41 protein-coding genes and 4 pseudogenes (1 of these 45 running past the window's edge) are annotated in these 57,671 nt (G+C 61.4%); 28 read left to right on the forward strand and 17 right to left on the reverse strand.

What is annotated here, in order from left to right:
* Positions 1–388: 388 nt before the first annotated feature.
* Positions 389–1,750 carry a cache domain-containing protein gene (locus tag JZ00_RS11280; RefSeq protein ID WP_039590027.1) on the forward strand — a complete coding sequence of 454 codons (1,362 nt, stop codon included), beginning with the start codon at positions 389–391 and terminating at the stop codon, positions 1,748–1,750.
* Between the two features lie 31 nt (positions 1,751–1,781).
* Positions 1,782–2,414 (forward strand): response regulator, encoded by a 633-nt coding sequence (locus tag JZ00_RS11285; RefSeq protein WP_039590026.1) that lies wholly within the window; start codon positions 1,782–1,784, stop codon positions 2,412–2,414.
* 49 nt (positions 2,415–2,463) lie between these two features.
* Here JZ00_RS11285 and JZ00_RS11290 read toward each other — a convergent pair whose 3' ends face one another.
* Together JZ00_RS11290 and JZ00_RS11295 are read right to left on the reverse strand one after the other, a co-directional pair.
* Positions 2,464–3,330 carry an SDR family oxidoreductase gene (locus JZ00_RS11290; RefSeq protein WP_039590024.1) on the reverse strand — a complete coding sequence of 289 codons (867 nt, stop codon included), beginning with the start codon at positions 3,328–3,330 and terminating at the stop codon, positions 2,464–2,466.
* A 58-nt stretch (positions 3,331–3,388) separates the two neighbouring features.
* Positions 3,389–4,618: an arabinose transporter gene (locus JZ00_RS11295; RefSeq protein ID WP_039590023.1), complete on the reverse strand. Its 1,230-nt coding sequence runs from the start codon at positions 4,616–4,618 to the stop codon at positions 3,389–3,391.
* Positions 4,619–4,761: 143 nt separating this feature from the next.
* Between JZ00_RS11295 and JZ00_RS11300 the strand changes: the two genes are divergently transcribed.
* The 4 genes from JZ00_RS11300 to JZ00_RS11315 all read left to right on the forward strand — a co-directional run bounded on the left by JZ00_RS11300 (position 4,762) and on the right by JZ00_RS11315 (position 8,981).
* Positions 4,762–5,409, forward strand: a complete 648-nt coding sequence (locus tag JZ00_RS11300; protein ID WP_039590022.1) for a TetR family transcriptional regulator — start codon at positions 4,762–4,764, stop codon at positions 5,407–5,409.
* Between the two features lie 91 nt (positions 5,410–5,500).
* Positions 5,501–6,292 (forward strand): transporter substrate-binding domain-containing protein, encoded by a 792-nt coding sequence (locus tag JZ00_RS11305; protein ID WP_039590020.1) that lies wholly within the window; start codon positions 5,501–5,503, stop codon positions 6,290–6,292.
* Between the two features lie 95 nt (positions 6,293–6,387).
* The gene (locus JZ00_RS11310) at positions 6,388–8,265 is read left to right on the forward strand and encodes a DUF294 nucleotidyltransferase-like domain-containing protein (protein WP_039590017.1); all 1,878 of its coding nucleotides are present in this window, start codon (positions 6,388–6,390) and stop codon (positions 8,263–8,265) included.
* Positions 8,262–8,981: a 3'-5' exonuclease gene (locus JZ00_RS11315; RefSeq protein ID WP_039590015.1), complete on the forward strand. Its 720-nt coding sequence runs from the start codon at positions 8,262–8,264 to the stop codon at positions 8,979–8,981. Before JZ00_RS11310 ends, JZ00_RS11315 begins: the two co-directional genes overlap by 4 nt.
* 39 nt (positions 8,982–9,020) lie before the next feature.
* Here the strand turns inward: JZ00_RS11315 and JZ00_RS11320 are convergent, their stop codons facing one another.
* From JZ00_RS11320 to JZ00_RS11335, 4 genes are all read right to left on the reverse strand, one after another.
* Positions 9,021–10,823: a BCCT family transporter gene (locus JZ00_RS11320; protein ID WP_235433073.1), complete on the reverse strand. Its 1,803-nt coding sequence runs from the start codon at positions 10,821–10,823 to the stop codon at positions 9,021–9,023.
* 108 nt (positions 10,824–10,931) lie between these two features.
* Positions 10,932–11,948, reverse strand: coding sequence for a TRAP transporter substrate-binding protein (locus tag JZ00_RS11325; protein ID WP_039590012.1), 1,017 nt, complete (start codon positions 11,946–11,948; stop codon positions 10,932–10,934).
* A gap of 52 nt (positions 11,949–12,000) precedes the next feature.
* Positions 12,001–13,281, reverse strand: a complete 1,281-nt coding sequence (locus JZ00_RS11330; protein WP_039590010.1) for a TRAP transporter large permease subunit — start codon at positions 13,279–13,281, stop codon at positions 12,001–12,003.
* The gene (locus JZ00_RS11335) at positions 13,278–13,823 is read right to left on the reverse strand and encodes a TRAP transporter small permease (protein ID WP_039590097.1); all 546 of its coding nucleotides are present in this window, start codon (positions 13,821–13,823) and stop codon (positions 13,278–13,280) included. The genes JZ00_RS11330 and JZ00_RS11335 overlap by 4 nt, the downstream gene beginning before the upstream one ends.
* Before the next feature lie 499 nt (positions 13,824–14,322).
* Between JZ00_RS11335 and JZ00_RS11340 the strand changes: the two genes are divergently transcribed.
* Positions 14,323–14,697 (forward strand): hypothetical protein, encoded by a 375-nt coding sequence (locus tag JZ00_RS11340; RefSeq protein WP_039590009.1) that lies wholly within the window; start codon positions 14,323–14,325, stop codon positions 14,695–14,697.
* A gap of 129 nt (positions 14,698–14,826) precedes the next feature.
* On the opposite strand, the gene JZ00_RS11345 is transcribed toward JZ00_RS11340, so the two are convergent.
* Entirely contained in the window at positions 14,827–19,695 is a 4,869-nt protein-coding gene (locus tag JZ00_RS11345) for an NAD-glutamate dehydrogenase (protein WP_039590007.1), read from the reverse strand.
* Positions 19,696–20,125: 430 nt separating this feature from the next.
* Between JZ00_RS11345 and JZ00_RS11350 the strand changes: the two genes are divergently transcribed.
* The 7 genes from JZ00_RS11350 to JZ00_RS11380 all read left to right on the forward strand — a co-directional run bounded on the left by JZ00_RS11350 (position 20,126) and on the right by JZ00_RS11380 (position 28,089).
* A complete protein-coding gene (locus JZ00_RS11350) occupies positions 20,126–20,479 on the forward strand; it encodes a hypothetical protein (RefSeq protein WP_039590005.1) in 354 nt (117 codons plus the stop codon).
* 183 nt (positions 20,480–20,662) lie between these two features.
* Positions 20,663–21,688, forward strand: coding sequence for a LacI family DNA-binding transcriptional regulator (locus JZ00_RS11355; RefSeq protein ID WP_039590003.1), 1,026 nt, complete (start codon positions 20,663–20,665; stop codon positions 21,686–21,688).
* Positions 21,689–21,774: 86 nt separating this feature from the next.
* Complete coding sequence (locus JZ00_RS11360) at positions 21,775–22,557, forward strand: sugar phosphate isomerase/epimerase family protein (protein ID WP_039590001.1); 783 nt, start codon at positions 21,775–21,777, stop codon at positions 22,555–22,557.
* On the forward strand, positions 22,550–23,560 hold the full coding sequence (locus tag JZ00_RS11365) for a sugar kinase (protein WP_039589998.1): 1,011 nt from the start codon (positions 22,550–22,552) through the stop codon (positions 23,558–23,560). The genes JZ00_RS11360 and JZ00_RS11365 overlap by 8 nt, the downstream gene beginning before the upstream one ends.
* Positions 23,561–23,612: 52 nt before the next feature.
* Positions 23,613–24,908: an MFS transporter gene (locus JZ00_RS11370; RefSeq protein ID WP_039589996.1), complete on the forward strand. Its 1,296-nt coding sequence runs from the start codon at positions 23,613–23,615 to the stop codon at positions 24,906–24,908.
* A 16-nt stretch (positions 24,909–24,924) separates the two neighbouring features.
* Positions 24,925–25,902: a 2-hydroxyacid dehydrogenase gene (locus JZ00_RS11375; RefSeq protein ID WP_039589994.1), complete on the forward strand. Its 978-nt coding sequence runs from the start codon at positions 24,925–24,927 to the stop codon at positions 25,900–25,902.
* Positions 25,903–26,373: 471 nt separating this feature from the next.
* Complete coding sequence (locus JZ00_RS11380; protein ID WP_039589992.1) at positions 26,374–28,089, forward strand: ATP-binding cassette domain-containing protein; 1,716 nt, start codon at positions 26,374–26,376, stop codon at positions 28,087–28,089.
* A 92-nt stretch (positions 28,090–28,181) separates the two neighbouring features.
* Here JZ00_RS11380 and JZ00_RS32155 read toward each other — a convergent pair.
* Positions 28,182–28,324, reverse strand: a pseudogene (locus JZ00_RS32155) (DUF6124 family protein); the annotation flags it as partial.
* A gap of 53 nt (positions 28,325–28,377) precedes the next feature.
* Here JZ00_RS32155 and JZ00_RS31465 point away from each other — a divergent pair.
* Positions 28,378–28,563 (forward strand): annotated as a pseudogene (locus JZ00_RS31465) (hypothetical protein); the annotation flags it as partial.
* An 82-nt stretch (positions 28,564–28,645) separates the two neighbouring features.
* On the opposite strand, the gene JZ00_RS11385 reads toward JZ00_RS31465, so the two are convergent.
* Both JZ00_RS11385 and JZ00_RS30140 read right to left on the reverse strand, forming a co-directional pair.
* On the reverse strand, positions 28,646–28,834 hold the full coding sequence (locus JZ00_RS11385; protein ID WP_039589990.1) for a hypothetical protein: 189 nt from the start codon (positions 28,832–28,834) through the stop codon (positions 28,646–28,648).
* Between the two features lie 201 nt (positions 28,835–29,035).
* Positions 29,036–29,230, reverse strand: a pseudogene (locus JZ00_RS30140) (transposase); the annotation flags it as partial.
* Between the two features lie 223 nt (positions 29,231–29,453).
* Here JZ00_RS30140 and JZ00_RS11390 point away from each other — a divergent pair.
* From JZ00_RS11390 to JZ00_RS11430, 9 genes and pseudogenes are all read left to right on the forward strand, one after another.
* Positions 29,454–30,413, forward strand: coding sequence for an AAA family ATPase (locus JZ00_RS11390; RefSeq protein WP_039589986.1), 960 nt, complete (start codon positions 29,454–29,456; stop codon positions 30,411–30,413).
* Positions 30,414–30,424: 11 nt separating this feature from the next.
* A complete protein-coding gene (locus JZ00_RS11395; RefSeq protein ID WP_039589985.1) occupies positions 30,425–31,369 on the forward strand; it encodes a DUF58 domain-containing protein in 945 nt (314 codons plus the stop codon).
* Positions 31,366–31,860 carry a DUF4381 domain-containing protein gene (locus JZ00_RS11400; RefSeq protein WP_039589983.1) on the forward strand — a complete coding sequence of 165 codons (495 nt, stop codon included), beginning with the start codon at positions 31,366–31,368 and terminating at the stop codon, positions 31,858–31,860. The genes JZ00_RS11395 and JZ00_RS11400 overlap by 4 nt, the downstream gene beginning before the upstream one ends.
* The gene (locus JZ00_RS11405; RefSeq protein ID WP_039589982.1) at positions 31,853–32,932 is read left to right on the forward strand and encodes a vWA domain-containing protein; all 1,080 of its coding nucleotides are present in this window, start codon (positions 31,853–31,855) and stop codon (positions 32,930–32,932) included. Before JZ00_RS11400 ends, JZ00_RS11405 begins: the two co-directional genes overlap by 8 nt.
* Positions 32,929–34,656 (forward strand): annotated as a pseudogene (locus JZ00_RS11410) (tetratricopeptide repeat protein); the annotation flags it as partial. The gene JZ00_RS11405 and the pseudogene JZ00_RS11410, both read left to right, overlap by 4 nt.
* Position 34,657: 1 nt before the next feature.
* Positions 34,658–36,295 carry a BatD family protein gene (locus JZ00_RS11415; RefSeq protein WP_039589977.1) on the forward strand — a complete coding sequence of 546 codons (1,638 nt, stop codon included), beginning with the start codon at positions 34,658–34,660 and terminating at the stop codon, positions 36,293–36,295.
* Positions 36,296–36,425: 130 nt separating this feature from the next.
* Positions 36,426–37,670: an exonuclease SbcCD subunit D C-terminal domain-containing protein gene (locus JZ00_RS11420; protein ID WP_039589975.1), complete on the forward strand. Its 1,245-nt coding sequence runs from the start codon at positions 36,426–36,428 to the stop codon at positions 37,668–37,670.
* Positions 37,667–41,308, forward strand: a complete 3,642-nt coding sequence (locus tag JZ00_RS11425; RefSeq protein WP_039589973.1) for an AAA family ATPase — start codon at positions 37,667–37,669, stop codon at positions 41,306–41,308. The genes JZ00_RS11420 and JZ00_RS11425 overlap by 4 nt, the downstream gene beginning before the upstream one ends.
* Positions 41,305–41,907: a glutathione S-transferase gene (locus JZ00_RS11430; protein ID WP_039589971.1), complete on the forward strand. Its 603-nt coding sequence runs from the start codon at positions 41,305–41,307 to the stop codon at positions 41,905–41,907. Before JZ00_RS11425 ends, JZ00_RS11430 begins: the two co-directional genes overlap by 4 nt.
* 67 nt (positions 41,908–41,974) lie before the next feature.
* Here the strand turns inward: JZ00_RS11430 and JZ00_RS31725 are convergent, their stop codons facing one another.
* The 7 genes from JZ00_RS31725 to JZ00_RS11460 form a co-directional block, all read right to left on the reverse strand.
* Positions 41,975–42,100, reverse strand: a complete 126-nt coding sequence (locus JZ00_RS31725) for a hypothetical protein (RefSeq protein ID WP_268794852.1) — start codon at positions 42,098–42,100, stop codon at positions 41,975–41,977.
* A gap of 173 nt (positions 42,101–42,273) precedes the next feature.
* Positions 42,274–42,453, reverse strand: coding sequence for a hypothetical protein (locus JZ00_RS11435; RefSeq protein WP_018611529.1), 180 nt, complete (start codon positions 42,451–42,453; stop codon positions 42,274–42,276).
* 156 nt (positions 42,454–42,609) lie between these two features.
* On the reverse strand, positions 42,610–43,785 hold the full coding sequence (locus JZ00_RS11440) for a lactonase family protein (protein ID WP_039589968.1): 1,176 nt from the start codon (positions 43,783–43,785) through the stop codon (positions 42,610–42,612).
* Positions 43,772–44,068 (reverse strand): DUF5629 family protein, encoded by a 297-nt coding sequence (locus JZ00_RS11445; RefSeq protein ID WP_046509708.1) that lies wholly within the window; start codon positions 44,066–44,068, stop codon positions 43,772–43,774. The genes JZ00_RS11440 and JZ00_RS11445 overlap by 14 nt, the downstream gene beginning before the upstream one ends.
* Before the next feature lie 158 nt (positions 44,069–44,226).
* Entirely contained in the window at positions 44,227–45,807 is a 1,581-nt protein-coding gene (locus JZ00_RS11450; protein WP_039589966.1) for an aldehyde dehydrogenase (NADP(+)), read from the reverse strand.
* A gap of 13 nt (positions 45,808–45,820) precedes the next feature.
* Positions 45,821–46,813, reverse strand: coding sequence for an AraD1 family protein (araD1, locus tag JZ00_RS11455; protein ID WP_039589965.1), 993 nt, complete (start codon positions 46,811–46,813; stop codon positions 45,821–45,823).
* A gap of 76 nt (positions 46,814–46,889) precedes the next feature.
* Positions 46,890–48,212, reverse strand: a complete 1,323-nt coding sequence (locus JZ00_RS11460) for an MFS transporter (protein ID WP_039589963.1) — start codon at positions 48,210–48,212, stop codon at positions 46,890–46,892.
* A 192-nt stretch (positions 48,213–48,404) separates the two neighbouring features.
* On the opposite strand from JZ00_RS11460, the gene JZ00_RS11465 reads away from it, so the two are divergent.
* From JZ00_RS11465 to JZ00_RS11480, 4 genes are all read left to right on the forward strand, one after another.
* A complete protein-coding gene (locus tag JZ00_RS11465; protein WP_039589961.1) occupies positions 48,405–50,141 on the forward strand; it encodes an IlvD/Edd family dehydratase in 1,737 nt (578 codons plus the stop codon).
* A gap of 204 nt (positions 50,142–50,345) precedes the next feature.
* Positions 50,346–51,071, forward strand: a complete 726-nt coding sequence (locus JZ00_RS11470; RefSeq protein ID WP_039589959.1) for a FadR/GntR family transcriptional regulator — start codon at positions 50,346–50,348, stop codon at positions 51,069–51,071.
* Between the two features lie 113 nt (positions 51,072–51,184).
* Complete coding sequence (locus JZ00_RS11475; RefSeq protein WP_039589957.1) at positions 51,185–55,867, forward strand: dermonecrotic toxin domain-containing protein; 4,683 nt, start codon at positions 51,185–51,187, stop codon at positions 55,865–55,867.
* A 197-nt stretch (positions 55,868–56,064) separates the two neighbouring features.
* Positions 56,065–57,671: the 5' end (the start) of a dermonecrotic toxin domain-containing protein gene (locus tag JZ00_RS11480; protein WP_039589956.1), read on the forward strand. The gene runs 3,112 nt beyond the window's last position; only the first 1,607 of its 4,719 coding nucleotides appear in the window; the start codon lies at positions 56,065–56,067; the stop codon falls past the right edge of the window.

The following is a 57,671-nucleotide window of genomic DNA, read 5'->3' on the forward strand; positions in this document are numbered from 1 at the left end:
CTTAGCGCACATGCTCCCAGAACAGCCACGGCAAACCAGGCGAGGTGTTTAACCAGACGGGTTGTCATTGCGTGTCTCCTGCCGATATCCAATGGATTGCGGCGATTGTTTTTATAGTGTGCCCCGGCTATTCGGAGCCGGCCCAATATCCCTGCATGCCGTCAATAAATAAATCCGTAGTACTACGTAGATGCGCCCGTCCCCCTGTGTGAGCGAGCTTGCTCGTGAAGACGGAGTATCCGTCAATGATGATTTGCCTGACGCACCGCCTTTGCGAGCAGGCCACCACAGTTTCGAGCCTCATATCCGGTAGGATTGTTGAGCGCCCACGGGTTTGGCATATGATGCCCGCCATCCACCTCCCCGCCGAGCCAGGACTGGAGTAAAGATGCTGCTCAAACACAAGATCGTCGCCCTCGGGATCCTGCCGCTGGTCCTGGCGATTGCCGTCATCGGCGCCTTGGTGATCTCACTCAACCGCCAGTTGGGCGATCAACAGGCGCAACTGATCGAAGACAGCATCCTGGCGAGCAAGCGCGCCGAGTTGAAAAACTATGTCGAGATGGCGCAGAGCCTGATCGCCCCGCTGTACGACGACGGCAAGGGTGACGCGCGGGCGCAGCAACAAGTGCTCGAAGAGCTGCGCAAGCTGAGTTTCGGCATCAATGGGTACTTCTTTGTGTACGACCGCCAGGGTCGCAGCCTGATGCACGCCCGGCAGTCGGAACTGGTAGGGCAATACCTCTGGGACATGAAGGATCCCCAAGGCTTGCCGGTCATCCAGGCATTGCTCAAGAGCGCCGAATCGGGTGAAGGCTTCCAGCGTTATGCCTGGAACAAGCCGTCCTCCGGCCAGGTAACCGACAAGCTGGCCTATGTCGTGATGCTCGATCGCTGGGGCTGGATGCTCGGCACCGGGATCTATCTGGAAGACGTCGAGCGCGCCACCCAACAGGCCCGCGACGAAGTGGCCCAAGGCATCCACACCACGATGCAGGCGATCGCCGCCATCGCACTGATCGCGGTGCTGCTGGTGTTTGCCGGCGGCATCACCCTCAATGTCAGCGAGCATCGCCTGGCCGACAAGAAGCTGCAGCGCCTCAACCAGCGCATTGTCAGCCTGCAGGAAGAAGAGCGCTCCCGAGTATCGCGCGAACTGCATGACGGCATCAGCCAACTGTTGGTGTCGATCAAGTTCCAGTTCGAACTGGCTAGCCACGTCATCGAGAACGGCCAGGAAAACGGCCTGGGCATCCTGAAGAACGCCACGGACCGGCTGGGCGAAGCCATCGGTGAAATCCGCAGCATCTCCCACGACCTGCGCTCCTCTCTGCTCGACACCCTGGGCCTGCCGGCCGCCATCGGCCAGCTTGCGGCCGAGTTCGAGCAACGCAGTGGCCTGGAAGTGTCCTATCGAAGCAACGAGTTCGACTGTCGCCTGGAAAACGGCGCACCGGTCTCGCTGTTCCGCATCGCCCAGGAGGCGCTGACCAACATTGAGCGTCACGCCGGGGCGAAACGTGTCGCCATCACCCTGTTCGGCTCCGGCCAGTCCTTGCGCCTGACTGTGGTAGATGACGGGATGGGCTTCAACGTCCCGCAGGTCGAACGTGGCCATACCGGCATTGGCCTGCGTAATATCCGCGAACGGGTCGAGCATTTCGGCGGGCGACTGGACATGACATCGGTGCCAGGACGAAGCGAACTGGATATCCTGCTGCCCATGACCATGCCAGCCACGGAAAGCTGATCCGCGCCCATTTCAATAAGAGCACCTGCCGATGAACCGCCCCACCACCATACGCGTCGCGTTGGTCGATGATCACGCCTTGGTCCGCGACGGCATCCGCGCCCTGCTGTCCGTCATGCCCCGGCTGGACGTGGTCGGCGAGGCGGAGAACGGTGTCCAAGCGATTGAGATGGTCGGGCACTGCCAACCGGACTTGCTGCTGATGGACATCGGCCTCAAGGACATGAATGGCCTTGAACTGACCCGGCTGCTGGGCAAGCAACACCCCCGCCTGAAGATCCTGATCCTCAGCATGTACGACAATCATGAGTACGTCAGCGAATCCGTGCGCGCCGGCGCCAGCGGCTATGTCCTGAAGAACTCACCGTCCAAGGAAATCATCGCCGCCATCGAAGCCATCATCGGCGGCGGCACCTTCTACAGCGCCGAGATAGCCCAGCGCCTGGCCACCGACCCAAACACCGACAGCGAGCTGACACCACGCGAGAGCCAAGTCCTGGCAAAAATGGTCCAGGGACTCAACAACAAGGAAATGGCCCGCGAGTTGGATATCAGCGTACGCACCGTCGAAACCCACCGCCTCAGCATCCGCCGCAAGCTCAACATCGACAAACCTGCGGCCCTGGTGAAATACGCGATCGACCACGGGATCATTCCGCGCTAGGCCCAACTTACCCTTGTGGCGAGGGGATTTATCCCCTCCCCACGGTTGATCATCCAGCGTAGTAATCAGGATGTTCAAGATCCGCCAACAACCCCGGCCCGCTCGGCACCCAACCCAACAAACCGCGGGTGTACTCGCTGGACACCGCCATGTTCGCGCTCGCCATATGAGCGAACCAACCGAAATGCTCGCGATCCCTTGATTCAACCGGCATTCCCAGGCCCTGCCCGATCGCCTGGGCGATGTCCTTGAACGGCACCGCCTCGTCAGCCACGGCGTGGTAGACGGACTGAGTCACGCCCTGTTCCAGCGCCAGTCGATAGACCCGTGCCGCATCCAGCCGATGCACGCCCGACCAGCAATGGCTACCGTCACCGGGGTACGCCGATATGCCCTTCTCCCGGGCCAGACGAATCAGGATCGGTACGAATCCATAGTCGCCGGCACCATGGACCGAGGGCGCCAGCCGGACAGTTGCCACCCGCACGCCACGTTCGGCCAGATCCCTCGCCGTGGCTTCGGACTTGCGGGGCGACGCCGGGCTGACCACTTCCAGCTCACTGGCGCCCGGCGACAATCCGAACAAGCCCGAGGTCACCAATAGAGGCCGCTCGGAGCCTTGCAACGCGCCGCCCAATGCCAGAATCGCGCGGCGGTCTTGTTCGGCATTTTCGGCAAATCTTGAAAAATCATGATTGAACGCGGTGTGGATCACCGCATCCGCCGCCGAGGCCACTTGATGCAAAACATCCAAGTCATCCAACGTTCCTCGAACCACTTTCGCGCCGATGCCCGCCAGCGCGCTGCCCTTTTCCTGGCAACGGGCCAGGCCGGTGACCTGATGCCCGGCGCCGAGCAACTCCCGAACCACGGCCGATCCAACCCACCCAGTGGCACCCGTAACGAATACGTGCATGAACAACGCTCCTGTCTGAAAAAGCGAGATCGAAAGTCTTCTATAACCTGAACACGGCTCAGGATTTGTATTGAACTTGTATTTCCCGGCCCCTGAGCAGCATCAAGGCCACCCCGAACGACAACGCAACGGCGATGGCGCCGGCCAGGTAAACCGCCTCGATACCCCAACCACTGGCCAACACACCGGCCAGCGGGCTGGTGATGCCCAGGGAAATATCCAGGAACGCAACATAGGCGCCCATGGCGAGGCCGCGAGCCTGTGGCGGCGCACGGCGCACTGCTTCGACGCCAAAGCCGGGGAATGCCAGGGAATACCCGAAGCCAGTTAACGCCGCTCCGAGATAGGCGAGGATTGCCGTATCGGCGCTCCAGATGAACAGCAGCCCAACGGCCTCGATCACCACGCAGACCAACGCGACACGTGCGCCACCGATCTTGTCCGGAAGGTGCCCGAACAATAGCCGCGCGCCGATGAAGGCCAGGCCGAACGCCGTGAATGCCAACGAAGCGTTGCCCCAATCCCTCGCCGCAAATAACAAGGCAATGAACGCTGTGACGACACCAAAGCCGACGCTGCAAAATGCCAGGCCCATGCCTGGAACCCATACGGCACCGAGCATCTTGTAGAACGGCGTACGCTGGTTCGCCGTAGGAGCGACTGCGCGGACGCCGGCGACCACCGCCAAGGCCAACAGCGGGATGAACACCGATGCCACAACGGCGCCCATGAATCCCCAGCCCGAATTGAGCGCCACGCCAAGCGGAGCGCCCAACGCGAATGCGCCGTACATGGCAATGCCATTCCACGCCATGACCTTGCCGGCATGCTGCGGCCCAACCCGGCCGATGCCCCATCCCAAGGCGCCGGTGACGACAAGGCTTTCGCCAACCGCCAGCAACACGCGGCCCACCAATAATAGCCAGACCGACAACACCGGTGTGGACAGGAACGCCAGGGACAGCAGATACAGCAACGCGGAGACCGTCGCCGTCACCAGCCCGACCATGACCGCTCGCTTGCCCCCGCGCATGTCAGCGAAATTGCCGGCCCAGGCCCGCGATAGCAGTGCCGCGGCAAACTGGGCGCCGACCACCAGGCCAATCACCAGCGTGCCCATCCCCAGCGTGTCATGCAGGTGAAGCGGCAAGACCGGCAGTTGCAGGCCGATGGTGAGGAACCCGATGAACACGGTCAACGTGAGCGGCAACAACTTGAACGCCGGATTGGCCTCGACGGTTGCCCGGGGCGCCACAGAGGCGCCTAGATGAATATTTTCTTGAGTCATAACCCTACCCATGGAAAGGGACGCGAAGTGAAGTTGAACGCTGTTTGTGGAGACGACTAGAATGCGATCAATTCGTCGCATTCAAGATACGAACAATCCGTCGTATTTCCTATTCGCATTCCTTTTCCGAGGTCTACGGCTTTATGTCCGAGCGCCCGAGCCCGCAGATTTCCTCGCGCAAACAGCCAAAACAGGCCCGCTCCACCGAGCTCGTGGCAGCGGTCCTGGAAGCGGCTGTTCAGGTTTTGGCGAGCCACGGCGCCCAACGCTTTACCGTTGCCCGCGTTGCCGAGCGTGCGGGTGTGAGCGTCGGGTCGGTGTATCAATACTTTCCAAACAAGGCTGCGATCCTGTTCCGGCTGCAAAGTGATGAGTGGCGGCAGACCAGCGATATGTTGCGAGACATTCTGGAGGATTCCGCCAAGCCGCCCCTCGCCCGGTTACGAACCCTTGTGCAGGCGTTCATCCAGTCCGAGTGCGACGAAGCGCAGATTCGCATCGCGCTCAACGATGCCGCGCCGCTCTATCGGGACGCTCCCGAGCATCAGGCGGCACGCATGTCGGTGCAGGCATCAGTGGACGCGTTCATGCAGCAAGTGCTGCCGGATGCCGACGTGCACACCCGCGCCCTGGCCGGTGAGCTGGTCATCGCCACCCTCAGTTCCGTGGGTAAACGGTTTTCGGCAACGCCTCGCACTTGGCAAGAAGTCCAGACGTATGCCGATGCGATGGCCGATATGTTCTGCGCCTACCTGGAAAACCTGCGGGCGGTCGATCGCACTTCGGGCTGACTGATCGTCTCGACGTCCAAGTGACAGCCCGTTGGCAGTTTTACTACACTCCCCCGTCTTGTCCCCTTCCCTTGCGAGACGTCCCATCCTTATGAAAACCATAACAAGCACGATGACGTTCTGTGGCCTGCTGGTGCTCTGCGGCAGTGCATTGGCCGAGCCAGCGCCTTCGCACCTGGACAAAGTGATCCAGCAAGGTGAACTGCGGGTGTGCACCACCGGCGACTACAAGCCCTACACCTACAAGGCCGAATCGGGGGAATACGAAGGCATCGACATCAACATGGCGCGCTCACTCGCCACCAGCCTGGGCGTCAAGGTGCAATGGGTCCAGACGACTTGGAAAACGTTGATGCCAGACATGCTCGCCGGTAAGTGCGACATCGGGATGGGCGGAATTTCCGTCACCCTGGAACGGCAGAAGAAGGCCTATTTCAGCAGCACCCTGGACGTCGACGGCAAAATCCCGCTGGTGCGCTGCGAAGACCAGTCGCGCTACCAGACCATCGAGCAGATCAACCAGCCTTCGGTGCGCCTCGTCGAGCCGGCCGGCGGCACCAACGAAGCTTTCGTGCGGGCGTTCCTGCCAAAGGGCCAGTTGGCCTTCCACGATAACGTGACGATTTTCCAGGAGCTGCTGGACAAACGCGCCGACGTGATGATCACCGACGCCTCGGAAGCGCTCTACCAGCAAAAACTCAAGCCGGGCCTGTGCGCCGTCAATCCGACCCGCTACCTGCAATACGGCGAGAAAGCCTACCTGCTGCCCCGTGACGACAATACCTGGAAAATGTTCGTCGACCAGTGGCTGCACCTGAGCAAGGCCAATGGCAGCTACCAGAAGGTGATTGGGCAATGGCTGGCGGTGCCTGAAGCCCAATAACGAACCGGCGGCCGTACACGCTCGCATTCCGGGGTTTGTGTGCGGCGCCATGGTCTGGCATGTTGGGCCTTCCAACAGAACTGTCACGAGGCCCCATGCAGATCGAATTACTGGAAATCAGTGAGCATCTTCATCGTTTTCCGCCATTCGATGCCCTTCCCCAGGAGACCTTGGAGGATATTGCCCGGCGCGTCGAGGTCGCTTATTTCAAGGCCGGAAGTCCGATCCTCGAAGCGGGGGCGGACATCCATGAGCTGCACTATGTACGCAGCGGCGCCGTCGAGATTTATCGGCGAAACGGCGAACTGTATAACCGGCTGGTCGAGGGCGATATCTTCGGTCAGGCGGGCCTGCTGCGCAGCAACCGGGTGCGCTTCCCGGCCAAGGCCCTGGAAGACAGCCTGATCTATTTCATTCCGGCGGATGTATTCGCAAGGTTATGCGAGCGGCACGACAGTTTTGCCGATTTTGTCGAGGCCGAAGGACATTCCAGGCTCAAGTCAGCTGTCGAGGCCCAAGGGCGTGCAAGCGAGCTGATCCAACTCAAATCCCGCGCATTGATTTCCCGTGACCTGGTCTGGGTAACGCCGCAAACCAGTGTCCGCGAGGCCGCCCAGTTAATGACCGAACGAAGCGTCTCCTGTGTCGTGGTCCTTGAGCCGGCCGGGAAGAACCCCGAGCAGATGCTCGGCATCGTGACCGACCGGGACCTGCGCACTCGCGTTGTGGCCACCAACCGCAGTGGCGACACCACGATTGGCGAAGTCATGTCGATCGACCCGGTAGCCATCCAGGCCGATGACTCGTTGTTCGAGGCGATGCTGTGCATGCTCAGGAGCAACATCCACCACCTTCCAGTAGTGGACAAGGGCCGTACGCTCGGTTTGATCAATCTGTCGGATATCATCCGGCACGAGTCCCAGAGCAGCCTGTACCTGGTAAACAGCATCTCCAACCAGACCAGCGTCGAGGGTCTTCGCTCACTGCTGCGCGATTTGCGCGGTACCTACATTCGCATGGTCCGCGACGGCGCCACCGCGCACATGATCGGCAGCGCGATCTCGGGCATCGGCCGTGCCTTCACACAGCGTCTGCTTGAACTGGCCGAACGCGAACTGGGACCACCACCGGTTCCGTATTGCTTCATGGTGCTGGGCTCGATGGCCCGTGACGAACAATTGCTCGTGACGGACCAGGACAACGCGCTGGTGCTGGATGACCGGTTCGACCCAGCCCTGCATGACGATTACTTTCGCAAGCTGGCCGCGTTCGTCAGCGACGGGCTCGCTCAATGCGGCTACAGCTACTGCAAGGGCGGGATCATGGCGACCAACGTCCAGTGGCGTCAGCCATTGCGGGTGTGGCGTGGCTATTTCAGCCAGTGGATCGAGAAACCTAACGCCGCCACCCTGCTCAACAGCTGCATCTTTTTTGACCTGGACGGGGTCTATGGCGCGCTGGACATGGTCGAATCACTCAAGGCGCTGTGTGCGCAGAAGTCCAGGGATACTCCGGCTTTCCTGGCAGCGATGGCGCGCAACGCATTGAATCGCACGCCGCCGCTGGGTTTCTTTCGCACATTTGTCATGGAAACGGACGGGGAACAAAAACAGATTATCAACCTCAAGGGCCGGGGCACGGCGCCCCTCACCGACCTGATCCGCATCCACGCGCTGGCGTGTGGCACTACGGCGCAAAACTCCTTTGATCGGCTGGATGCCATCGGCCATACGCGGTGGGTACAGCCCGAGGCCATCGAGCATCTGCGCTACGCATTGGAGTTCCTGTCGATGGTGCGCATTCGGCACCAGGCCGATGCCATCGAACAGGGGCGCAAACCGAATAATTACATCGAGCCCGAGCGTTTCTCCACCACTGAGCGGCACAACCTCAAGGAAGCGTTCCAGGTGTTGAGCAATGCCCAGAAATTCCTGCGTTTCCGCTATCCCGGTCACGCCCGGCCCGCCCGATGAACGCCCCACGAGTGCCCGTTGAACGGACGATGCCGGACTGGACGACGCGCTTCGAGCAACTGGCGCGACAAGCACAGCATCCCCTTCTGCAGCGTTTCTACGAGGCCGGGGTGATCAACGGCCAGACCGCGCTGGAACAGGTCGAGTTGCTGGCAATGGACCTGGAAACCACCGGTTTGAACGCCCGCAGCGACAGCATCGTCAGCATCGGCCTGATGCCTTTCACCCTGAAGCGAATACGGTGCGGCGAAGCCCTGTACTGGGTCATCAAGCCATCCACGCTGACCCATGAGTCGGTGGCATTTCACCGCATTACCCACGCTGACATACGTCATGCCCCGCGCCTGCCGGACATCATGGACAATCTGCTGCAAGCAATGGCGGGAAGAATCATGGTGGTGCACTACCGGGCCATCGAACGCAACTTTCTGGACGAGGCGTTTCGGCGCCACCTTGGAGAGGGCCTACAGTTTCCGGTCATCGACACGATGCAGCTGGAGGCATGGCGAGTCAGGGGGCGTCGCCGTTGGTTGGACAGACTGTTGCGCCGCCCGCCTGCCTCCATCCGGTTAGCCGATACTCGCCAGCGTTATCGACTGCCGACCTATCACGCCCACCATGCATTGACCGACGCACTGGCCACGGCCGAGCTGCTGCAAGCGCAGGTGGCCACTCATTACAGCCCGTGCGTCGCGGTCGGGCAGCTCTGGGATTGAACGCTGGGGCGTGCCTCGCCCCAGACAACTTTCAGGCGATCAGGATCGCGGTTCCGACATCAGTCCCTTCACCAGGGAAATGCAGCCCAGCAGCAGCACAATGGCAAAGGGCAGCCCGGTAGAAACCGCCATGGCCTGCAAGGCGATCAGCCCACCGCCCAACAACAGCGCGATGGCGATCACACCCTCGATGACTGCCCAGAAAACCCGTTGAGGAACGGGCGCATCGACCTTGCCGCCGGCAGTGATGGTATCGATCACCAGCGATCCGGAGTCCGACGAAGTGATGAAGAAGACGATCACCAGCACGATGCCCAGCAACGATGAGATTTCCTTGAGGGGCAGCGCTTCCAGCATCGCGAACAGCTTGAGTTCCAGCACCGCATCCTTGACCCCGCTCAATCCTTGCAAGGTGGCCTGGTCGATGGCCGTCCCGCCAAAGGTGGTCATCCAGAGCACCGACACCAGCGAGGGCACCAACAGGACAGAAATCAGGAACTCGCGGACAGTCCGGCCACGGCTGACCCGCGCAATGAACATGCCTACAAATGGCGACCAGCTGATCCACCAGGCCCAGTAGAACGCCGTCCAGCCCTGGGTGAACTCGGCGTCGGTACGACCGAAAGGGTTGGACAATGCAGGCAGGTATTCAACGTACGTCACCACATTCTTGAAGAAGCCGGTAAGAATGGCCAGGGTGGGACCGACGACAATGATGAAGAGCAGCAACAGGAGCGCCAGGCCCATGTTGATTTCGGAGAGCAGCTTGACGCCCTTCTCCAGCCCGGCCAGTACCGACCACAGTGCAATCAGCGTGATACCGATGATCAGTACCACCTTGCTGACGTTGGAGGATGGGATGCCGAACAGATGTTCAATTCCCGCCGCAGCCTGCTCGGCACCGATACCCAGCGAGGTCGCAAGCCCGAACAGCGTGGCGAACACCGCCAGGATGTCGATGATGTGCCCTGGCCACCCCCAGACACGCTCCCCCAGCAACGGATAGAAAATCGAGCGAATCGACAGCGGCAAGCCTTTGTTGAACGAGAACAGCGCCAAGGATAACGCTACGATCGCGTAGATAGCCCAGGGATGCAGTCCCCAGTGAAAAATCGTCGCAGCCATCGCCAGGTCCGCAGCGCCTTTCATGTCGCCCGCTGCGCCATCGAGGGGGGCCCAGTCCGTGCGTACCCCGCTAGGATCGAGCGTCACGCCCCCCATCGCGGCGGCGTAATGCGACATGGGCTCCGCCACGCCGTAGAACATGAGCCCGATGCCCATCCCGGCAGCGAACAACATGGAGAACCAACCCAGATAGGTATGATCCGGCGTGGCGTCGCGGCCGCCCAATCGCACCTTTCCCAGCGGTGAAACAATCAACGCCAGGCACAACAACACGAAAACATTGCCTGCGCTCATGAAGAACCAGGCCAGGTTTCGGGTCAACCAACCGCGCATAGCGCTGAAAAGCGGCTCGACTTCATTTTGGAGAGCCAGCGTCACGATGACGAACAACAGAACGGTGGCGGCGGAGATCAGAAAGACCTTGCCATGGATATCCAGGGAGAAAGAAAACTCCCCGCGGAAATTGTCCTGTCCGATGACATAGTCTGTTTCGATGAGATTTGCCTCGCCGCTGGGGGCTGGTATCCCCTCCGTACCGGGCGCCTGGGATTTTCCTGATAGATCGTCTACAGGATCTTTACCCACGTGAACCTCCTTTGATTTTGCAGCACGCACACGCGTGATGGTCTGAAAAGCCCCGCTGTTCAAAGTGAAAACGAGATGTAAGTGCCATAGCCTAACAAGTCTGGAGGCATGCCTGTGACATCGACCGGCCATGACTGTTCCACAAACGGCCTCAGGTTGGCCTATAGCCAGGCAAAACGAAGGGCGCCGGGACAGTGTCCGGGCGCCCTTCATATGGACCGTCCGCAGGGTTGCTTCAATTCACTGTGCACGCACCTTGCTGATTTCGTCGTACATCATCTTCACCAGTTCCCCATCCAACGATTTGGCAAACTTGTCGATCACCGGCTGCACGCGCTCGCGAAAGCGGTCTTTCTCGGCCGGGGTGATTTCGTTGATGGTCATCGCACTGGCCAGCGTGGCCTTGGCCTTGTCCATGCTTGTCGCGGTGACTTCGCGCTGGAACGCCTGCGCCTCGGCTGCGGCGGCGCGGATCATCGCCTTTTCATCATCGTTGAGACGGTTCCAGGTTTTCTGGCTGATGATCAACGACTGCGGATTGAAGATGTGGCCGGTGACGGAAAGATACTTCTGTACCTCGTAGAACTTGTTGCCTTCAATCACCGTGAAAGGATTTTCCTGGCCGTCGATGGTGTGCTGCTCAAGGCCTGTGTAGACCTCGGGGAACGCCATCGGCACTGGGTTGGCGCCCAGGGCAGTGAAGGTTTCCAGGTAGATCGGCGATTGGATGACGCGCAGTTTCAAGCCCTGCAGGTCTTCGAGCTTGGTCACCGGGTGCTTGCTGTTGGTCAGGTGACGGAACCCCAGGTCCCAATAGCCCAGCCCTACCAACCCCTTGCTGTCCAGTTGCGCCGCCAGTTTCTGCCCGACCGGGCCATCGATGACCGCGTGCGCTTCCTCGACGTTGTTGAACAGGAAAGGGAAATCGAGCATGGCGTAATCCGGTGCCTGGGCGGCCAGGATGCCGGAGTTGAGCACGGTGATGTCCAAGGTCCCGCCCTGCAATGCCGACACCGTTTGCACGTCGCCGCCCAGGGTTCCGCCGGGGAACAGGCGGACCTTGATCTTGCCGCCGCTCTTTTCGCTGAGCAGGTCGGCGAACTTCTGCGCGCCCTGGCCCTGGGGATGTTCCTTGACGTTCTGGAATGCGAATCGCAAGGTTCGCTCGCGTATCTCATCCGCGTGGCTGGCTACGCCGGTCAGCAGCAATCCCGTGGCGCACGCCCCGGCCAGCAAGGTTTTCATCAGTTTTCCCATGTCACTCTCCGATCGTTATTGTTTTTAAAGGTCGAGCCAGCGAGCACCGCTGTCATCCGGTGAAGAATTTCAACGGTCCCATGACCAGTTGCGGAAACAGGACCAACAGCAACAGCACCACAAACTGCGCAATCATGAACGGCCAGACCCCGCGGACGATTTCCTCGAAGTCCAGCTTTGCCACTCCGCACACGACGTTGAGCACCGTGCCCACCGGGGGCGTGATCAGGCCGATGGCCGTGTTGATCAGGAACAACACGCCGAAGTACACGGGATCGATACCGGCCTGGATGACGGCCGGCATCAGCACCGGGGTGAGGATGAGAATGGTCGGGGTCATGTCCATGACCGTGCCCACCAGGATGATCAACGCCATCATCACCAGCAGCAGGAGGGTCTGGTTATCCATGAACGGCGCCAGCAGGTCCGCCAGTTGGCCCGGCAGGTCGGCGATCGTCACCAGCCACGATGAAACCATGGCCGCCGCCACCAGCAGCATCACCACCGAGGTGGTCCTGGCCGAGGACAGGATCACTTCGTACAACTGGCTGATCTTCATTTCCCGGTAGATCACCAGGGACACGAACAGCGAATAGACCGCCGCGACCACCGCCGCTTCCGTCGGGGTGAAGATGCCAAACTTCAGGCCCAGGATGATGATCAAGGGCAGGCCCATCGCCCAACTGCCGTCGAGCAGTGTGCGCATGACTTCGGCACGGGAACGCTTGGGCGCCGTCGCCACGTTCTCGCGCCGGGAGATCAGCCACCAGGCGATGGCCAGCCCGACACCCAGCATCACCCCAGGCACGATACCGGCCAGGAACAGCTTGGAAATCGACACACCGGAGGCCACGCCGAAGACGATGAAGCCGATGCTGGGCGGAATCACTGGTGCAATGGTGCTGCCGGCGGCGATCAGCCCGGCCGAGCGCCCGCGGTTGTGTCCGGCCAGTACCATCATCGGCACGAGCAACGCCGCCAAAGCCGCCGCATCGGCCACGGCCGAACCGGACAACGACGCCAGCAGGCACGAGGCGATGATCGCGACGTAACCCAGGCCGCCGCGCTTGTGTCCCACCAGCGCCATGGCAATGTTGACGATGCGCTTGGACAGGCCACCGACGTTCATGACCTCGCCGGCCAACATGAAGAACGGCACGGCCATCAGCGGAAAGCTGTCGGCGCCATTAAGCAGGTTTTGCGCGATGATCTGTGCGTCGAACAGGTCCAGGTAGACCATCAACGCCACGCTGACCACCAGCAAGGCAAAGGCAATCGGGATGCCCAGCGCCATGCTGCCCATCAGCGAGCCGAGGAAAATAGCCAGCGTCATGGGCGCGTACTCTTGAGGGTGTCAGGGTTGAAGCTGGCGGCGTCGCTTTGCTCGACCAACAAAGGATCGTCATCGCGCAGCTTGCCGAACAACGCCAGGTACAATTCGTACAGCAGGATGGCCGTTGCGCTGACTCCGAACACCAGCCCCGCGGCGTAGAACAACGCCATCGACAGGCCGGACGCCGGCGCGACCACATTCAGGTTGATCACCGCCTGCTGCCAACTGCCGCTGACAATCAATCCGCAAATGTAGAGCATCAGCAAATGCCCGATGACCAGGCAGGCACGCTTGCCTGCTGGCGGCAAGCGCTTGACCAGGCTGTTCATGCCCAGGTGCGCGCGGTCCTTGAGTGCCACCAGTGCACCGAGAAAGATCATCCAGACGAAGAACCAGCGCGACAGCTCCTCCGACACGCTGATGCCCGAGTTGAAGGCATAGCGCAGCACCACATTGCCGAACACCAGCACGATCATCGCGACCATGCACAGCACGATCAGCAACTTGAGCAGCTTGAAATACAGATCGACAACTTTTGTCATCTTGAACACCTCACAGATTGATCCAGGCGCAGGCCTGCTGCCGGCGCGACAGGGCGGGCGCTATCGGGTCGCTGGAATTTCCCGGAGGGCCCCGGATCTGAAGGTAGGTAATGAGGACAAGTTCTGTTGACGGGCACGCATGAGGGGATCCTCTGTTTTTATTATGGCCTCGCCTGGGCATGGCAAGGCTGGGTGACCGCTAAAATGTACTACCCAGTTAATTCGGTCAATAACCTTGCGCGCCGGGATGCCCCGAACCGATCGAACTTGCGTGCGATTATCGGCCACCACCCAGTGACACCTGCGGCCTGCCGACCCGATGGGAAGTTATTTGAAGGCGTTTTGTATCGCTGTGTATATGAGTAGCCCATTGATACGAATCCGCTGATCTTGCGCCTTTGCGGCACACACCCTCGATACACCTGCGCGTTTAACTGCACACACCGGACAGCAGCACACCGCTGCGCTGGCCCACTCAATCAAGCGCAGGAGAAACACCATGTTCAATTTCTCGAAACTCTCGTCCCTGGCAATCGCCCTCACCTTGGTTGGCGGCGCCACGCTGTCGAACATCGCCGCGGCCGACAGCGCATCGTCGTCTTATGACCAGGCTGCACATCAACTGGCTGAAGGTGGCTCCGATCGCCTGATCCAGAATCGCGTGGCTGAAGGCGGCTCCGATCGCTTGATCCAGAATCGCGTGGCTGAAGGCGGCTCCGATCGCCTGATCCAGAATCGTGTGGCTGAAGGCGGCTCCGATCGCTTGATCCAGAATCGCGTGGCTGAAGGCGGCTCTGATCGCCTGATCCAGAATCGCGTGGCTGAAGGCGGAGCTGATCGGTTACAGGAGCTGCGCGAACGCAGCACTGTGTGATAGCGGTGCTTGTGGCGAGGGGATTTATCCCCTCGCCACAAGAACACACTCTTCAATGCCCGATCTGAAAACATCGCCCATAAAAAAACCCCGCATCTCTCAATGCGGGGTTTTTCTTTCAACGGTGGATCAGTTGGCCGTGACGACCGCCTGACCACTCAGTGCCAGGTCCAGCAGCTCGCGGTTGGCAACCGCGTACATGGCGTAGTCAGTGCCACTGGCGGCACGGATGTCCACCAGCATGGCGCGCCAGCGCTCGACCATTTCGTGATGCTGCTCAAGCCACAGCGCCAGGCGGGTTTCGACGTCCTGGGTCGCGTCGCCGTCCTGCAGGACCGAGATAGTGATCGCCCGTTGCTGCCAGTCGATGTCATCGCGGAAGGCTTCACGGGCCAGGGCCTGCCAGTTGTTTTCCACCGGCAGTGCGCTGATCTGTTGCAGGTACCAGGTGATGTCCAGGGCGCTGCCCACGGCGAAGTAAGCCTTGGCCACATCGGCGGCGTTCTGGCCGGTAACGTCGGCAGCCTCTATGATTGGCAACAAGGTGTACAGATGCGTGGTGCCGGCAACCATGCGTGCCAGCAACTCCGGCACGCCAGCGGCCACGTAGGCCTGGTAGCGGGTCTGCCAGCCTTCACGGGTCGGGCCTTCCAGCAATTCGTCGAGCTTGAGACCCAACGCCGCCAGGTGCGGACCGAAGTGAGCGACGTCACGGGCAGCGTTCTGCTCGTTGCGGCGGCTGCGCAGGAACCAGCGCGTGGCGCGACGGCCCAGGCGCATTAGCTCGTCCATCAGCTCCAGTTGCACGTCGGCCGAGACCTGGTGGTCCAAGGCTTCGATCTGACGGAACCAATGCGGGAGATGGAAGATGTCCCGAACGATCACATAGGCACCGGCCACGTTCGCCGGGCTCATGCCTGTCGACTCTTTCAACCGTTGGACGAAGGTAATGCCCATGTGGTTGACCAGGTCGTTGGCGATCTGGGTGCTGACGATCTCGCGTTTGAGGCGATGGCGACGCATGGCTTCGGAGAACTTGCTCACCAGGGTCGGTGGGAATGCGGTCTCCATGTCACGGGTCAGGTAATCGTCGTCCGGCACCAACGAATTGAGCAGCGATTCCTTGAGGTCGATCTTGCTGTAGGAGATCAGCACCGACAGCTCGGCACGGGTCAGGCCGTGGCCCGCCGCGACACGTTCGGCCAGCTGTTCTTCGGTCGGCAGGAACTCGATGGCGCGGTCAAGCTTGCCACGGGCTTCCAGGTCGTTCATCAGGCGCTTGTATTCGGCGATCCGCACGAAGGCGCGACGGGCCGCCAGGGACAAGGCCTGGGTCTGCTTATAGTTGTTGCCCAACACCAGGCCACCGACTTCGTCGGTCATGCTCGCCAGCAACTGGTTGCGCTGCTTGTCGGTCATGTCGCCGGCCTGCACCACTTCGTTGAGCAGGATCTTGATGTTCACTTCATGGTCGGAGCAGTCCACGCCACCGGCGTTGTCGATGAAGTCGGTGTTGGTGGCGCCGCCATGCAGGCCGAACTCGACGCGACCCAGTTGGGTCATGCCCAGGTTACCGCCCTCGCCCACGACTTTGCAGCGCAGTTCGTTGCCGTTCACGCGCAGCGCATCGTTGGCCTTGTCGCCGACATCGGCGTGGCTTTCGGTACTCGCCTTGACGTAGGTACCGATACCGCCGTTCCACAACAGGTCTACCGGTGCCTTGAGCAAGGCGTTCAGCAGTTCGGTCGGAGTCAGCTTGTCAGCCTTGATGTCGAAGCGCTCTTTCATCTGCGGCGAAATCGCGATGCTCTTCGCGCTGCGCGAGAAGATACCGCCGCCTTCGGACATGATGCTGGTGTCGTAGTCGGTCCAGGCCGAACGCGGCAGGTCGAACAGGCGCTTGCGCTCGGCGAAGCTGCTGGCCGGCTCCGGGTTCGGGTCGACGAAGATGTGCAAGTGGTTGAAGGCCGCGACCAGTTGCAGCTTGTCGGACATCAACAAGCCGTTGCCGAACACGTCGCCGGCCATGTCGCCAACGCCCACCACGGTGATGCTGTCTTGCTGGACGTTGATGCCGCGCTCGCGGAAGTGGCGCTGCACGCCGACCCACGCGCCCTTGGCGGTGATGCCCATTTTCTTGTGGTCGTAGCCGGCCGAGCCGCCGGAGGCGAACGCATCGCCCAGCCAGAAGCCGTAGTCGATAGCGATACCGTTGGCGATGTCGGAGAAGGTCGCAGTGCCCTTGTCCGCCGCGACCACCAGGTACGGGTCATCGTCGTCATGACGCACGACGTTGGCCGGCGGTACCAGCGCGCCGTCCTTCAGGTTGTCGGTGATGTCCAACAGGCCCGAAATGAAGATGCGGTAGCAGGCGATGCCCTCGGCCGCGATCTCGTCCCGGCTGCCGCCCAGTGGCAGGCGACGCGGCAGGAAACCGCCCTTGGCGCCCACCGGCACGATTACCGAGTTCTTCACCTGCTGGGCTTTTACCAGGCCCAGCACTTCGGTGCGGTAGTCTTCTTCACGGTCGGACCAGCGCAGGCCGCCACGGGCAACGTTGCCGAAGCGCAGGTGCACGCCTTCGACCCGTGGCGAGTAGACGAAGATTTCGAATTTCGGCACCGGCTTCGGCAGTTCCGGAATCAGGTGCGGGTTGAACTTGAAGCTGAAGTAGGACTTGTTCTGGCCGTTGGCGTCGGTCTGGTAGAAGTTGGTCCGCAGGGTCGCCTTGATCAGGTCAAGGTAGCGACGCAGGATGCGGTCTTCGTTGAGCACCTGGACGTCATCCAGGGCCGACAGGATCGCCTGCTCCAGACGCAGCTGCTTGTCTTCCAGGTCGTCGCCGGTCAACTTGCGCGCCAGGTAGAAGCGGGTCTTGAACAACCGGGTCAACTCGCGTGCGATGTCGGTGTGGTTGTTCAGGGTGCTGGCGATATAGCCGAGGTCGAAGCCCAGGCGGATCTGTTTCAGGTAACGGGCGTAGGCACGCAGCAACGCCACGTCGCGCCACGGCAGGCCGGCGGTCAGCACCAGGCGGTTGAACGCGTCGTTCTCGGCATCGCCGCGCACGATGTGGACGAACGCGTCCTGCAAGGTGTCGTTGAGTTGCTGGATATCGAGGTCCAGGCCTTCGGCGGCGGTGAAGGCAAAGTCATGAATCCAGAATTCGCGGCCATTGGTGTGGCGCAGGCGGTACGGGAATTCACCCAGCACGCGCAGGCCAAGGTTCTCCAGGATAGGCAGCACGTCGGACAGCGCCAGCGGCGTGTCGGCGTGATACAGCTTGCAGTGCAGCTCGCGCTGGCCGGACACCTGGCCCAGCGGCTGGTAGAAGCTCATCACCAGCGGGTTCTTTTCGTTCAGGCTCAACAGGTGCTGCATGTCGACCACGGCCGAGTGCGCGGCAAAGCGCTCGCGGTAGCCGGCCGGGAAGCCTTTCGGGAAGTCCGACAGCACGTTGGTGCCCTGGGCTTCGCCGAAGCTCTCGATGACCAGGCTGGCATAGTCGTCCTTCCAGCTGCGGCACGCCTGTACGACTTCTTTTTCCAGTAGCAACGGGTCGATGTCGATGCGGTTCTTCGGGTCCACCCGCAGGATCAACTGCACACGGGCCAGTACGGATTCGGAGAAGAAGGTCCAGAACTCGCAATCCGACGCTTTCAGGCGCTCCATCAGCACTTGCTGGATCTTCTGGCGCACTTCGGTGGAATAGATATCGCGCGGCACGTAGGCCAGGCAGTAGCAGAAACGGCCGTATGGGTCTTTGCGCAGGAATACGCGGATCTTGTTGCGTTCCTGGATCTGCACGATGGACATGACGGTGCTGAACAGCTCGTCCACCGGGGTCTGGAACAAGTCGTCGCGAGGCAGCACTTCAACCACCTGGGCCAGTTCCTTGCCCAGGTGCGCCTTGGCCTGGAAGCCGGAGCGACGTTCTATTTCCGCGACCTTGCGACGGATGTACGGGATGACCCGCACGCTCTCGCCATACACCGAAGAGGTGTACAGGCCCATGAAACGGCATTCCTTGATGACCTTGCCGTCGGCGTCGATTTGACGGATCGAGACATAATCCGGATAGGCCGGGCGGTGGACGCGGCTCGGGTGCGCGGCCTTGGCGAACGACAACACAGTCGGTTCGCGCAGGTAATTGACGGCGTAGTCTTCGATGCGCAAGTCTTCGGCGGTCAGGCCGGCGCGCAGCAATTTGGTCAGGCCGAGGAAGGACTCGGAGTCGTACTCGATGTGACCGCCATCGGCTTCATCACGGACCACGAACTCTTCGTAGCCCAGGAACGTAAAGTGGTTACCCACCAGCCATTCCAGGAAGCTCTTGATTTCGGCTTTTTCATCGGCGTCGGTGGCGTAGGCACTGTTGTCCAGGCTCGCGAGGATTTCCTGGACCTTGGCCTTCATTGGCTCGAAATCGGCCACGGCGACGCGCACTTCGCCCAACACCTGCTCAAGTTCCTTGCTCAGGACGTTGAGTTCGGCGGCGTTGGCGCAGCGGTCGATCTCCAGATACATCAGCGACTCTTGCAGCACGTCGTCGCCCTGGGTGCCCTTCGGCAGGATCTCCAGCAACTCGCCCTTGCTGCCGCGACGCACGCTCAGGACGGTGGTTTGCAGGGTATGGATGCTGTAGCCGCGACGGTTCAGCTCGGTGCGGACCGAATCCACCAGGAACGGCAAGTCATGGTGCAGCACTTCGACGGCGGTGTGGGTCGACTGCCAGCCGTGGCGTTCGTAATCGGGGTTGTAGACGCGCACCTGCGGTTGCGCGTGGTCGAAGCGCTCAAGCAGGCGCCAGGCGGACAGCGTGCAGCCGGCGAGGTCGGACAACCGGCGCTGGGTGAGTTCATCGAGGGAAATGATGCCGAAGAATTGTTCAGCGAACAGCGCCACTTGTGGCAGTGCCTGTTCACTGATGTGCTGCGCCAGTGCCGCTTGCAGTTGATGCTGGAAGTCGGCTTTGCTGGCTGCGGTGAAGAACGCCATCTGTGGTACTCCGCTTGGGCTTGTTATTGATGAAAGCGTCGCGTGCAGCCCCTTTCGGGGCCGTCGGCCATCCCGTTCCTGATTCTCGGGCAGAGGAAACAGGATGACAGGTGGGTGAAGCTGGACGCGACCCGCAGGTCACATCCTTTTCCAGGTAATTTCAATCGGATGACCACCTGCAAAAAACACTCCGCGATGCCCTTTGCAGGTGCACATCCGTTGCGCAGCTTAACGAGTGCGACAACGTGACTGCTTGCAGCGCTGCGACATATTCGGTCATCGGCTAGCGTTATAGCCCTCATGCACCGAACAACCCTAGCAGCCTTGGGGCCAAACGGCACCCCGAGGTGGTAATCCAGCAGGAATTCGCCGGGACTGGCAAAATTCCGTTTTTCCACCCGCAAGGCTCACCAGAGCCAGGACCCCTCACATGAAAATGACCACCGCCCTGCTGATCGCCAACCCAAGCGATGAAGAAGAAGACAACATGGCCATGCTCTGTTGCCACAGCGCGCAGGGCGAGATGTTCCTGATGACCCGCTACCCGGACGAAGACGAGCTGGAGATCACCTTGGACGGCGAGCCCTCGACACTGGACGACGTGAAGGTCACCCTCGGCCCGACCCTGCTGAAGATCGAGATCGGCGCGGCGGATGCCGACGCGCTCAATGGCGATGATGTGTTGGAGATTACCTACGACCCCAAGGTGACGGACGTGGCCGAAGTGGAGCGGACCTTGCGTAACATCCTCGACGGGACCGGGACATACGTCAGCGAGCTCTGATCCCCGCCAAGGCAGGACTCTTTGTGGCGAGGGGATTGATCCCCTCGCCACAATTCGCGTGATACTTGTTATTTCACCGCCGGTCGCTCCTGTCGCACATCACCCTTGACGGCCGAACGAATTCTGGTGTTTCCTGAAACCGGTTTCAGAACCTCAATAAATCCAATAAACAGGTTTCAATCCGTGAATTCTTTCTCCGCCGCCCAGCGCAGCCGCGTGACCATGCTCGATGTCGCCGAACGCGCCGGGGTCTCCAAGGCCAGTGTCTCGCGCTTCATCGGCGAAGACCGTGCCCTGCTCTCCGAGGCTATCGCTCGGCGTATCGAGCAGGCGATCAGCGAGCTGGGCTACCGTCCGAACCAGATGGCCCGTGGCCTCAAGCGCGGGCGCACGCGCCTGATCGGCATGCTGGTGGCCGATATCCGCAACCCTTATTCGATTGCCGTGATGCATGGCGTGGAAACCGCCTGCCGTCGCCATGGCTACAGCCTGGTGGTCTGCAACACCGATCGCGACGATGAGCAGGAACGCCAGCACCTGGCGCTGCTGCGTGCCTACAACATCGAAGGGCTGATCGTGAACACGCTGGGGCATCACCGCGACGAACTGTTCGAGCTGCGCAGCGAGATGCCGATGGTGCTGGTGGATCGCAAGGTCGATCGGCTCGAAACCGACCTGGTCGGATTGGACAATCCGGCGGCCATCGAAATGGCCCTCGATCACCTCGAACAGCGTGGCTACCGCGATTTGTTGCTGGTGACCGAGCCATTCGATGGCACCAGTTCGCGGATCGAGCGGGTCGAAAGTTTCAAGGCCGGCATCGAGCGACGCCCTGCCCTGGCCGGCGCCGTGGTGGAAACTTGCGAGCAACTGCTCCCGCGCATCAAGACCTTTCTCGCCCAGCCGGACCGTGGCCCCAAGGCGCTGTTCTGTGCCAACGGCATCGCCGCCCTGACGGCGACCCGCGTACTCCGCGATTTGGGTTGTCACTTGTTCAATGACATCGGCCTGATCGCCCTCGACGACCTGGACTGGTACCCCTTGGTGGGCAGCGGCATCACTGCCCTCGCCCAGCCCACCGCCGAAATCGGCGCCAGCGCCTTCGAATGCCTGCTCAAGCGCCTGCGGGGAGACAACGGGCCGGTGCAGACCCTGGATTTTGCCGCGCGTTTGATCGAGCGTGGGTCGACGCATGGGAGGGCGCGGTGATCGGGCTTGCTCGCGAACAGCGCCTCGAGCACACCGACTAAATTTTTTTGACCAAAACTGAAACCGGTTTCAGAGGTACAACAACAATGAACAAACCACCCGTTTCCATCAGCCTCTCCAGCTACGGCGCCGACCTGGTGCGCCAACGCGGTCAGGGCAGTTTCATCGACCTGCTGACCGCCGCCGGCGCTTCGCGTATCGAATGGCGCGAGGAGCTGCTGACCACCGAGCGACCCGCCGAGCTGGCCGCTGGCGCACGGGCCCAGGGCTTGGAAAGCGTCTACTCTTCACCACTCGAACTCTGGCTCCCCGGCCAGCCCGGGCCCAATCCCGCCCTGGCGGCCACCTTGCAACGTTGCGAGGCATTCGGCTCGGCGTGGTTGAAGGTTTCCCTCGGCCACTTCACCGACTCCCACGACGTATCGCCCCTGGCAGACGCCCTCGCGGCAAGCCCGGTGCAACTGCTGGTGGAGAACGATCAGACCTTGCAAGGCGGACGGATCGAACCTCTGCAACGCTTCTTCGCTGCGGTCCAAGCACACGGTTTACCCATCGCCATGACCTTCGACATCGGCAACTGGCAATGGCAGGACCAATCAGCCACCGCCGCCGCCCGACAGCTCGGACGGCATGTGGCGTATGTGCATTGCAAGGCCGTGGCCCGGCGCGCCGATGGCAAGCTGGTCGCCGTGCCGCCAGCCGCGACCGACCTGCACCTGTGGGAACAATTGCTCAAGCACATGCCGGTCGGCGTGATGCGCGCCGCCGAGTACCCGCTACAAGGCGATGACCTGCTGCAATTGACCGCTGAACACGTTGCCCTCCTGTCCCGCCTCGGGCAATCGCACCGGGAGACTGCCCATGCCTGAGTTCGATGTACTGTCGTTCGGCGAAACCATGGCGATGCTGGTCGCCGACGAAACTGGCGACCTGGCTGGCGTCAACCGGTTTCACAAACGCATCGCCGGCGCGGACAGCAACGTGGCCATCGGCTTGTCGCGGCTGGGTTTCCAGGTGGGGTGGCTCAGTCGGGTCGGCGCCGACTCCCTGGGTCGTTTCGTGGTGCAGGCGCTGGAAAAGGAAGGCCTGGATTGCCGTCATGTGGCCGTCGATCCGGCACACCCCACCGGCTTCCAGCTCAAGTCCCGCACTGACGATGGCAGCGACCCGCAAGTCGAATATTTCCGTCGTGGTTCGGCCGCCAGCCATCTGTCGATCGACTCCATCACCCCGACGCTGCTCACCGCTCGTCATCTCCACGCCACCGGCATCGTGCCAGCGCTGTCGATGACTGCACGGCAAATGTCCTTCGAATTGATGACCCGCATGCGCGAGGCCGGACGCAGCCTGTCGTTCGACCCCAACCTGCGTCCGAGCCTGTGGGCCAGCGAAGCACTGATGATCCGCGAGATCAACCGCCATGCGGCCCTCGCCCACTGGGTCTTGCCGGGGCTTGGCGAAGGTCGGCTGCTGACCGGCTTCGATGACCCTGCCGACATCGCGGCGTTTTATCTGGACCAGGGTGCCGAGGTGGTGGTGATCAAGCTCGGCCCGGACGGTGCTTATTACCGCACGGCGCTGGGCGAGGGATTCGTCGCCGGCGTGCCGGTGGCCCAGGTAGTGGACACGGTGGGCGCTGGCGACGGCTTCGCCGTCGGCCTGATCAGCGCGTTGCTCGAAGGCCTCGACGTCACCGAGGCCGTACGGCGCGCGAACTGGATAGGCAGCCGCGCGGTGCAAAACCGGGGAGACATGGAAGGACTGCCGACACGCAATGAGTTACTGGCTGAATTCAATGAAGCCAATCGCGAGCAAGCTCTCGCCCACAGGGCTGGCACGAATCCGTGTGGGCGCGAGCTTGCTCGCGAATGAGGCAACCGAAAACACCTGCTGCATAAAAACAACAAGCTCAGGAGTCACAGACATGCAGACGCTCAACCTCGCCACCCGCCGCTGGTGGTACATCATGCCCATCGTCTTCATCACCTACAGCCTCGCCTACCTCGACCGGGCCAACTATGGCTTCGCCGCGGCCTCGGGCATGGCCGAAGACTTGATGATCACGCCAGGCCTGTCGTCGCTGCTCGGCGCGCTTTTTTTCCTCGGCTACTTTTTCTTCCAGGTGCCGGGTGCGATCTACGCGCAGAAGCACAGCGTGAAGAAGCTGATCTTCGTCAGCCTGATCCTCTGGGGCTCGCTGGCTACCCTCACCGGCGTGGTCTCCAACGCGTACTGGCTGATCGTGATCCGCTTCATGCTCGGCGTGGTGGAAGCGGCCGTGATGCCGGCGATGCTGGTCTACCTCTGCCACTGGTTCACCCGGGCCGAACGCTCACGCGCCAACACGTTCCTGATCCTTGGCAACCCGGTCACGATGCTATGGATGTCGGTGGTCTCGGGGTACCTCGTCGAGCAATTCGACTGGCGCTGGATGTTCATCATCGAGGGCCTGCCGGCGGTGCTCTGGGCGTTTGTCTGGTGGCGCCTGGCGGACGATCGTCCAGCCCAGGCCAAGTGGCTCAGCGACCAGGAAAAACACGACCTTGAAACGGCGCTGGCAGCCGAGCAGGTCGGCATCAAGGCGGTGAAGAACTATGCCGAGGCCTTCCGCTCGCCCAAGGTGATCATCCTGGCGTTGCAGTTCTTTTGCTGGAGCATCGGCGTCTACGGTTTTGTGCTGTGGTTGCCGTCGATCCTCAAGGCGGGCCTGAAGATGAACATGGTCGAAGCCGGCTGGCTGTCATCGCTGCCGTACCTGGCGGCCGTGATCGCCATGCTGATCGTGTCCTGGGCGTCGGACAAGGTGCAGAAACGCAAGCGTTTCGTCTGGCCGCCGCTGCTGATCGCCTCTATCGCGTTCTATGCCTCCTACCTGCTCGGCGCTGAGCATTTCTGGTGGTCCTATGCCTTGCTGGTGATTGCGGGCGCTTGCATGTACGCGCCCTACGGGCCGTTTTTCGCCATCGTCCCGGAGATCCTCCCGGCCAACGTGGCTGGCGGCGCGATGGCGCTGATCAACAGCATGGGCGCACTGGGATCGTTCGGCGGCTCGTACCTGGTGGGTTACCTCAACGGTTCTACCGGCTCCACCGGCATGTCCTTCCTGTTAATGAGCGGTGCGCTGCTGTTGTCGGTGGTGCTGACCCTCGCTCTCAAGCCCGGTGCCAGCGACCGGGTCGTGCCCAAGACTGCGACACCCCATCCGGCGCCTGTCCGTTAACGAATCGGGAAATCCTATGAAAAAGCACGTGGTGTTGTACAAGAAACTGTCAGCGCAACTGATGGAACGCCTGCAAGCGAAGGCCCAGGTCACCCTCATCGAACGCCTCGACGCCCGGGGCCTGGCGCAACTGCGCGATGCCCTGCCCGGCGCCCATGCGCTGTTGGGCGCAAGCCTCAAGCTCAATGCGTCGCTGCTGGACTTGGCGCCCCACCTCGAGGCGATCGCCAGCGTTTCGGTGGGCGTCGACAATTACGATATCGACTACCTGACCGAACGGCGGATCATGCTCACCAACACGCCCGATGTACTGACCGAAACCACCGCCGACACCGGCTTCGCCCTGATCCTCGCAACCGCCCGGCGCGTGGTGGAACTGGCCAATCTGGTCCGCGCAGGCGCTTGGCAACAGAGCATCGGCCCCCAACATTTCGGCAACGACGTCCACGGCAAGACCCTGGGCATCGTCGGCATGGGCCGCATCGGCGAAGCCTTGGCCCAACGCGGCCACTTCGGCTTCGGCATGCCGGTGCTGTACCACAGCCATTCTCCGAAACCCGCTGTCGAGCAACGTTTCAACGCGCGCTACTGCGACCTCGACACGCTGCTGCAACAAGCGGATTTCATCTGCCTGACCTTGCCCTTGACCGCCGAGACAGAAGGTCTCATCGATGCACGGGCGTTTGCTCAGATGCGCCCCGAAAGCATCTTCATCAACATCGCCCGGGGCAAGGTCGTCGACGAAACCGCGCTGATCGAGGCCCTGCGCAGCGGACAGATCCGTGGCGCCGGCCTGGACGTTTTCGAGCACGAGCCTCTGAACGCGGATTCACCACTGTTGCAGATGGATAACGTAGTGGCGACGCCGCACATGGGCTCGGCTACCCATGAAACAAGAGAGGCAATGGCGCGTTGTGCCGTGGAGAACCTGTTGGCGGCGTTGGCGGGTGAGCGGCCGATGAATCTGGTGAACGCGGGGGCGTGGACGCTCTGACATTGCCGCCTTCAAAATTTGCCATCGCAAGCAAGATCGCGATGGCAACTGTATTCATTTAGATGTGCACGCAACGCTAACTTTCCGGGCACAGCCACCTTAGAACGCCGCTGCCAGATTATCCTTTTGATCCTTTCTTAAAATAATATAAACATCCCAAACGGCGCAAACAGTAGAGAAAAACCACGCTTCCAGCAAAGCAGCTACATTCCTACATCTCCCTCCTACTCAATGGCAAGAACAAACCTACGTCAGCCTAGGAAGTCACGCAATAGCCATCACATCACCCCAATGCTATTAATTAATCACTTGCGAACAAACGCAAGTTGGGCGCGTCGCGAGGCCCATTAACTACATTGGAGTAAATCGACATGGGTAGGAAACGCTCTGAAATAAAACGGTCGCCTGGTTGTGCCTCAGTACGTGTTACGCGGTTGAATTATCGAAAACAAAGCAACCAGGAGCGAGTATATGCACAGCATCCGGGCAATGATAAAAAACGCCTATAGAAAACACACCAAACTTCTAGCAATAACTATAACCACAATCATCGCACTTAAACTGATTACACTTGCCCCTCCACTGTTACTCGGAACCATCATCGACACCCTGCAAGGCAATAGAAATCCAGCATCCAGCACCCTGCTCGCACTGACGACAGGCCTAATTGTCGCTGGATGTATTCATGCCATCATCACTCCTCTGCAACTCCATGCGCTGTCCAAGCTGGTACAGAACATTATCATGAACGCTTCCATCGAGTGGATCACCGAACTTATAGGCAAAGAGTTTTCGTCTTTCAGTTCCTGGAGAATCGGCCACTTCACAAAGTCGGTCGAGCGCGGAATTACCGCTCACGAACAACTGCTCACTTTCATTGTAACCATTGCGCCTCCCGCACTCCTGGAGTTCATAGTTGTTGGGGGGGCTTTTATTTACATAGGGGGCGGTGAAATTTTTTTGAGCATGACGGCGTCCGGAGTTATCTATCTGGCTACCACCCACCAAATTATTAAATGGCGAAGAAAGCACATCGATGCAGTCAATGAACAGGAAGATGAGTTAAGCGCACTTCTCTACAACACCCTCAACGCGGCGAAAAACATAAAACTGGAAGGTGCCATACCTACTGCCCTGCATCCTTTGAACGCGGCGTTCAGACGTTATGCCGGCGCTGCTGTGACTACGGCATCCTCTGGCGGCCTGCTGAGCACCGCCAAGATATTGTTCGTAAGCCTTTCCACTGGGGGGTTGCTCTACTGGGGCGTCGTGGACCAATTGTCGAGCCAGCCCAGCATCAGCGTCGGACAGCTGGTGGCCATTTTTTCAATCGCGGGGAGTTATCTGCTCAGTATTTCAACCTTGACTGAAGGGTATCGTGTTCTTGATCAGTTCCTGGCAGACCAGCGTCAATTTCAAGGGCTGTTATCACTTCCGGACTTCGATCGCAGCAATCGGCTGGCCTTGGTTGATTCCCGGCGCTCCTCAGTTCTGGAACTCGGACCCTGCGAAGTGGAGGGAACGGGACCGCTTCGCCTGTCGATCAAACGCTCCCTGGCATTTGTTCAAGGGCAGTCAGTGGCCGTTACGGGCCCTAGCGGCGCAGGCAAAACCACTTTTCTGGAAGTCCTCGCCGGGCTTGATGCATCAAGGCGAGACCTACTGAGCATCGACTTGGTACCGGTTTCACTTTTGACCGGCCAAGCCCACTTGGACGCCTTGAGATACTGCCCCCAACAACCGCGATTTCTGGAAGGTTCTTTTGAACAATCGGTTCTGTTCGGAGGCAGCGCATCGCCGATGTTGTCTAGAGCCATACGGCAATTGGAACTGGATGAAATTGTGGCAACACGGCAGGTCAGCGAAAATGCATCGAATATCTCCGGAGGCGAAGCTAAACGCCTATCACTGCTGCGCCTTATCAACAAACCCGGAAAATTCAATATGTTCGACGAGCCAAGCGCATCCATCGAACCCAGGCTGACCACGCCTCTATGGGACCTGTTATTCGACGTTTTTGCCGGGCAAGGGTTGATATGTGTCACTCATGACGTTGACCACCTGCATCGGTTTGACCGGGTCATTGTGATGCATGACGGGGCAATCGTGGAGGACGGTCCGTGGCTGGATCTTATCGACAGGCCAGCAATCAAGCTGCTGGTGGATGAGATTCGGATGCAGAACTAGCGAAATATGGTGCTGGATCTGCTGCCGTCATCGTCGGATCGCCGCCGGAGCAGGCTCGCTCCTTGCTGACGGTGAAAAGTTGGCCGGGGGGCAGGTTCTGCTTCGGGCTTGTCCGGTTTGGGGTTTAGGTAATGGTCGAGGACTCGGTCGGTGACTTCGTCGTGTTTTGGGACTTATTTTTTGGGCGCGGTGAGGTCGGATCGGTGTCCGGGGGATTGGGGGTAGCTTTGAACATATATAGAACCTCATGTGGGATAGGAGGAACCACCACCTCGCTACCAAACGGATAACGTAGCGGCGACGCCGCACATCGGCTCGGCCACCCACGAGCCCCGCGAAGCGATGGCGCGTTGTGCGAAGGAGAACCTGCTGGCGGCGTTGGCGGGGGAACGGCCGATGAATCTGGTGAATGCGGGGGTGAGGCGGAAGAAAGCTACGGAACTTTCATTATTCAACCGAAATAACGTTCGTTGAGCCCTGGCAGAAAAGCTCGTATCGATAGCCCTAAGCGATACGAGCTTAGTTTATTTCTTACGACAGGACCCTCCACCCAAGACTAAAATCGACCATCGTCAGGCTGATCAAGCATTTTATTAATCAACTCTTTCACGTGCTGCGCAGTTTCACACAACATGGTAATGGAATTTCCTGACGTATCGAAACCTTGAAATGAATACGCCTGATAGGCGGGATCATGCTCGCGAATAATGTATCCTCTATACGGTGTATCCTTTGGATAGCTCATCAATTCAATCCTTCTCGCTAATTAAAGTAAATTTCGCGCTAAGTATTCACTTGGCAACTTCAGGCTAAAACCAGAAGCAAACCTTGCCTACTGTCAGAAGTAACAGGTGCAGTGAAAAAACCTCTCTGTTTATACGGCTTTGAAATAAGCGCCTTGACGTTGCTGCCCCACTAGCTCTAACAAATATAGACAACAGCAGGATGCCTTTACCTTCTCGGTTTCGTGGATCGTCTTGTACAAAACACTGCGTTTTCCGTACTTTTTTGTAAATGCCGCGCCGGGCTGCAATCTGCCAAATGAGCTCGCGCCCAGCGTGTTCTTCGCGCTTCTCGGCCCAGGGTAACCCGCATCGGCGCAGACCACGTTTTCTTGCCAGGTCAGGGCGCATTGAAGTTGAAAGTCCCGCCGTCATCGCGAGCAAGCTCGGCTCCCGCACATGATCTGTGGCGTTCCCGGCTCCTGCGTCCCCCGCCGCCCCCACGCCAGGTCCAAACCGATCACAAATCCGCACACCCATCAAAATCCCGTTAGTCGCCACCCCCCGCCATGCATTAAAGTAACGCCCCCAGCCCCGGCGTTATCCGAACGCCTGGGCCACCCTTTCCAGGAACAGTCATCGATGGAACATCGTGAAGCGCTGCTGGCGCTGCGAACCTTTCTTTCTACGCAGATTCTCGGCCAGGAAAAACTCATCGAGCGCCTGCTCATCGCCCTGCTTGCCGACGGGCACATGCTGGTGGAAGGCGCGCCAGGGCTGGCCAAGACCAAGGCGATCAAGGAGCTGGCCGAAGGGATCGAAGCGCAGTTCCATCGTATTCAGTTCACGCCCGACCTGTTGCCGGCCGACATCACCGGTACCGAGATCTATCGTCCGGAAACCGGTAGTTTCGTGTTCCAGCAGGGGCCGATCTTCCACAACCTGGTACTGGCGGACGAAATCAACCGGGCCCCGGCAAAGGTTCAGTCGGCCTTGCTCGAAGCGATGGCCGAGCGGCAAGTCAGCGTCGGACGCAGCACCTATGAACTGTCCCCGCTGTTCCTGGTGATGGCGACTCAGAACCCGATCGAGCAGGAAGGCACCTACCCCCTGCCCGAGGCCCAGCTCGACCGGTTCCTGATGCACGTCAAGATAGGTTTCCCCGACGCTGCGGTGGAGCGCCGCATCCTGCAACAGGCCCGGGGTGAGGCACTGAACGGCGAGACCAAGCCCGAGCGGCGCGTCAGCCAACAGGCGATCTTCTCGGCGCGCAAGGAAATCCTCGGGCTGTACATGGCCGACGCCGTGGAGGAGTACCTGGTGCAACTGATCATGGCTACCCGCAACCCGGCCAAGTTCGACCCCGAGATGGCCGAGTGGATCGCCTACGGCGCCAGCCCACGCGGCTCGATTGCCCTGGATCGCTGCGCCCGCGCCCACGCCTGGCTGGCCGGGCGTGATTTCGTCAGCCCGGAAGATATCCAGGCCGTGCTGTTCGACGTGCTGCGCCATCGCATCATCCTGTCGTTCGAAGCCGAGGCCGCCGGCATTGACCAGGACCGGGTCGTGCAGCGGATTCTCGACGTCGTCGCCGTCGCTTGAGTATCGACGTCGTGAATGACCCACTCGCGCCCGTCCCGGGCATCCGCGTCAGCCTTTCGGAGCTGATCGAGATGCGCCATCGCGTGCGCGAAGTGCAGTTGTTCTCCACGCCCGGCCAGCGCAGCCCGCTGATCGGCCTGCACCACTCCAAGCTGCGCGGGCGCGGGGTGGATTTCGACCAGGTGCGGGTCTACCAGGCCGGCGATGATGTGCGCACCATCGACTGGCGGGTCACAGCGCGGACCCAAGAGCCCCACACCAAACTGTTCCATGAAGAACGCGAGCGGCCGATCTTCATCATGATCGAGCAGAGCCATCGCCTGTTCTTCGGTTCCGGACTGATTTTCAAGTCGGTGCTGGCCGCCCGCGCCGCGAGCCTGATCGGCTGGGCCGCGCTGGGGCACAACGACCGGGTCGGCGGACTGGTGTTCGGCAACAACACCCACTACGAAGTCAAGCCGCGGCGCAGCAAACAGAGCCTGCTGCAACTGCTCAACCGCCTGGTGCGAGTCAATCAATCGCTGCACACCGACGGCGAGTCAGACCGCGACTCGTTCGGTGTTGCCTTGCGCCGGGCCCGGGAAGTCCTGCGTCCAGGCAGCCTGGCGATCGTGATCTGCGACGAGCGCGCCTTGTCCGACAGCGCCGAGCAGCAACTGAGCCTGCTGTCGCGTCATTGCGACCTGCTGCTCTTGCCGCTGTCCGACCCGCTGGATCACGCCCTGCCCGCCGCCGGATTGCTGCGTTTTGCCCAGCGTGGCGAGCAATTGGAGCTCGACACACTGAATCTCGAGTTGCGCCAGACGTATCGTGCCCAGGCCGAAGCGCGGCTGATGCGCTGGGAGATGTTGGCCCAGAAGCTGCGAATCCTGATGCTGCCCTTGAGCACCCAGGGCGACATGGTCGAACAATTGCGCGAGTACCTGAACCCCAAGCGACCGGGGAAAGCCCGATGAGTAGCCTGGACCAGTTGCAGCCACTCATGACCCCGCCGCCCATCGGATTCTGGCCGCCCGCGCCGGGCTGGTGGCTGTTGCTGGTGCTGCTGCCCCTGCTGGGTGTGGGTGTATGGCAATTGCGCCGATTCATTCCCGTCAAGCGCAGCAACGCCCGGGCCGAGCAACCGCTGGATCCGGTGCGCCTGGCCGCGCTGGCCGAGCTCGCCCTGCTGCCCAAGCCCTACGACGGCGCGCCGGCCGGCGCCTGGTTGCAACAGCTCAATGGGCTGCTCAAGCGGTTGTGCCGCAACCACTATCCCTACAGCCAGAGCCACACCCTCAATGGGCGCAAATGGCTGGCCTTCCTGGATAACCGCTGCCCGGCCGCCGGCCTGACCCGGTGGATGATCCTCGTGGAGGGCGCCTACAAGCCTGAATGCAAGCTCGATGACAAAGCCATCGCCGGCCTGACCCAAGCCGTCGAGATATGGATTCGCAAACATGTTTGAGTTCGCCTGGCCGTGGGTCTTCATCCTGTTGCCGTTGCCCTGGCTGATGCGCCTGGTGTTGCCGGCTGCGGACAGTGGCGAGCCGGCGCTCAAGGTCAGCTTCCTGGATGAGCTCGAAGGATTGGTGGGGCGGCGGGCCCGGGCCAATTTACCGACATGGCGCCAGCAGGCTCCCTTCATCCTGCTTTGGCTTTTGCTGTTGATCGCCGCCGCCCGCCCGCAGTGGCTGGGCGAGCCGTTGCCGATCGCCGCGAGCGGTCGCGACCTCCTGGTGGCGGTGGACGTGTCGGGCTCGATGGATTTTCCCGACATGCAATGGCAGGACGAAGACATCAGCCGTCTGGCGCTGGTGCAGCGCATGCTCGGCGACTTCCTCGAAAGCCGCGAAGGTGATCGGGTCGGCCTGATTCTGTTTGGTACCCAGGCGTATCTGCAGGCGCCCCTGACATTCGATCGCCACACCGTGCGGCGCTGGCTCGACGAAGCGCGCGTGGGCATCGCCGGCAAGAACACTGCCATCGGCGACGCCATTGGCTTGGCCCTCAAGCGCCTGCGTCAACGTCCGGCGCAGAGCCGCGTGCTGATCCTGGTGACCGATGGCGCCAATAATGGCGGCCAGATCGATCCGCTGACCGCCGCGCGGCTGGCTGCCGATGAAAGCGTGAAGATCTACCCGATCGGCGTAGGCGCCGACCCGGAGCAAAGTGGCAGCGCCGGCTTCCTGGGCGTCAACCCGAGCCTGGACCTCGACGAAGCGACACTCAGGGAAATCGCCCAAGTCACCGGCGGCCAATATTTCCGGGCCGAGGATGGCGAGCAACTGTTGGCGATAAAGGCGACCCTTGACCAACTCGAACCGGTGACCCAGCAACCAACCCAAGCCCGCCCGGCCCATGCCTTGTATCATTGGCCCCTGGCCGTTGCGCTGGTATTGAGCATGTTGCTCGTGGCCCGGGAACGTTGGCCGGACAATCCGTTGCAACGCCTGTTCATCCAGCCGCTGTTCCAACCCTCGCACCCCTCCGAATGGCGCCAGCGGCTCAAGCGCCTGCGACTGCGGAGGCGCCGATGATCGCGCTCTGGCCGCATTGGCTGCGCCCCGGTTTCATTCTGCTGCTGCCGTTGCTGGGCTGGCTGCTCTGGCAGCTCTGGCATCGGCAAAAACGCGTGGGCCGTTGGCAAATGATCCTGCCTGCGGCATTCCATGGAGTGCTGCTCAGCGGTGGCAGCGGTCGCGAAAGCAAGCTGCCCTGGATCGCCCTGGGCCTGGGCTGGCTCTTGATGGTGCTGGCCTTGCTTGGTCCCAGCTGGACACGCGTCGAACAGACCAGCCAGAAACCCGCCGATCCGTTGGTGATCATCCTCGAACTGACGCCAGAGATGCTCGCCACCGACGTCCCGCCCACCCGTTTGGAACAAGCCCGGCGAAAAGTGCTGGACGTGCTGCACAACCGCAGTGACGCCCAGACCGCGATCATCGTGTATTCCGGTAGTGCCCACACCTTGGTGCCGCTGTCCGATGACCTGGCCACCAGCGCCAACCTGCTCGAAGCGCTGGCGCCATCGATCATGCCCCAAGGCGGCCATCGCGCCGACCTGGCCGTGAACAAGGCCATGGCCCTGCTGGACCAGGCCGGGCTCGGCCACGGTCGGATCCTGCTGATCGCTTCGTCCCTGAACGAGCAGGAACGCCAAGGCATCCGCCAGGTCCTGGACGGCTCCGCCACCCGCTTGCTGATGCTCGGCCTTGGCACCCGCGAAGGCGCGCCGGTGGCCCAGGACGATGGCAGTTACCTGAAGGACGCCCAAGGCGCGATCCTGGTGCCGCGCCTGGACAGTCCGGGCCTCAAGTCCTTCGTCAGTGAGCTGGATGGCCGCTATCGCCCGGCGCGTCTGGACGACAGTGACTTGCGCGGCCTGGGCCTGCTGGACGGGCCGCGCCAACTGCGCAGCGATGGCCAGACATTGCGCCTCGACACCTGGGCCGACCAGGGTTATTGGCTGCTTTTGCCGTTGTTGTTGCTGGCAGCGTGCGCCGGGCGGCGCGGTTGGCTTTTCTGCCTGCCGCTGTTGTTCGTATTGCCGCAAACCGGCCACGCTTTCGAATTCCAGGATTTGTGGTTGCGTCCCGACCAGCAGGGCCAGCATCTGCTCAAGCAAAAACGCCCGGCCGAGGCCGCTGCCCGTTTCGAAGACAGCCAATGGCAAGGCGTCGCCCTGTACGAAGCCGGCGAGTACAGCGAAGCGGCCCGACGATTTGCAGAAGGCAACGACGCCCGTTCCCACTACAATCGCGGCAATGCCCTGGCCCGCAGCGGTGAGCCGGAGGCGGCGATCGATGCCTATGAGCAGGCCTTGGAATTGCAACCGGACCTGCGCCCGGCGCAGACCAACAAAGCCCTGGTCGAAAGCCTGCTGAAAGAACAGACTCCGCCCCCGGACGAGCCCAAGCCTGCCGAAAACCAGGAACAGCCTGCCACGGAGCAACCGCAGGAGGCCGACAGGCCGAGCCAGTCATCCGAGCAGGGCCATCCCTCCTCCGAAGCGACAGCCACGCCGGATGACGCCCCGGCGTCCGAGGCCCCACCGCCCGGCGCCCAGGATGTGCCAGGCAGCGAGTTGCCCGACGAGCAGACCACCACCCCGCCGCTTCGCCCGGCGGCGGGTCAACGCAACGAAGAAGAACAACGCCAGGCGCTGGAACAATGGCTGCGCCAGATCCCGGATAACCCAGGTGAGCTGCTCAGGCGCAAATTCTGGTACGAACAGCAAAGCCACCAGGCCCAGGAAAAAACCAATGACCCGCTTCACCGCCTACCTCCTCGTCTTGCTGTTCTGGGCTGCCGGGTCCCAGGCTGCGCAGTTGACCGCCAGCGTGGATCGTAGCCGGCTGAATTCCGGGGAAACCGTGGAGCTGACGCTGGAATCCAACGACGCCACGCTGTTCGGCAAGCCTGACCTGAGCCCGCTCCAGGCGTTGTTCGACGTACGAGGCACCCGCCAGGTCAACCAACTGACCACCCTCGACGGCGAGAACCGCGCTACCACCCGCTGGATCGTCACGTTGCTTCCCCGCCAGAGCGGCACTGTGGTGATTCCGGCGCTGCAATTGGGCGAAGTGGCCAGCCAGCCGATTACGTTGCAGGTGATCGAAAGCGAGACCCGCAACGCCTCCGGCACCCTCGCGCCGGTGTTCATCGAAGCCAGCCTCGACCAGGCCGAAGTGTATGTACAGGCCCAGGCTATCCTGACCTTGCGCATCTACCATTCAGTGTCGCTTTACGACGACAGCAGCCTAACCCCCTTGCACATTCCAGACGCACGCACCGAGCAACTGGGGGAATCGCGCACCTACGAGAAAGTCATCAACGACGTGCGCCACGGCGTGATCGAACTGCGCTACGGCATCTATCCGCAGCGTAGCGGCGAGTTGGCGGTCCCGGCCCAGACCTTCAGCGCCACGCTGGTCGAGCCGGCGGCCCAGGGCAACGCGACGCCCGGCGCCAAGCCCGGCCAACTGATGCGCGTGAGCTCCACGCAACTGCAGCTGGCCGTCAAGCCAAAACCCGCCAGCTATCCGGCCGACCTTCCCTGGCTACCGGCCCGCAGCCTTTCCTTGAGCGAAAGCTGGAGCCCGGAACCGACCCACAGCCAGGTCGGTGATTCACTGACCCGCAGCCTGACCCTTGAAGCCGAAGGCTTGACCAGCGCCCAATTGCCGCCGCTGCCTGCCACCGAGATCAACGGCCTGCGCCGTTATCCCGACCAGCCGGTGCTCAGCAGTCGCAGCAGCGAACGGGGCCTGGTGGGCAGTCGCGAAGACCGCGAGGCGTTGGTACCCAACCGCAGCGGCACCATTGAGCTGCCACCCGTTGAAGTGGTCTGGTGGAATACCCTGGAAGATCACCTGGACCGTACCAGCCTCCCCGCGCGGACCCTGCAAGTGGCGAACAATCCAAGCCTGATGGTCGACACGCCGGCGGGCATGACGCAAATCGTCACGACCGTCGACAGCGAGACGCTTTGGTACTGGCAGTTGAGCACGCTCATCCTGACGTGTACCACGCTGCTCGGTTTCGGCCTGTGGTGGCGCGCCCGCTGGCAACCCGCCGTCCTGCGTTCGACCCAGGCCGGACCTAGCCCGCGCACCCTGCTCGATGACCTCAAGCGCGCCTGCCTGGCCAACGACCCGCACGCCACCCGCCAGGCCTTGGACGCCTGGGCCCGGCAGCAACCGGAAACCCTGGCAGACTTGGCAGCGCGCTTCGTGCCACTGTCCGACGCCCTCGACGGCTTGAACGGGGCCCTGTACAGCGAGACCGGCCAGCTTTGGCAAGGCGAAGACCTGTGGCGCGCCATTCGCGCCATTCCGCCCCTTGAAGGATCGCCGGATGCCACCAGTGATTCGAGCTTGCCGCCGCTTTATCCCAAATAACCGGTGTCGCACCGCGCCGTTCCATTCGACAAAGTTGAGCAGCCCATCTCCCTGCTTTTCCCAGTAAACTCTGCATCTTTGCGCCGCTGCCTCTCTTCCTGCGGCCATTGTCTGTTTTCTGGAGTCTGCCTTGCGTCTGTTTCACACCTCCGATTGGCACCTGGGGCAAAACCTCCACGGCCAGGATCGCGACTTCGAACACGCCTGCTTCCATGATTGGCTCCTGCGTCAGTTGGCCAGCGAGAAGCCCGACGCGCTGCTGATCGCCGGCGATATCTTCGACACCGTCAACCCACCGGTCAAAGCTCAGGAGCGCCTCTACGATTTCATCGTCAGCGCCCACGAACAGAACGCCAACCTGACCATCGTCATGATCGCCGGCAACCACGACTCCGGGTCACGCATCGAATTGCCGGCGCCGTTGATGCGCCGCTTGCGCACCCATGCCCTGGGCCGTGTCCTGTGGCTGGACGATGGACAACTCGACGTCGAGCGCCTGTTGCTGCCATTGCCTGATGCCAAGGGGAAAGTCCGGGCCTGGTGCCTGGCCTTGCCGTTCCTGCGGCCGGCCGAGGTCACGGGCGCACAATTGGGGGATGATTATTTGCGGGGCATCGGCCAGGTACATGAATGGCTGATTGGCGCCGCCAACGCCAAGCGCAAGAAGGGCCAGGCGCTGATCGCCGTCAGCCATGCGCACATGGCCGGCGGCTCGGTATCGGAAGATTCCGAGCGCAGCCTGATCATCGGCAACGCCGAAGCCCTCCCGGCCAGCCTGTTCGGCCCGAGCATCACTTATGTCGCCCTCGGCCACTTGCACAAGCCGCAGAAGGTCAACGGCGAGGAACGCATTCGCTACAGCGGATCGCCGATTCCGTTGTCGTTTTCCGAGATCGGCTATCGACACCAGATCCTCGACATCACCCTGGACGGCGAAACCCTGGTGAACGTCGAACCACGGCTGATTCCCCGCGCCGTCAACTTGCAACGCCTGGGCCCGGCACCGCTGACCGATATCCTGGTGCAACTCAACGATCTGCCGGACATCGACCTGCTGGCAGACATTCATCGCCAGCCCTGGCTGGAAGTCCGGGTCCGCCTCGATGAACCGCAGCCGGACCTGCGACATCAAGTGGAAACCGCGCTGCAAGGCAAAGCCGTGCGACTGGTACGGATCGCCGCCGAGTACGCCGGAAGCGGCAGCTCCAGCGATGCCGACGAGCGTGCGGGGCTGATCGAACTGGACCAGCTCAGCCCACAGGAACTGTTCAGCCGCGCCTGGCAGGACACCTACGGCAGCGCGGTGGATGACCAGACCCTCAAGGATTTTGCCGTGCTGTTGCAAGATGTGCAGATGGAGAGCGAACAGCCATGAAAATCCTCGCCATCCGCCTCAAGAACCTCGCCTCTTTGGCCGGGCCATTCGAAATCGATTTCACCGCCGAACCCTTGGCCAGCGCCGGCCTGTTCGCCATCACCGGCCCTACGGGCGCAGGCAAGAGCACTTTGCTCGATGCCTTGTGCCTGGCGTTGTTTGGCGCGGTACCCCGCCTGAACAACACCGGTCGTGACGCCAAGGTGCCCGATGCCGACGGCGAAATCGCCACGGGCGATCCGCGCACGCTACTGCGCCGGGGTACCGGCGATGGGTATGCCGAAGTGGATTTCCGCGGCATCGACGGTCGCCGCTACCGAGCCCGCTGGGAGACCAATCGGGCCCGGGAAAAAGCCGCCGGCAAGCTGCAAGCCAGCCGCCAGAGCCTGCGGGACCTGGATAATGACCAACTGCTTGCCAGCCAGAAAGGCGAATACAAAGCGCAACTGGAAGCCGTCCTCGGCCTGAACTTCGAACAGTTCACCCGTGCCGTGCTGCTGGCCCAGAGCGAATTCAGCGCCTTCCTCAAGGCCGACGACAACGACCGCAGCGAATTGCTGGAAAAGCTCACCGACACCGCCCTGTATACGCGCCTCGGCCGCCGCGCCTTCGACAAGGCCAAGCAGGCCAAGGAAACCCACAAGCAGTTGCAGGACCAAGCCAGCGGCGTCACGCCACTGCCTCCCGAAGCCCGCGCCGAGCTGGACCAGCGTTTCAATGAAGCCCAGCAGCAACTCAAGACCCAACAGGCGCAGCTCAAGCAACTGGAGCAACAACAAGCCTGGCTCAAGGACCTGCGCCAGCTGGAGGATGAACAGGCCAGCGCCGTCGAGCAACTGCAACAGGCCCAGGCCGATTGGGACGCGCAGGCCGACGGACGTCTGAAGCTGATCCGCCTGGAACAGCTCGCGCCCCAGCGGCATCAGTTCATCCGCCAAGCGGAACTGACCCGACAGCTCGACCCGCTGGCGGCCAGGATCCAGCAGTTGACCCAGCAGCAGGTCGAGCTGCATGAACGGCAAGCCGAGCTGGAAAAAAGCCTGGGCGTCGCGCAACTGGCCCTGGCCGCCGCTCGCCAGCAAAGCATCGACTGCACGCCGCTGCTACGCCAGGCCTTCGATGAACAAAGCAGCCTCGCCCGCCTGACCAAGGAGGTCGAACAAAGCGCCGAGCAGTTGCGGCAGGCCCAACAGGCTGGCACCGACGGCCAGCGCACCCTCGACACCTTGCTGGAGCAACAAAAACAGGTCGGCGAGCGCCTTGGGCAGATCACGACCGAACTGGAACAAAGCACCGGCCTCGCGCCGCTGGGCGACGCCTGGGGCGCTTATCGAGATCGCCTCCAGCAACTGATGCAGATCGGCAATCGGTTGAACCAGGGCCAGGACGAACTCGCGCTGCTGGAGCAAAACGCCGCTCGCGCCGCCGAAGACCTGGCAGCCCGCCGGCAGAATCTCGAAGTACTCTACAAGGAGGCCGGCGCCGAACCGCAGGCGGTGGCCGAACAGATCCAATTGCTCGGCAATCTGCTGCAGGACAACCGCAAGCAGTTGCGCGCGTTCGAAGACCTGGCTCGGCTTTGGATCAGCCAGCAGGACCTGGACAAACGTGTCGTCGAACTGGAACAACGCCAGCAACGCGCCTTGCAGGAACGCGACCGACTGGTGCGCGAAGGCGGCGAAGCCAAGGCCGAGCTGGCAATTGCCGAACAGACTTGGACCGTGACCCGCGAACTGCTGGAACGCCAGCGCCTGGCCCGCAGCGAAAGCGTCGAGCAACTGCGCGAACAGCTGCAGGACAACCACCCTTGCCCGGTGTGCGGCAGCATTGAACATCCCTACCACCAACCCGAAGCGCTGCTGCAAAGCCTCGGGCGCTTCGATGAAAGCGAACAGGCCAACGCCCGCAAGGCCGTGGACCTGCTCAATGAAAAAGTCGTTGACCTGCGGGCCCGATACAGCGGCGTCATCGCCCAGCTCAAGGAGTTCAAGCAACAGCAGGAACAACTCGCCGACCAACAGCGTGGCCTGGCGCCAAGCCTTGAAGCGCACCCATTGTCGGCGCAGCTGCTGGCCCAGGATTCGCCCAAGCGCGACGCCTGGCTGGCCCAGCAAACCGGACAGCTGAACCAACTCATCAGCCAGGACGAACAGCGCCAAGCCGCCTTGCTCACCTTGCAACAGGACGCCGCGCGACTGGCGCAGCAACTGCGCGATGCAGAAACAGCCAGCCAGCAAGCCTCACAGCACTTGAACAATCAGCTCCAGGCACTGGCCCGGGATCGCCAGCGCCTGGACGAGGAGCTTGAGCACTTCAGCGCGCTCTTGCCGGCCGACACATTACAGGCCCTGCGCAGTGAACCGGCCACCACGTTCATCCAGCTCGATCAGCGTATCAGCCAGCGCCTCGCGCACCTGGAGCAGCAACGCGAAGAACTCGCCGAGCAACTTCAGCGTCAGCAGGTCCTGGAGAAAGAACAGGACCGCCAGCAGGTCCGCGTGCAGCAATTGGAATTGGCGCAGCGCCAGTCCAGTGCCCTGAACGAGCAACACCAGGCCTGCCAGGAAAAACTAAGCCAACTGCTCGGCGACCACAGCAGCGCCGAGCAGTGGCAGCAACGACTCGACCTGGCGCTGGAACAGGCGCGCCACGCCGAGGCAACCGCCAATCAACAGTTGCAGGATCTGCGCAACAGCCTTGTGCAATTGGCTGCCGAGCTCAAGGCCCGGTATGAACAGGCCCAGGCCCTTGAGGCTGAACAACAGGCCTTGGCCGCGAGCATCGCCCAATGGCGCAGCGCCCACCCTGAACTGGACGATGCCGCACTCGATGCCCTGATCAGCCTTGATGAGCAGCACGTCGCCCAATTGCGACAACGCCTGAGCAACAGCGATAAAGCGATCGAGCAGGCCCGTGTATTGCTCACCGAGCGCGAGCAGCGGCTGCAAAACCACCAGTCGCAACACAACGGCAACTTGCAGGCCGACCAGTTGGCCGAAGCCCTGGCCACGCTTCAGGGGCAGTTCGCCGCCAGCGAACAACGCTGTGCTGAGCTGCGTGCCGAACAGGCCGAGGACCAGCGCCGACAAAACGCCAACCAGGCTCTGGCCCAGCAGATCGAGCAGGCCTATGCCGAGTACCAACGCTGGGCACGCCTGGACGCATTGATCGGCTCGGCCACCGGCGACCGTTTCCGCAAACTGGCCCAGGCGTATAACCTCGACTTGCTGGTCCACCACGCCAACGCCCAGTTGCGACAATTGGTTCGCCGCTACCGACTCAAGCGCGGCGGCAGCATGCTCGGCCTGCTGGTGATGGACACGGAAATGGGCGATGAATTGCGCTCGGTGCATTCGTTGTCCGGCGGGGAAACCTTCCTTGTCTCCCTTGCCCTGGCGCTGGGCCTGGCCTCGATGGCGTCCAACACGCTGAGAATCGAATCGCTGTTCATCGACGAAGGCTTCGGCAGCCTCGATCCCGAGTCGCTGCAACTGGCAATGGACGCTCTTGACGGTTTGCAGGCCCAGGGCCGCAAGGTCGCGGTCATCTCCCATGTGCAGGAAATGCATGAGCGGATCCCGGTGCAGATCCAGGTTCGCCGTCAAGGAAACGGTTTGAGCACGGTGGAGGTGAAATGAGCCACGCCACGCTGTACTCCTTCCGCCGCTGCCCCTACGCGATGCGCGCCCGCATGGCGCTGCGCTACAGCGGTATCGCGCTGGACATCGTCGAAGTCAGCCTCAAGGCCAAGCCACCCGAAATGCTTGCACTGTCGAGCAAAGGCACCGTGCCGGTGTTGCATGCCGACGGGCAAGTCATCGATGAAAGCCTTGAGATCATGCGCTGGGCCTTGGACCAACATGACCCGCAGGATTGGGGGCTGGCGAACGACCCCGAAAAGCGTGCGTTGACGGCAACCTTGGTGGAAGAAAACGACCAGGTCTTCAAGCTCCATCTGAACCGCTACAAATACCCGGAGCGCCATCCCGAACACTCGGCAGCCCATTATCGGAGCGAGGGCGAAGTCTTTCTGTGCAAGCTGGAAGGACTGCTCGAAACCCGGAAATTCCTGGCCTCGGGTCACCTGAGCCTGGCGGACGTGGCGCTGATGCCGTTCGTGCGCCAATTCGCCCATGTCGACCGCCAGTGGTTCGCCCAGGCGCCCTACCCTCGGCTGCAGGAATGGTTGCAGGGTCTGCTCGATTCAGAGCTGTTCGTGGCAATCATGGCCAAGTAAGTCCTGGGCCGGTGCGTACGCTTTTGTGGCGAGGCAGCTTGCTCCGTCGCCACAAAAGCTGAACCTATCAGTCGTGAACCAGACTCAACAACCGCTCGCGAGCCACTTCCAGTTCACCGGGAACGGGCTGGGCAGCCGAGACAATCGGGGTGGAATAGAGAAACAGCAGCATCACTGCCAGACGCATCGCCATGGTGTCGATCCTTATCAGTAAGGAGTCAATTAACTAGCGTCAAATTTAAACACATGGCCATGTGATATCACAACGGGATTTTTCTTCCCGCAACGACGAAGCCTGCGATCTTTTCTCTCCCTGGCATCAAGCAGGAAAACGAAAAGATCGCAGGCTTCAGTGGTCAGCGTGTTTCAGTGTTGAGTCTTGTGATCCAGCGCGGCGTAGAAATTCGCGCTTTGCTGCAGGTATTTCTCGGTGTAGCTCTGGGTGCGGTTTTTCTTGTCGCTGATCTCGATACTGGCACTGGCGGGCAATGCCACAGTGGCGGAGATGGCGGAAGCGGCGATTACGGAAAAAAGATTCAGGTTCATGGCGGTAGTCCTCGGATTCAGTTGGCTGCTTTGCCCGGTGGGGCCGTGAAGCAAACTTACGCGCCGAGGCGTCTCGCCTTGAAATGCTTTGTAATACTAGCGACTATCAGCCTCGTTGATACAACGGCGCAGGCCCCGAAAATCGGGGCCTGCGCTTCATTGACGAACCATGAATTTCACGTCGCTCGGTGCATCCATCGGCAGCTTCTGGACAGTTTTGCCCAGCAGGCCCGTCTTGGGATCGCGCTCGATGACGACGATCTGATTACTCTTCTGATTGGCGACCAGGATGAATTTTTCGCTCGGATCGAGGCTGAACTCCCGGGGATGATCACCTTCGACGGAGCGACGCTGCAGTTCCTTCAAGGTGCCGGAGGCCGGGTCGACGGCGAACACCAACATTTCGTTGGTGGTGCCACGGTTGCTGACGTACAGGAACTTGCCGTCCCTGGAAGCATGCAGCGCTGCTGCCGCTTTACCGGGCTGGGGCTTTCCGTCGGCCAGATCGACCAGCTGACGCTGAACCAGGCGACCGTCCTGGTAATCGAATACCGCGACCTGGGCGGTCATCTCCATGGTCAGCCAGGCGTGCTTGCCGTCGCCACTGAACAACAGATGGCGCGGCCCGCTACCCGGTGGCAACTGCACGAACGGCGGATCGGCAGGCGTCAGCGGCAGTTCGGGGTTGGCCTTGGGGTCGTAGCGATAGACGAACACCTTGTCCGCCCCCAGGTCATTGGCGAACACATACTTGCCATCGGGTGACGGCACCGCGGAATGCACATGACCGGACTTCTGCCGCTCGGGATTGACCCGACTCGGCTGGTGGCTGCCCGACTGCACCACCGGCGCCAGCTTGCCGTCCGCGCCCACCGGCAGCACCACCAGGGTGCCACCCGGGTTTTCCAGGACCGAGTAGTTACTGACCAACAAATGCTGGCCATCGTGGCTCAAGCTGGAATGCGTCGGCTCGTTGCCCAGGGATTGCACCTGGTTGATCGGGCTCAGCTCATGGGTCTTGGGGTCGATGGCGTAGCTGCTGACCTTGCCCACCGGGTCTTTCTGGCCCGGCCCGTTTTCGTTGACCACGAACAACCGGGTCATGTCCTTGGAAAGGGTCAGCCAGGAAGGGTTGTGGGTCTTGATCACTTGCAACGGGTTGGCATCGAGCTGGCCGGTGCGGCTGTCGAACTGCAGCCGGTAGATGCCCTGGCTCTGGCCCGCCGTGTAGGACCCCACCAGCAATTGATAATGCTCGGTAGTCTGCGCCTGGACGCCCATGGCGCCGACGCTGCCGGCCATCAACAAGGGCCAGAAACTACGCATCTTCATGATCGGAGTCCTCATCGTCGTGGCCGCTGGTCGCTTCCACGCATTCAAGGTGGTGATCGCCCGAGTCGCTGGTGATGATCCAGTGCTTCAGGGCTTTGTCGAAGGTCGCGGCCTGCATCTGCGTCGGTGTAAAACGCCAATGCTCGAGGGTGCGGCCGTTCATGCACTCGACGTGCAACTGATCCTGCTCGTCGAGGGAAAATTCGAAAGCATGCAGCCCGTCGATAATCAGCATGTCGCAGTGTTCGAGGGCGTGCAGCAGGGTGTCGTTCAAGGCAGTCATGTCGATCAGTCGTTCATTGGGAAAGGCGGCATGATAACCCAATGTCAGAGTGGGCCTTGGGCCATAAGGTTCGAAAGCGTCGTGGCTTGCAAAAACCGCCATCGCAAGCAAGCTCGCGATGGCGGCAGCCCATTCACCTCAATGAAACCGCCTGGTCGTCAAAGTGCCTCGCGCCCCGGCACCCCATCCACCAACCGCAGGATCCCCAGCGGGTTGGCGTTTTTCAGTGGTTCGGGCAGCAGGTTGTCCGGGTAGTTCTGGAAGCACACCGGGCGCAGGAACCGATCGATCGCCAGCGTACCCACCGAGGTGCCGCGGGCATCGGACGTCGCCGGGTAAGGCCCACCGTGCACCATCGAATCGCACACCTCGACGCCGGTCGGATAACCGTTGAGCAAGATGCGCCCGACCTTCTGCTCCAGCAGCGGGGTCAGTTCGGCGAACTGTTCGAAATCCGCCGGCTCGCCAATCATCGTGGCGGTGAGTTGGCCGTGCAGGCCGTTCAACGCGGCGGTCAGTTGCGCCTGGTCAACGACTTCGACGAACACCGTGGTCGGGCCGAAGACCTCTTCCTGCAGCGCCTCGTCGCCGTTGATCAACAGGCTGGCGTCAGCCTTGAACAACTGCGGCTGGGCCTGGTTGCCTTGCTGATCGCGACCGGCCAGGTGTTCGATACCTGGGTGAGCCAGGAGTTTTTGCAGCCCCTTGCCGTAGCTTTGCAGCGTACCGGCATTGAGCATGGTCTGCGGTGCCTGGTCGCCGATCAGCGTAGCCACCTGCTGGGTGAAGGCGGTGAATTGCGGCGAGCGGATACCAATCACCAGGCCGGGGTTGGTGCAGAACTGGCCGCACCCTTGTACCACCGAAGCGGTCAGGTCGCGGGCAACGCTCTCGGCACGGTTTTTCAAGGCTTGTGGCAACACGATCACCGGGTTGATGCTCGACATTTCGGCGAACACCGGGATCGGCTGGGGCCGCGCCGCCGCCATGTCGCACAGCGCACGTCCGCCCTTGAGGGAACCGGTGAAACCGACTGCCTGGATCGACGGATGCTTGACCAGCCATTCGCCGACGCCACCGCCGTAGATCATGTTGAACACGCCAGCCGGCATCGAGGTTTTCTCCGCCGCGCGAATGATCGCATCGGCCACGTGTTCGGCGGTTGCCATGTGGCCGCTGTGGGCCTTGAACACGACCGGGCAACCGGCGGCCAGCGCGGCGGCGGTATCACCACCGGCAGTGGAAAATGCCAGCGGGAAGTTGCTGGCGCCGAACACCGCCACCGGTCCCAGGCCGATGCGGTATTGACGCAGGTCCGGGCGCGGCAGCGGCGTGCGTTCCGGCAAGGCCCGGTCGATGCGGGCGCCGTAGAAGTCGCCACGGCGCAGGACCTTGGCGAACAGACGCATCTGGCCACTGGTGCGACCGCGCTCGCCCTGGATGCGCGCCGCTGGCAGTGCGGTTTCGCGGCAGACCACGGCGACGAATTCATCGCCCAAGGCATCCAGCTCATCGGCGATGGCGTCGAGGAACTCTGCCCGACGCGCAGCGCTCAGGCTGCGATAGGCTGGATACGCCGCCGCAGCGGCCTTGGCGGCGGCGTCGACCTCTTCTGCCGTGGCCTGGACAAATTCATGGGGCAAAGCCTCGCCGGTGCTGGCGTCGACGCTCTGCAGGCGAGTCTGGCCGGCTGCGCTACGCGCGCCGCCGATGTAGTTGTGGCCAAGGATCTGGTTCATCGCAAGTCTCCTTTCAAAGTGTGCCGATAGTACCCGGATTGAATACCGCGTCCACCGGGGCAATGCCATTGACCAGCGGCGCGCCGAATTCGGCCTGGCTGATCTCGAACACATCCCCCGGCTGGGTGCGAATGCCGTCGGCGAAGGACAGCGTCGCGGTGCCGAAGAAATGAACGTGCACGTCGCCGGGACGCAGGAACTGGCTGTACTTGAAGTGATGGAACTCCAGGTTTTCGAGGCTGTGGCACATGTTCGCCTCGCCGCTGAGGAATTCGTTCTGCCACAGCACTTCACCGTTGCGCAGGATACGACTGGTCCCGGACAGATGTTGAGGCAATTCACCGACGCGAAGTTCCGGGCCAAAGCTGCAACTGCGCAGTTTCGAATGGGCCAGGTAAAGGTAGTTCTTGCGTTCCATGACGTGATCGGAAAATTCGTTGCCTACCGCAAAGCCCAGGCGATAAGGCTTGCCGTCGTGGCCGATGACGTACAGGCCGCTGATCTCCGGCTCTTCGCCAGCGTCTTCGGCAAACGGTGGCAGTGGAAACGGATGGCCCGGACGGACCACGATGCTGCCGTCACCCTTGTAGAACCATTCCGGCTGCACGCCGGCCTGCCCCGCCTGTGGCTTGCCGCCCTCCACGCCCCACTTGAAGATGCGCATGGTGTCGGTCATGGTCGCTTCGTCGCCGGCTTGCTGGTGCATTTTGTCCCGGGCCGAAGCACTGCCCAGGTGAGTCAGGCCGGTGCCGCTGACCAACAGGTGCGCCGGGTCCGGGTGATCCAGCGGTGGCAGGATGCGCAGTTCGCCCAGCAATTGCGCGTAGTCATGGCTCGCCCCAAGGCCCAGGTCGTTGACCTGCTGCTCGAGCTTCACGCCTGCTTCGATGGCGGCCAGCGCCAGGTCGCGAACCGTGTTGGCGCCCTGCACTTCGCGCACCTGCTCGCCATCGACGACACCGACGCGGCGTTCGCCGTTACTCAATTCGAACTGAACTAAACGCATGGGTTTTCTCCCTGTAAACAAAACTTGAATAGGCGTAGCAGGCTTTTTAAAGCTGTCTTTCACAATTGCCGTCAGTTCAGGTACGCGTCGCCCCGCGGGCACTCGCCGCAAACTGGTCCGCCGGCAACACATGCTTGCGCTCCAGCAGGCGGTAGACCACGCCGGTAAGCACCAGGCCGAACACCATCACACAGGACAGGAAATACAGCCCCGAGGCCAGGTTGCCGGTGTATTCCTTCAACGCACCGATCACGAACGGCCCGATGTAGCCACCGAGGTTGCCCACCGAGTTGATCAACGCAATGCCCGCCGCCGCACTGGCGCCGGCAAAGAACCGTCCCGGCAAGGTCCAGAACACTGCCGTGCAGGAAAACAGCGCGAACGCCACCAGGCACAATGCCGCCAGTTGCAACACCGGCACCGACAGCCAGGCACTCAGGAACAGGCCGATGGCACCGAGCACGTACAACACGGCAAGGTGACCGTAGCGGTCATTCAAGCGGTCGGAGCTGCGTGGAATGATCAGCAGGCCGACGATCCCGAAGATATACGGCACGGAAGAGACGAAACCGGTGACCAGATCACTGCCACCGAACTGCTTGATCAGCGTCGGCAACCACAAGCCCAGGCCATAGATGCTCAAGGTGACTGGCAAGTAGAACAGCGCCAGCAGCAGGACACGCTTGTCTTTGAGCGCATGGAGCGGATTGCCGTGGCGGGTCTGGCCGTATTCCTGCAGGTCTTTTTGCAGCTCACCGGTCAGCCAGTCCTTCTCGGCCTGGTCCATCCATTTCACCTGTTGCGGGCCGTCCGGCAGGTAGCGCAGCACAGGCCAGGTCAACAGCACCGCCGGCAGGCCGATGACGATGAACAGCCATTGCCAGCCGTGCAGGCCAAGGATGCCGTCCATGCCCAGCAAGCCACCGGACACCGGGCCGGTGATCATCATCGCGATGGGTTGGGAAAGAATGAACAGCCCGAGGATCTTGCCGCGATGGCGCACCGGGAACCATTGGGTGATGTAGTACAGCACGCCGGGGAAGAACCCGGCTTCGGCTGCGCCCAGCAAAAAGCGCATCACATAGAAGCTGTAGGGCCCTTGCACGAAGGCCATGCCGATAGTGATCGCGCCCCAGGTGATCATGATCCGGGCGAACCAGCGCCGGGCACCGAAGCGTTCGAGCATCAGGTTGCTGGGAATTTCCAGCAGGAAGTAACCGATGAAAAACAGCCCCGCACCCAAGCCATAGGCGGCGTCGCCGATGCCGATGTCGGCGCCCATGTGCAGCTTGGCAAAGCCTACCGCAGAGCGGTCCACGTAGGCGATCAGGTACAGCAGGATCAGGAAGGGAATCAGTTTGAGAGTGATGCGACGAATAAGCCGCAATTCCTGGCTCATGGGACCGGTCTCCGATTGTTGTTGTTATAGAACCTTGGGGGATTTCTCTCGCGTATGACGCCAGGACAATCCCTCCGTTGAACCGGACTATATAGTAATACTATTTACCCAACAACACTTCCAAACTGCGCAAATTGCGCTTATGTTACGCTTCAGCTCGAACAATATAGTCATACAATAAGAGAATCGATCATGTCTGATAAGAAACCCTCCCTGCGCTCGGCCCAATGGTTTGGCACTGCCGACAAGAATGGCTTCATGTACCGCAGCTGGATGAAAAATCAGGGCATCGCCGACCATCAGTTCCGTGGCAAGCCGATCATCGGCATTTGCAACACCTGGTCGGAGCTGACGCCGTGCAACGCGCACTTCCGGCAGATCGCCGAGCACGTCAAGCGCGGCGTGATCGAGGCCGGGGGCTTCCCGGTGGAATTCCCGGTGTTCTCCAACGGCGAATCGAACCTGCGCCCCACCGCCATGCTGACCCGCAACCTGGCGAGCATGGACGTGGAGGAGGCGATTCGCGGCAACCCGATTGACGGCGTGGTTTTGCTTACCGGTTGCGACAAGACCACCCCAGCATTGCTGATGGGCGCCGCCAGTTGCGACGTGCCAGCCATCGTCGTCACCGGTGGGCCGATGCTCAACGGCAAGCACAAAGGCCAGGATATCGGCTCGGGCACCGTGGTCTGGCAGTTGAGTGAACAGGTCAAGGCCGGCACCATCACCATCGACGACTTCCTCGCGGCCGAGGGCGGCATGTCCCGCTCGGCCGGTACCTGCAACACCATGGGCACGGCCTCGACCATGGCCTGCATGGCCGAAGCCCTTGGCACTTCACTGCCCCACAACGCGGCGATTCCAGCCGTGGATGCACGCCGTTATGTGCTGGCCCATATGTCCGGCATGCGCGCGGTGGAAATGGTCCGTGAAGACCTGAAACTGTCGAAGATCCTGACCAAGGAAGCCTTCGAAAACGCCATCCGCGTCAACGCCGCCATCGGCGGTTCGACCAACGCGGTTATCCACCTCAAGGCCATCGCCGGACGCATTGGCGTGCAGCTGGACCTGGACGACTGGACCCGCATCGGTCGCGGCATGCCGACCATCGTCGACCTGCAACCGTCCGGGCGCTTCCTGATGGAAGAGTTCTACTACGCCGGCGGCCTGCCCGCGGTGCTGCGGCGTCTCGGCGAAGCCAACCTCATTCCTCACCCGAATGCATTGACCGTCAACGGCAAGAGCCTCGGTGAAAATACCAAGGACGCGCCGATCTACGGCCAGGACGAAGTCATCCGCACGCTGGACAATCCGATCCGCGCCGATGGCGGCATCTGCGTACTGCGCGGCAACCTGGCGCCGTTGGGCGCAGTGCTCAAGCCATCCGCCGCCACGCCGGAGTTGATGCAGCATCGTGGCCGCGCGGTGGTGTTCGAGAACTTCGACGAGTACAAGGCACGGATCAACGACCCGGAACTGGACGTCGACGCCGACTCGATCCTGGTAATGAAGAATTGCGGGCCAAAGGGTTATCCGGGCATGGCTGAAGTGGGCAACATGGGCTTGCCGGCCAAGCTGTTGGCCCAAGGCGTAACGGACATGGTGCGTATTTCCGACGCACGCATGAGCGGCACCGCCTACGGCACCGTGGTCCTGCACGTAGCACCGGAAGCGGCAGCCGGCGGTCCTTTGGCTGCCGTGAAAGAAGGCGACTGGATCGAACTCGACTGTGCCAGCGGCCGCCTGCACCTGGACATCCCGGACGCCGAACTCGCCGCGCGCCTGGCTGACCTGGCGCCGCCGCAGCAATTGCTCGTAGGCGGCTACCGCCAGCTGTACATCGACCATGTGCTGCAAGCGGACCAGGGTTGCGATTTCGACTTCCTGGTGGGCTGCCGCGGCGCCGAGGTGCCGCGTCACTCTCACTGACCCAACAAAACGCCCCTTGTGCGAGCCTGCTCATGAAGCGGCTGAACATTCAACATCGAAGTTGACTGTCGCATGGACTATGGCGGGGGAGCCTGCTCCCTCGCCACAAGGTCACTGAGACCCAAGGGTTCAACCTGATGAATGTCCGCCGCGCCTGCTATCATGCGCAGCACTTCCCTCGCCGACAGGATCGCGCCGCGTCCCATGGATTACCGCAAACCCTCCGACCGCAAAAGCATGCATTCGCGCATCGTCCAGGAACTGGGCATGCAGATCGTTTCCGGGCGCTTCAAGCCGGACGATAAATTGCCCGCCGAGGCCTTGTTGTGCGAAGAGTATGCGGTCAGCCGGCCGGTGCTACGCGAAGCCACGCGCGTGCTGGTCGCCAAGGGCCTGGTGTATTCGCGTCCTCGCGTGGGCACCGTGGTCAAGGCCCGTCGGGAATGGCACATGCTCGACCCGGACGTGCTGCACTGGTTGATGCAAAGCAGCCCGCAGAACGAGTTCTTCGGCCTGCTGACCAGCGTGCGCAGCATCATCGAGCCGGCCGCCGCGGCCCTCGCCGCCCAGTTCGCCACCGACGAAGACATCGCCGCCATCAACGAAGCCTACCAGCGCATGGAAGCCGCCCCGACGCCCGAGGCGCTGCTGCAACCGGACCTGGATTTCCATAGCCGCATCGCCGACGCAACCCATAACGATCTGCTCGCCAACCTCTGCAACATGTTGTCGGTGGCGATCGCCGAAGCGCTGAAGCACTCCAACCAGCGGCCCAACCTGCATGAACTGGCGATGCCGCGGCACAAGGCGATCCTCACCGCCATCGAGAACCGCGACGCCCTCGGTGCGCGCCATGCCACGCTGGTGCAACTGGACGATGCACGCAGCGCATTGAACGTGGTGCTGGGCAGCGATACCACCCAGGCCTGACACAACGCCCGCGCCACCGGTGGTATTTATATACCGCACGCGGGGAAAGGGAATCCCGACACTTGACTCTCGTCGTCATCCCGACGGCCGTGAGTTTTGGAAAAGGATTTCTTATGACCTCGCTCTCAGCAGCTGAAAGCGCCCCCACCTTCGAACAGAACGTCAGTCAGCAGTTTGCCGGTCGTCCGACCTTCGAGCGGCTTACGCAACAGATGCTCGAACAAGCCATCAAGGCAAGATACCCCTCGCTGGTCATCGATCTGGCCCGCACCCACCTGGCGATGCCGGATGCGGCCGCCCAAGGCTGGAGCTTCAAGCCGTTCATGCCTTTGGTGCTCGACTACCTGGCCCTCGGCACCCCGTTGGACTTCAGTTCCAACGGCAATTTCGCCTGTTATCTCTCCGACACGATTCCACGCCGCCTCCGGCCCGATGTCGGCAACCTGGACATCAAGGTGATTGAAAAGCTGGTGCTCGAGCTGCCTTGGACAGTGCCCATCGGGTTTGGCGACGCATTGGCTCGCTATTGGAATACCGACATCGCCAGCAGCCCCAAACCTGACGCCGGTGTTCACAACAGCCGCTGGCTATGGCTTAGCGACTCACTCAAGAACAGGTTGCATATCCAGGGTCTGAAACAGCCGGGATTGTCTGAACCGGCACGCGAAGCCCTGGACCAGATCGTCCGTTGGCCAGACCGAGGGCAACGCTTCAGCCACAATGTTCCACCGGTCTATGCCTACAGCCTGGCAAGCACCCTCACCGAGGGCACGTCCAATACCGTGCTGCCCAGCAGCGACATCCTGCTGCTCCACTACACCCAGAGCGGCCTGGTCATCTTGCTGTGCAGCGCCGGCGGTGCCGTGCAGCCCTTCGACTCGATCGAATCCTTTGACAATCACTGGCGTGCGCAGATCGCCGACCGTTATGTCGTCGACACCATTACCTGCAATCGCTACGAGATTGACGGCAACGCCTTCGATACCCAGGCTGCCATGGTATTGGAGCAGCAATTGGTCGACTTGAAGGCGGTCACGTTACCTTCCAGCATTGGCGTGCACGACCTCAAGGCGCTCTACCGGGAGCTGAGCGATCCAGCTCGGTACTTGCGCGACATCCTCGATTCTGCCGCAGACACCACGACACAACTCAGGCCGCTACTTCCCCAATGGCTGAAGAACGCAGCCCTTGCCGACCAGATGAGCTTCCAGCGCTACAGCCTGGCACTGGCCAGCGTGAAGAAACGCGATCAAGGCCGAGTCCATCTCAACGACATCCGGACCTTCACCGCTGACGCCCTGCTGGCGCGGATGCAGCAAACCAACGACAGCAGCCCTGCCAAGGTCCCATCCCGCTCATTTCATCCCGACGATATTGAACTGACGTTCACGGTCTCGGCGGGGTACCCGGGGACCGTGGGTATCAGCGAGAAAAGAACCGGGAACCTGACCCAACTGGCCATCGACAATCTGGTCTCGCGGCCCAGTGGCCATCTGAAGCTCAGCCATCGCCTGGGCCTGGCGTTGCCGGCGTGGTTGACGCCAGACTTGATTACCCGCACCGGCGGACTGATCGAGCAGGTGGATATCGGTACGGCCTATCCTCGCTACCTGCAACAGGAATTGCTGGGCGACTCGTCGCAAGCGCAGGCACACCAGCGAATATTTGCCGAACAGAGCTCGGCGCACCTGCCGCTCGAAGCGCTGCAAAACACACTGAATCACGAAAACGGCATGACCCGCCAAGGGCTGCGCCGCGTAGAGGCGGTCCTGCAACCCAACGCCGAAGACCGGCAGGTCGACGGACATCTCGTGGTCATCCGGCACTTGGCCTTCCTGCACGAGCCCCATGCCCGGCCCGATGTCGTCGGTAATATGTTCATCATCGAGGCGAAAGACGTCACAGCCGGTCCGCACGTGTTGTATCGCCCGCTCTATGCGCCTGCACTGCTGGAGTTCCCGACACGCCAGGCACTGTTGCAAGCGGTCGCCAGCGCCGGGGACCTGCAACACAGCGTCCTGACCTGGCTGTCCGATACCGCCCGCCCTATATACGCCAACGGTGGCTTCGCCGAGCCGCACATCGTGCGGTTCTTCCAGGGCGACGAATTCAGCGTGCCCGAGAAACCCGCTCCGGCCACGCTCGCCATCAACGGTGGCGACGATGAACTGTTGCAGTACCTGGCCAATGGCAAGTTGCTGGAGTACCTCTACGGCTGCAATGCCCAAGCCCTGATCACCCAGGCCGACCGCAATTCAGTCTCCAACAGTGAAAGCCGCTGGGCAGTGCTGCTCAAGGGCGGCAGCCTGCTGTTCAACACGCTGCTGTTTCCGCTGCTGCGCGGCCCGGCCATGGCCAGCGTCTGGCTGTGGAGCCTGATGGCCAGCGCCAGCCAGGACATCCCAGCGCTGATCAGCGACGATCCGGCGACACGGGAGCTGGCCGCCGTCGACTTCCTGGTCAACCTGGCCATGCTGGTGAGCCAGCTGTCGTCGGTCCGTGCGCCTTCGCTTGTCCCCGTGTCCGAATCCACCAAGAACCAGGCGATGCGCGCCCCCGCCAGGCGCGTTGCCGTTGAGCAATGGCCCAGTCTGTCCCTGCCGAAGATTATGGAGGGCACGGTTGCCTTGCCAGGCGCCGAAATGCCAGGCGCCCTCCTCGATTTCGATTTCACCAATGCCCGTGACCGCCTGACGCCAGAACAACGTACGCAACTGCGGCGCATGCGAATACCGCGGCCCGCGGTACTGCCGGCACCCATCGACCAAGGTCCATTCACAGGCCTCTACGTGATCGATAACGCCTGGCACGCGCTGGTTGAAGGTCACTTGTATCGAGTCGACACCGAATCGGACGGCAGCGTAACGGTCATCGATCCGACCACCACGTCACGCCGGGGACCGTCGTTGCGATCGGATGGCCAAGGTACCTGGTCCATGGATTTGCGCCTGCGCCTGCGAGGGGGGATGCCGCCCAAGCGCATGGTCGAGCAGCGTCGCCTCAATGCGCAAAGAACAATCGAGCTGATCAATGAACTGGCCGCCTTCACGGCGCAACAAAGCAAACAACAAGATGCTTTGGATATCGCTCAGGCGGTCATGACGAGAGTCGAAGGAGGTTCTTATACCGAGGCGCAACGCGCACCGAAACGCAAGGTGTTCTATGACCTGCTTGTCGAGCAGACCGACGCCTATTTGAAGCTGCTCGACAGCGCACCTGAGCGCGCCAGGCTGGGGATCGCATTACCTTCAGGTAGCCTTCCTGTACTGATGGAAAACGTCGTTAAAAACGCCCGTAAAGCGTTCCTCGTTAACGAAGCGGAATATGTCGCCATTAATGCGGCCCACCCTCAATTTGATCAACCGTCGGCGGTGGTAGAGGCCGTCAGGCAAGATTTTCAAGGCTATGTGAAGTTTCTCGACGCGATCAGCGACATCAATGACCGCAAGGTCCATTGGCTGGAGCTCAAGGATGAATATCTCAATAAATTGTTGAACCTGGACACTGCAGGCGCGCAGGTATTCGAACGCCTGACCCGAGACCGCCCGCTGGAAGAACCCAGTGCAACGGGCACCAAGGCCTTGCAGTTGGCGACTCTTCCGGTGCTGGCAATCAAACATGGCGCATCTGATCTGCCCGACAGCCTGTACCGAATTGTCCGCCCGCTGGGGAAGCATGTTCGCACCCACTCGGAGCTACGGCTGTACGATTTATCTCCTTCGGATCAGCTTCGAGTACTGGAGAGTTTGACCGAGCACTACGGCGAAGCCTTGGATGCACTGCAAGGGATGAAAACCTTATATGCCGAGGATATCCATGAAGCCTATTTCGACAGGCTGGTCGATCTGGTCAAGGGCCTCTATGAAGAGGTGTCAGGGAAGCTTGCGGCAGAAATCAAACCGCAGCCAAAGCCGAGCAAGCGGCAGCCGAGACGTCCGCAGGTATCGGCGGGGCGCCCCCGCAAAGAAGTGATCAATACCCGAAACAGCGGTGTGCTGATCGGTGATCTGAAACCGGCCGGCAGCACATTGCCGATCGAGGTCGTCGAGCTGCGCTCCGAGGTCGATGACCAGGTGATCGCGACCTATTCACGCCACGATGACGTATGGGACGTCGTGGAGGTAGAGCGACCGGCACCTGTGCCAAGAACCCGAGCCATCAAGACGATCAAGGGTGATGCGCAAAAACTGCTCGAACAGTTGGACAACCGCCTACGCCGGGCAGAAAGCTATAAAGCACGTTGCCGTCATCCCAAGGAAATCGAAGAGATCCTGGACAACGAGGCGAGTCGCTACCGCACGCTTTCAGCGGAACTCGACAGGGCTTTCACGGTTTCAGGAACATCCCCCTCCCCGGCGGATCAAGCCTTGAGCCAGCAATTGTCCCAGGCCATTTCCAGCCTGACCACAAAGGGCGCCGCGCTGCGCACCGAATTGAGCCTGAAATTGCCGCCCACCGATGGCAACCTCCGATACCTGTTTGAAAAAAAGCTGATACACGTCGCGCGCCTTGGCGAGCGCAAGGCCTTGAAAGGAACCCGCAAGGATTTCCTCCAGGAGTACGCCATCAACGACGTTGACGGCTTTCCCCTCTGGTATGCGCATTTTCACTACGAAACGGCCGAGACGCCAAAAGCCGACTACAGCGTCGCGCATCTGAAAACCAAGGAGCAACGTCGGGAGCACTATCACTCAATGCTGGCCAAGGCTCAGAGCCCCTATGCGGTGGTGAATGTGCACCGTGGTCAGATTGGCAAATTCCTGGCGCGCGACAAGTTCTTACCGTTAGCGCCTTGATCAAGACGAGAAGCCGCCGTTCCGGGACGGCGGCTTTTGCCTTCATCATCTGCTTGAGCTCTGCGCCCTAAGCCTGCGCTTCAGCCTCAGCCTCAGCCTCGACAAGGTGGTATCTATGTACCGCCCGCACAAAAAAGGGCAATCGATACTGGTTGCGTCGTCAATCCCGGCGACCTGAACCAGGAAAAGGATTTCCCATGACTTCGCCTGCTACGGCTGACAGTGCCGCTACGTTTACCCAAACCATCAGCCAACAGTTTGCCGATCGCCCGACCTTCGAAACAATCGCGCAGCAGCAACTCGAAAAAGCGATCAGGGCACGCTTTCCCACACTGGCCTTTGACCTTCCCACCCTTCAGTTGGCAGTGCCAGATGAGGCCGGCAATGGCTGGGTTGCCCGACCGTTCACGGCCCTGGTGCTTGATTATCTGGCCTGCGGCACACCCGTTGACTTCAGTTCAAGCGGCTCGTATGGCTGTTACCTGAGCATCGACTTTCCTAAACGCCTGCGTGACGCCGGCGGCAGGGTCCCGGACACCAGGATGATCGAAGCACTGTTATTCGAACTGCCCTGGACCCTGCCGATCGCACTGGAGGATGCGCTGAGCCGCTACTGGAACGCCGAGATTGATGCCCAAGACCATGCCAATCGCTGGCAATGGCTAGGCGATACGCTCAAGCATATTCTGCATATCCGTGGGCTCCGGCAACCGGGTCTCTCCGAGCCGGAACGCGACGCCCTGGACCAGGTCGCTCGATGGCCGGACCGCGAATACCGCTTCAGCCACAACAAGTCCCCGGTCTACGCCTATAGCCTGGAAAGCACTATCACCCGGGAAGGCAACAGCACCGTCTTGCCCGCCTCGGCGATCCTGCTGGAGCACTACACGATTCATGGCCTCGCCATCGTGCTCTGCAGTCCCGGCAACGCTGTGCGGTCCTTCGCGTCGATGGATGAATTCCACGCGTACTGGACCCGACGCATCGCCGACCGCTATGTCGTCGATACCGTCAGGTGCCAGCGCTACGAAATCGGCGGTAATGCCTTCGACACCCAGGCCGGCATGCTATTGGAACAACAACTGACCGACCTGCGCTCGGTGAAGTTGCCCTCCAAGATCGGTTGGCCAGACCTGAAAAAACTGTATGCCGACCTGAGCGATCCCACCCGATACCTGACCGACATTCCACAACCCACGCCACAGGCCGCGCAGCAAATGGCTGCCTTGCTGCCCGAATGGTTAAAGACAGCGCCCCTCGGGGACCAGACAACATTCCAGCACTACAGCCTGGCGCTGGCCGGTGCCAAGCAACGCAGCGATGGGCTGACCTTCCTCAGCGACATCAAGGACATCCGGACGTTTGCCGTAGACGCCCTGTCCCGCCGCCTGCAGCAGGCCAACGACAGCAGCCGGGCGAAGGTCCCGGCCAGCCACTTTCACCCTGACGATGTGACGCTGACCTACACCGTCGCCGCCGGATACCCGGGCGCCGTCGGCATCAGCGAACCCAGGGACATGAGCCTGACCACCCTGGCGATCGATAACCTGGTCGCCCGGCCCAGCGGGCAGGTAAGGCTCAGCCACCGCCAAGGCCTGGCGCTGCCTGAATGGCTGACGAACGATTTCATCACGGGCAAGAACGGCCTGATCGAACAAGTCGACATCGGCACGACCTATCCTCGATACCTGCAACGAAAGCTGCTTGCTGATCTCGACCAAAGGGATGATCGCGAGCGACGGTTCGCCGAACAGATTCCACCCCAGATATTGCTCGAAGCCCTCAAGCAGCTGCATAACCAGGA

The sequence above is a fragment of the Pseudomonas frederiksbergensis genome (genome assembly GCF_000802155.2).
In the GTDB taxonomy this organism is placed as follows: domain Bacteria; phylum Pseudomonadota; class Gammaproteobacteria; order Pseudomonadales; family Pseudomonadaceae; genus Aquipseudomonas; species Aquipseudomonas frederiksbergensis_A.

What these genes read in the sequence shown, in the direction of transcription:
- JZ00_RS11315 (WP_039590015.1), top strand. Translation starts at nt 8,262, where the DNA reads ATGAACGCCCCACGAGTGCCCGTTGAACGGACGATGCCGGACTGGACG.
- JZ00_RS11330 (WP_039590010.1), bottom strand. Translation starts at nt 13,281, where the DNA reads ATGACGCTGGCTATTTTCCTCGGCTCGCTGATGGGCAGCATGGCGCTG.
- araD1 (WP_039589965.1), bottom strand. Translation starts at nt 46,813, where the DNA reads ATGCGTTTAGTTCAGTTCGAATTGAGTAACGGCGAACGCCGCGTCGGT.
- JZ00_RS11365 (WP_039589998.1), top strand. Translation starts at nt 22,550, where the DNA reads ATGCCTGAGTTCGATGTACTGTCGTTCGGCGAAACCATGGCGATGCTG.
- JZ00_RS11370 (WP_039589996.1), top strand. Translation starts at nt 23,613, where the DNA reads ATGCAGACGCTCAACCTCGCCACCCGCCGCTGGTGGTACATCATGCCC.
- JZ00_RS11385 (WP_039589990.1), bottom strand. Translation starts at nt 28,834, where the DNA reads ATGAGCTATCCAAAGGATACACCGTATAGAGGATACATTATTCGCGAG.
- JZ00_RS11435 (WP_018611529.1), bottom strand. Translation starts at nt 42,453, where the DNA reads ATGAACCTGAATCTTTTTTCCGTAATCGCCGCTTCCGCCATCTCCGCC.
- JZ00_RS11280 (WP_039590027.1), top strand. Translation starts at nt 389, where the DNA reads ATGCTGCTCAAACACAAGATCGTCGCCCTCGGGATCCTGCCGCTGGTC.
- JZ00_RS11350 (WP_039590005.1), top strand. Translation starts at nt 20,126, where the DNA reads ATGAAAATGACCACCGCCCTGCTGATCGCCAACCCAAGCGATGAAGAA.
- JZ00_RS11360 (WP_039590001.1), top strand. Translation starts at nt 21,775, where the DNA reads ATGAACAAACCACCCGTTTCCATCAGCCTCTCCAGCTACGGCGCCGAC.
- JZ00_RS11415 (WP_039589977.1), top strand. Translation starts at nt 34,658, where the DNA reads ATGACCCGCTTCACCGCCTACCTCCTCGTCTTGCTGTTCTGGGCTGCC.
- JZ00_RS11310 (WP_039590017.1), top strand. Translation starts at nt 6,388, where the DNA reads ATGCAGATCGAATTACTGGAAATCAGTGAGCATCTTCATCGTTTTCCG.
- JZ00_RS11380 (WP_039589992.1), top strand. Translation starts at nt 26,374, where the DNA reads ATGCACAGCATCCGGGCAATGATAAAAAACGCCTATAGAAAACACACC.
- JZ00_RS11450 (WP_039589966.1), bottom strand. Translation starts at nt 45,807, where the DNA reads ATGAACCAGATCCTTGGCCACAACTACATCGGCGGCGCGCGTAGCGCA.
- JZ00_RS11290 (WP_039590024.1), bottom strand. Translation starts at nt 3,330, where the DNA reads ATGCACGTATTCGTTACGGGTGCCACTGGGTGGGTTGGATCGGCCGTG.
- JZ00_RS11345 (WP_039590007.1), bottom strand. Translation starts at nt 19,695, where the DNA reads ATGGCGTTCTTCACCGCAGCCAGCAAAGCCGACTTCCAGCATCAACTG.
- JZ00_RS11320 (WP_235433073.1), bottom strand. Translation starts at nt 10,823, where the DNA reads ATGGCCGGTCGATGTCACAGGCATGCCTCCAGACTTGTTAGGCTATGG.
- JZ00_RS11300 (WP_039590022.1), top strand. Translation starts at nt 4,762, where the DNA reads ATGTCCGAGCGCCCGAGCCCGCAGATTTCCTCGCGCAAACAGCCAAAA.
- JZ00_RS11400 (WP_039589983.1), top strand. Translation starts at nt 31,366, where the DNA reads ATGAGTAGCCTGGACCAGTTGCAGCCACTCATGACCCCGCCGCCCATC.
- JZ00_RS11390 (WP_039589986.1), top strand. Translation starts at nt 29,454, where the DNA reads ATGGAACATCGTGAAGCGCTGCTGGCGCTGCGAACCTTTCTTTCTACG.
- JZ00_RS11430 (WP_039589971.1), top strand. Translation starts at nt 41,305, where the DNA reads ATGAGCCACGCCACGCTGTACTCCTTCCGCCGCTGCCCCTACGCGATG.
- JZ00_RS11335 (WP_039590097.1), bottom strand. Translation starts at nt 13,823, where the DNA reads ATGACAAAAGTTGTCGATCTGTATTTCAAGCTGCTCAAGTTGCTGATC.
- JZ00_RS11465 (WP_039589961.1), top strand. Translation starts at nt 48,405, where the DNA reads ATGTCTGATAAGAAACCCTCCCTGCGCTCGGCCCAATGGTTTGGCACT.
- JZ00_RS11405 (WP_039589982.1), top strand. Translation starts at nt 31,853, where the DNA reads ATGTTTGAGTTCGCCTGGCCGTGGGTCTTCATCCTGTTGCCGTTGCCC.
- JZ00_RS11460 (WP_039589963.1), bottom strand. Translation starts at nt 48,212, where the DNA reads ATGAGCCAGGAATTGCGGCTTATTCGTCGCATCACTCTCAAACTGATT.
- JZ00_RS31725 (WP_268794852.1), bottom strand. Translation starts at nt 42,100, where the DNA reads ATGGCGATGCGTCTGGCAGTGATGCTGCTGTTTCTCTATTCCACCCCG.
- JZ00_RS11325 (WP_039590012.1), bottom strand. Translation starts at nt 11,948, where the DNA reads ATGGGAAAACTGATGAAAACCTTGCTGGCCGGGGCGTGCGCCACGGGA.
- JZ00_RS11305 (WP_039590020.1), top strand. Translation starts at nt 5,501, where the DNA reads ATGAAAACCATAACAAGCACGATGACGTTCTGTGGCCTGCTGGTGCTC.
- JZ00_RS11375 (WP_039589994.1), top strand. Translation starts at nt 24,925, where the DNA reads ATGAAAAAGCACGTGGTGTTGTACAAGAAACTGTCAGCGCAACTGATG.
- JZ00_RS11470 (WP_039589959.1), top strand. Translation starts at nt 50,346, where the DNA reads ATGGATTACCGCAAACCCTCCGACCGCAAAAGCATGCATTCGCGCATC.
- JZ00_RS11440 (WP_039589968.1), bottom strand. Translation starts at nt 43,785, where the DNA reads ATGAAGATGCGTAGTTTCTGGCCCTTGTTGATGGCCGGCAGCGTCGGC.
- JZ00_RS11425 (WP_039589973.1), top strand. Translation starts at nt 37,667, where the DNA reads ATGAAAATCCTCGCCATCCGCCTCAAGAACCTCGCCTCTTTGGCCGGG.
- JZ00_RS11285 (WP_039590026.1), top strand. Translation starts at nt 1,782, where the DNA reads ATGAACCGCCCCACCACCATACGCGTCGCGTTGGTCGATGATCACGCC.
- JZ00_RS11445 (WP_046509708.1), bottom strand. Translation starts at nt 44,068, where the DNA reads ATGACTGCCTTGAACGACACCCTGCTGCACGCCCTCGAACACTGCGAC.
- JZ00_RS11340 (WP_039590009.1), top strand. Translation starts at nt 14,323, where the DNA reads ATGTTCAATTTCTCGAAACTCTCGTCCCTGGCAATCGCCCTCACCTTG.
- JZ00_RS11295 (WP_039590023.1), bottom strand. Translation starts at nt 4,618, where the DNA reads ATGACTCAAGAAAATATTCATCTAGGCGCCTCTGTGGCGCCCCGGGCA.
- JZ00_RS11475 (WP_039589957.1), top strand. Translation starts at nt 51,185, where the DNA reads ATGACCTCGCTCTCAGCAGCTGAAAGCGCCCCCACCTTCGAACAGAAC.